Genomic DNA, 57,671 nt, shown 5'->3' on the forward strand with positions numbered 1-57,671 from the left:
CCGGTACAATACCGAGGCCATCTCTTAGCTGCCTAAGGCTCTTTTTATAAACTGTCCATATTATGGGGTACAGTTCAGGCTTCGGTGCTTTTTTCGGACGCTTTTTTAATGATGTTCCCTGATGAGTCGACGGTTTTGCCAATCAATCCGCCTTCACCGGTAATCGATTTGATGACCTTCCCGGACGAATCGACCGTCTGATGGACGATGTTGTTGGCCTCTTTGGCCACCTGCTTGAAGAAGCCGTCTTTTTCCTTAGAGCTTCGCTTTTCACTCATGTGAACATCTCCTCCTTGGAATCAATGGCTTACCCTTTATACATATGTATCCGTGGCGCTCCTATGACAGAAGAAAAGAAATCTGATTCGGACGTCATGCGCCGGAGGTCCTCATTATGAAGCGCATGTTAACGCTCTGTGAGAATCGTGCTAACTTCACAGTTTCAGGCAGGAAATCAGAGGTGGGTATGGAAAGAAGCGGTGTAAGGCCATATGACAAACAAGGGAGTGTACATGATGAAGAAATTATTTTTGATCGTCTTTAGTCTTGTCTTTTTCACCGGGGGACCAGCTGTAAGCGCTGCTGGAAACCTGTCTGTCCAGGAAGCGATGCAGACGTCCAACGGGACCGATGTGATTGTTGAGGGGTACATCGTGGGCGTACCGGTATCCCAGTCGACCGTGGAGCAGAGCAATTTTTCCTCGAATTATGCTCTCGCGCTTGCGGATGATGCCGGCGAAACGGATATGAACAACATGATCCTGGTCAAATTGGATTCTGAATACCGCTATGAGTGGGGTCTCCAGAACAACCCCGGATTGATGGGGGAAAAAATCGTCGTGGACGGCACCCGTGATGCCTACTTCGGCCATGAAGGCGTCGAATACGTAAGCTCGATCACCAAAACATCCGGTGACTGCGGCGGTGCCGACACCGGAAGCGGGGATGGAGACGGCTCGACGTCCGGTGACTACTACAGCAGTGCGGATGGATTGATGGGAGATGCGTTGAAGCAGGAGCTTCACAACGTCATCGACGATCATACGGAGCTTACATATTCGGACGTATGGGATGCGCTTCGTCATACCGATGAAGATCCGAACAACACAGGCAATGTCCTGCTACTGTATACAGGGAACTCGATTTCCAAGTATGAGAACGGTGGGTATGTCGATGAGTGGAACCGCGAGCACGTCTGGGCGAAGTCCCACGGCGATTTCGGCACGAGAATGGGAGCCGGCACCGACATTCATCACCTGCGTCCGACCGATGTATCGGTGAACTCTGCCCGCAGCAACCTTGATTTTGATAATGGCGGCTCCGCTTATGCCGACGCCCCGGATACGTATTCGGACAGTGACTCCTGGGAACCCCGTGATGAGGTCAAAGGGGATGTGGCCCGGATGATTTTCTATATGGCCGTCCGCTACGAAGGCGATCAGGGCGAACTGGACCTTGAAATTGCGGATTACACCGGTACGAGCGGTCCATACTTAGGGAAGCTTTCCACATTGAAACAGTGGCACGAGAGTGATCCGGTCGACAGCTTTGAGCGTAACCGTAACGAGATCATTTTCAGTGACTATCAAGGCAACCGCAACCCGTTCATCGACCACCCGGAATATGTGGAACAGATCTGGTAAAGAGAAGATCCCCGGAAGCGGCCTGCTTCCGGGGATTTTATCTTCCCTTTTTATGAAAAGCTTCCTGAAAAGCCGCCGCATCATCCAATTTGAGATAAATGGAGGTCACATTTTTTTTCAATCCGAAAGGCCGGCGGATGGTAACTGGATCTTTCAGCCGGATCACATACGGTGGTGTTTCTTTTTCCAAGCCGTAAAAAGCGAGTTCAATGCTGTCCGCTTTTACCGGCTGATCATTGTTGTATAATCCTTCGACCTTCTCCCATGGAACAGATCCATAGGCCCGGATCCCTTTTTGAAAATGAATCCCGTGACGATCGAGAACGATTGGCGACAGACGTATGGCCTGGTAATCAGCAATGATAAACAAAAGGGCATACACATCCAAAGCTGTGACAATCCAGGCGGCTGTATGACTGAACTGAGCGACCATCAGATGGACAGCGATGATTTCAATGAGCATCGCATGGACAAGCATAAAAAACACGCCGGTATACGCCCCGTCCTGATGGAACGTATACCCATCCGGACGCTGCTTCCGCCAGCTGAACAAGCTGTAGTAAAAAGCGGAAAGGTCCACAGCCAGCACGTGGAAAATCTTCTGCACATGAATAACTCTTTTGAAAGAAAAGGAGTGGTCGACAACTGCAGAAAAGCTCGCCAGAAAATGATACCGTTCCTTTTTTTGAGCTTTGTAGTTTCTTATAAAAAGAGGAACTTTCCTGACGGCTATAAGGAGAACCAGCAATTCAAAGCTGATGACGGCTGCTTCCAGGACGATGACAGAATGGTTGAAATAAGAGAGGTATCCGTCGGCGTGACTCGGGATGATCAGGTTGGCAAGCAGGACACCGATAAAAAGAAGAACAGGCAGAACGATCCACGAGGCGCGCGTTTTGAATCCGAAGAAATAAAGCAGGAGCGGGAGAATGATACCGAGATCAATCGCTGTCGCTGTGCCAATCCGGTCATCAATCGGTCCGGCCAGCTCCAGACGCATCAGAAGCAGGTTGGGGATAAGAATAAGCATCATGAAAAAGAAGATTCGTTTCAGATGAATGTTGGAGAGAGAAAGAGAAGTTGTCACAGCAGATCCCTGCTTTCTGTCTTTTCTATCAGTATACGGGAAGAAAGTGGGTCGTTGTCCGTTTGTATAGGATTGTCATCATTTTTCCATAAAACACATCCCCCCCATAAAAAATAAAGGACTCCCGACCCCGTCCGGCGTATGTAATAGGAATGGGATTTGTTAACGTAAAAGGGGGCAGACGGATGGATGTACGATTCCGCAGCGACGGCCGGTTTTTCAATCACCGCGCCGCCGGCATACTAATCCAGCAGGGGCATGTGCTGTTACATAAACAAAAGAAAGATGCCCACTGGTCCCTGCCGGGTGGTGGCATTGAGCTCGGCGAGGATTCGATGAATACGATCATCCGCGAGATGAGGGAGGAACTCGGCTGGGAGGTCGAGGTCGAGCGTACGGTCTGGATTGCCGAAAGCTTTTTCCCTCACCGCGGAGAAGCGCTTCATGAAGTGGCTTTTTACTATGCGCTGGAAACGAAGGAGCCCAAGTTCAGAGCCGGACCTTTTTCTGGAAAAGAAGGCGATCACCTGATCTATCAGTGGATTGCTCTCGATGATCTGTCCCTGCATGAGGTGAAGCCGGCGTTTCTTAAAAAGTCGCTGCTGGAAATTCCGGATCATCTGATGCATCTGATCCTGAAGGAAACGTTCTAAGCGGACGGGCGGGCTCGTACACTATGACGAATGCGTATGTCAGGGAGGGCAGGCAGTGAAGAAAAAATTTATCACATGGACGTTCATTCTCTACGGCCTCTATAGTCTGGTGCTGGGCCTGTATTTTTTCCAGTGGTCAAACCACGGCGTGCCCCCGGAATACGAAGGGACCGCCGCCGACCCTGCGACATTTATGACCGCGAGGGAGCTTGAACTCAGTCAGGAATACTCGACCTATCAGAACTTCCTCTCCTTTCTCGGCGAGCCGTTGGAGTGGATCGTCTACCTCGGTGTGATGATTTTCGGCGCGTCGATCGTCTTCAAGCAGTTCGGGGAAAAGGTGTCACGCTTCCGCATCATCCAGATTCCGTTGTTTGTGCTGCTGTTATCGACGCTGACATCGATCCTGCTATTCCCGATCGATTACGTCAAGCGGCGCTTGTCGGTGGAGTACGGCATTTCCACCCAGAGCTTTTCAAGCTGGATGCGCGATGAGCTGCTCAGCTTCTGGATTGGCTGGCTCATCATGGCCGTTCTCATTACTGTGTTATATTTCTTAATGAAAAAATTCGAAAAGCGCTGGTGGCTGATCGCCTGGCTGCTCATGATTCCGTTTCTCATTTTCATGATGTACCTGCAGCCGGTCGTCATCGACCCGCTTTATAATGATTTCGGAGAACTGCAGGACAAACAGCTCGAGGAAAAAATTCTCACGCTCGCCGATGAAGCGGATATTCCCGCTGACCGTGTTTATGAAGTGAATATGTCGGAGAAAACGAACAGCATGAACGCCTACGTGAACGGCATCGGCTCCAATCTCCGCATCGTTTTATGGGATACGACGCTCAACCGGCTTCAGGAAAACGAAGTGCTTTTCATCATGGCGCATGAAATCGGCCACTACGTTATGAACCACCTGTATTGGAATCTTGCCGGTGCCATTTTCGCCACCTTCCTTGGACTGCTGGCGACCTATCATCTGCTGCGGTGGAGCGTCCGGCGCTACGGAGAAAAACTCGGGTTCACGAAGGTGTCCGACATTGCCAGTCTTCCGATGTTTTATTTGATCCTGACGCTGCTTTCCTTTATCGCAAGTCCTGTTGAGCTTGCGGTATCACGCGATGCAGAAGCGGATGCCGACCGTTATGCGATCGAGATGACACAGGATACGGAAGCGGCTGTCGGGTCCTTCCAGGAGCTCACCGTCAACGGCTTGAGTGACGTCGATCCGCCGGCGCTCGTGAAGTACCTGCGCTACGGGCATCCGACGATGATGGAGCGGATCTATATGCTGGAAAACTATGAGCTGAGCGAAGAGGAGTAGGTACGAGCCTCCGGGTATCCGGGGGCTTGTTCTGTTCAGAGCGCCTTATTATTTGTCACGATCTGCAGCTGGTAAAGGACGCGCGCCAGGCGCTCCCGGTTCTTTTCGCTGACCTCGATGAACTCCACCCCGTAGACGACGGCGGAGCTTGATAATTCTTCATGCTTCCGGGCCATCCGGGCCTGCAGGTCAAAATCTTCGTCATTCAAGGAAAACTGCAGCGCGATAGTAATGTTCTCCTGGATAGGGATGTTGTACTCCGATGAAAATTTCAATCCGGTAAGGCTGATGTTTTCAATGTAGCCGATAAAGTATTTCTGGTTCAAGGCCTTGAACCGTTTGGTGTCGATATCAACGATGATGATTTTACTTTCGACACGGGGGACATTGACCCGCAGGCTTCTTTGGACGTAAGGATGATTCGATGGGGGACCGATTCTTTTCGGGGCGTCGTCTGCTGATGGAGTGGCCGCGGGTTTTCTTTTGAACAAATCTTTCATTATCATCACGGCGAATACGACAATGATCAGGGCTTCTGCCCATACGATATAAACCAAGACAACCACCTCGTAACCCTTCTAGTTTATCCCGGTTCTCTCTCTGACTGGCCCGGGCTGAAATGTTGGATGCACGCAGTCTCCTGGTTTTCCTTCTTTTTAGAGGGCCTCACACTCCTTTTTGGGTATTTTTATCTATGTTATTGCATGATAAAGGTGTTTGCTTTTACATATCCCATGTTTGTTTTAGGAAAAGCTGTGATTTTTACAAAACGTGAGTGGAAAGGAGGCTGCTTAGAACACTTCCTTTATTTATGGATCTCCTGCATGGTAATGTTTAGGTGATACTTCAAAGGGGAGCGTGATCGTTTGTTAACAAAGTGGAAGGCTGTGCTGGTTCTTTTTACTATTTTGTTCATTTCAGCGTGCAGTTCAGAAGGTACAACAGAGAAGGCTGATGAGCCCGAAGAAAAAGTGGAGGAAGAATCTTCTTCTAATGATGAAAAGGAACCTGAAATCGTGGAAACCGACCGGGGGAATTTTGAAATGGTCTCCACCGCCGAAGATATAGGTACATATGAAACAGGACCTGTTACCTTGGATTTCGCAGCGGCAAGCCTTGTTACAGGCACCTATACCGATGACTTGTTCATCGACTTGATTGGCAGAGAAGACGTAGAGTACTTGAATCTGGGAATGGACCTTGCCGTGTCCAATAAGGATATTATTTTTACATGGGATCATTTCCGTGTGGAGACAGGTACGGGTGAAATGGTTGATCCGGATGAGAAGATGAGTGATGGCCTCGTGGAACGTATTTTCCGTGAAGAAGGTATTTCAAGGTTGTTCACGTTCTTCTTTGATGAAACGAACGTGAAAGATATTGAGGAACTGACCCTCTATGTCAAAGCTCCGACTGATCAAACAGGAAACCCTTTAGGCGATGATCTGGAGATTGATCTTCCTTTGCATCCATAATGCAGGAACCTCCCTCGTTCATGAGGGAGGTTTTTCGTCGCTTTTCCGCTCCAGACGGTCCAACCGCTCTTTCAACCTCTTATTCTCTTTTTTCGCCTGTTCCGCTGTATAAAAAGCCCCGACAGCCAAAGATAAGGCCATCCAGCTCCACAACCAATCCATATCGAACACCTCCTTTTCTCATCCTATCATGGTAAAAAAAGGAGGAGGGGTATCTAGCAACTCCACCTCTCTTTTGATAGACTCAAAGTAGCGACTATTGAAAACGTTATCATATCAAAGGAGTGACCCAGGATGCCATCGATGCTTGAGGAGCGCAATCATGTGCTGGAGACACTGTTTGGCAATGTGAAGCACTGTATCGTCGTCGTCGACCGGGACGGCCGGATTTCCTATATGAACGAGAGCTACGGCCGTTTCTTAGAAGTCGACCAAAAAGAAATCACCGGCCGCCATGTCACTGAAGTGATTGAGAATACGCGGATGCACATCGTCGTGGACACCGGCGAGGAGGAGATGGCCGATCTCCAGAAGATCCGCGGCGACTATATGATCGCCCACCGTATTCCGCTCCAGGAGGATGGGGAAGTGATTGGGGCCCTCGGCATGGTGCTGTTCCGTGATACCGATGAATGGAAAATCATGAACACCCACATCAAGGATCTCCTGCTTGAGCTCGAGACATACCGCAGCCAGATGCAGCACGTGAACGGCGCCAAGTATTCGCTGCATGACATCATCACCACCTCACCGGAAGTACTGCAGGTCAAGGAAAAGATCCGCAAAACCGCCTACAGCGACGTGTCGGTGCTCGTCCGCGGCGAAAGCGGGACAGGAAAGGAATTGTTCGCCCACAGCATCCATCACTTGAGTGAGCGGAGCCAGCAGCCGTTCATCAAGGTGAACTGCGCGGCTATCCCGGAGCACTTGATCGAAGCGGAGCTGTTCGGCTATCAGGAAGGAGCGTTTACCGGGGCGAAAAAAGGCGGCAAGCCGGGAAAATTCCAGCTCGCCCACGGCGGCACGCTGTTTCTTGATGAAATCGGCGACATGCCGCTCCACGCCCAGGTGAAAATCCTCCGCGCCCTGCAGGAAGGCGAAATCGAAGCGGTCGGGGCCGAGAAGCCGCAGGCCATCGACGTCCGCATCATCGCTGCCACCAACCGGCCGCTCGAAGCGCTCATCAAGGAGGACAAATTCCGGGAGGATCTCTTCTACCGCATCAATGTCGTCCAGATCGATATTCCGCCGCTCCGCAGACGCCGGGGCGACATTAAGGTGCTCACGAAGTTTCTGTTGAAAAAGCTCAGTGACCGGACCGGCAAACGGGTCGAGACGCTCGCCCCGGACGTGGAGGCTCTCTTTAACAAACACGACTGGCCGGGGAACGTCCGTGAACTGGAAAACGTCATCGAATCCGCCATTCATATGACCGACGACGGGGAAATCCGTTACAGGAACCTGCCGGATTATCTGTCATCATCCGGAAACGGCCAGCGCGCCGGGCAGACGCTCAAGGATGTCGTTGAGGAAGCGGAAAAAGCGGCGATCCTCCGGGCAATCGAAGAAGCGGACGGTGACAAATGTGCAGCCGCCGACCGCCTCGGCATCGGCAAATCAAGCCTGTATGACAAAGTGAAAAAGTACGACTTGTAAGCCATTCCAGATTTCAGGAATCCGTTCCGGAAATCCGGAATGGGTTTTTTATGCCTTTTTGTAAGGGTTTTCATGAATGTTGAATCAGTTTTTCCATAAATCCGGAAAGCAAAAAAACAGATGCCTTTAGTACCGCGGTTGAAAAGTTGGCATGAAACTTGCATGTAGAAGGGTGGAAGGGGTGGAAACCAATATGAAACACATTCACACATCATTTCAGGAAGCTGTTAAGGACATAAACGATCACTCAACGATTATGGTCGGAGGATTCGGACTCGTCGGAATCCCGGAAAATCTCATTTTGGCACTCGTCGAATCGAACGTGAAGCATCTCACCGTCATCAGCAACAACTGTGGCGTTGACGACTGGGGTCTCGGCCTGCTTTTGGAAAACAAACAGATTGATAAGATGATCGGCTCCTACGTCGGCGAAAACAAGGAATTCGAACGTCAGGTGCTCGCAGGCGAACTGGAAGTCGAGCTCACGCCGCAGGGAACGCTCGCAGAACGCATCCGCGCCGGCGGCGCCGGCATCCCGGCCTTCTATACACCGGCAGGCGTCGGAACCCCGATTGCGGAAGGAAAAGAAGTGCGCACCTTCGACGGCAGGGATTATCTGCTGCAGACCGGACTCACCGCTGATGTCAGCCTTGTCCGTGCCCTGAAGGGAGACAAGCACGGCAACCTCATTTATAACAAAACGGCGCGCAACTTCAACCCGATGATGGCCGCTGCTGGTGCTGTCACGATCGCCGAAGTCGAAGAGCTGGTCGAGCCGGGCGACCTCGATGCCGATCAGATCCACACACCAGGCATCTACGTACAGGGACTCATTGAAGGACAGCAGGAAAAACGCATCGAACGCCGGACCGTACGCACTCACGCATAACAAAAGGAGGGGCTATTATGGCCGTAGAAATGGATAAAGCGGCAGTCAGGGAACTGATTGCCCGACGTGCTGAAAAGGAAATTGAAAGCGGTTACTACGTGAACCTTGGAATTGGAATGCCGACGATGGTCGCCAACTACATCGATAATGATAAGGAAGTGGTCCTGCAGTCGGAAAACGGACTGCTCGGCATCGGACGCTCTCCGTATGAAGAGGAAGTCGATCCGGATTTGATCAACGCCGGAAAGGAAACCGTCACCGCCTCCATCGGCGCCGCTTACTGTGACAGTGCTGAATCGTTCGCGATGATCCGCGGCGAGCACCTCGACCTTGCGATTTTAGGCGGGATGGAAGTCGCAGAAAACGGCGATCTCGCCAACTGGATGATTCCTGGAAAAATGATCAAAGGCATGGGCGGGGCGATGGATATCGTCCACGGCTCCAAAAAAGTCGTCATCATCATGGACCACGTGAACAAGCACGGAGATCCGAAGATCCTGAAGGCATGCCGTCTGCCGCTTACAGGAAAAGGCGTCGTCGACCGCATCATCACCGAGCGTGCCGTCATGGACGTAACAGAGGAAGGCCTGAAGCTGATCGAAATCGCCGAAGGCTGGACGGTAGACGAAATCAAGGCATCGACAGAAGCGGATCTGATCGTCAGCGACGAGCTGATGACAATCCAGTCCAACACGTGAGGAGGAACACCGGATGGTAGAAAATAAAGTCGTCTTCATTACAGGCGCGGCCAGCGGCATCGGCTATGAAATCGGCACCGAATTCGCCAAGAACGGCGCCAAGGTCGTCTTGAGCGATATAAACGAGGAAAAAGTGAAGGAAGCCGAAAAGCAGCTATCTTCAGAAGGGTATGACGTCACTGGTCTCGTCTGTGACGTGACGAAGGAAAAGGATATCCAGGACGCCATTGATGCAACCGTGGACAAGTACGGCCGTCTCGACGTGCTCGTCAACAACGCCGGCCTCCAGCACGTTTCGTCCATCGAGGAGTTTCCGACAGAGAAGTTCGAGCTGATTACGAAGATCATGCTCGTGGCCCCGTTCATGGCGACAAAGCACGTATTCCCGATTATGAAAAAGCAGGGCTTCGGCCGCATCCTCAACATGGCCTCCATCAACGGCCTGATCGGATTCGCCGGCAAGTCCGCCTACAACAGCGCCAAGCACGGCGTCATCGGTCTCACAAAAGTGACCGCTCTGGAAGGCGCGGAGGACGGCATTACCGTCAACGCTATCTGCCCGGGCTATGTCGATACACCGCTCGTCCGCAACCAGCTTGAGGATCTCGCCAACAACCGCGGCGTCTCGCTCGATAAGGCACTTGAGGAAGTCATCTATCCGCTCGTGCCGCAGAAGCGTCTCCTGGAAGTCCAGGAAATCGCCGACTACGCGCTGTTTTTAGCCAGTGACAAAGCGAAAGGCATTACCGGTCAGGCGGCTGTCATCGACGGCGGCTATACGACCCAGTAACCGAAAGGGGTATTTCAATGAAATCCGTATATATCGTAGAAGGAGCGCGCACGCCGTTCGGTACGTTCGGCGGCGCCCTCAAAGACGTGGAGCCGACAGACCTCGGCATCACCGCAGGAAAAGAAGCGCTGAAGCGGAGCGGCATCGACGCCGGCAGCATCGACTTTTCCGTCATCGGCAACGTCATTCATTCATCTCAAAACGCACCATACATGGCGCGCCACATCGCGCTGAAAACAGGCATCCCGATGGATAGCCCGGCACTTGCCGTCAACCGCCTCTGCGGCTCGGGCATGCAGTCCGTTGTTTCCGCAGCCCAGTCGATTCTCCTTGGGGAAGGGAACACCGCGCTTGCCGGCGGTGTCGACAGCATGAGTCTCGCCCCGTACGCCCTGCGCGGCAGCCGTTTTGGTACGAAGCTCGGCACACCGAAGGTCGATGATATGCTCTGGTCTGCGCTTACCGATGAGTACATCGGTGCCGGCATGGGCATGACAGGGGAAAATCTGGCCGAACGTTATGAAATCTCACGCGAAGCCCAGGATGAATATGCGACCCGCAGTCACCAGCGTGCCGCCGAAGCCCGGCGCTCCGGCCGTTTTGCTGAGGAAATCGCTCCGGTGGAAGTGAAGGGACGCAAAGGCACGACCGTCGTCGATCAGGACGAGCACATCCGGGAGGACACGAATTCAGAAAAGCTGGCCAAGCTGAAGCCCGCCTTCAAAAAAGACGGCAGTGTCACAGGCGGAAACGCGAGCGGCATCAATGACGGCGCTGGAGCCGTCGTTCTGGCCAGTGAAAATCACGTCCAGGACCACAGCTTAAGCCCTGTGGCAAGAATCGTTTCCTGGTCCGTGGCCGGTGTGGATCCGCACTACATGGGCATCGGTCCTGCGCCGGCGATCCGTCAGGCGCTTGAAAAAGCGGAGCTCTCCCTTGAGGATATGGATCTTATCGAAGTGAATGAAGCCTTTGCCGCGCAGTATCTGGCGGTGGAAAAAGAGCTCGGGCTCGACCGTGAAAAAGTGAACGTCAACGGCGGCGCCATCGCGCTCGGTCACCCGGTCGGCGCCAGCGGGACCCGCGTGTTGTATACGATGATCAAGGAATTGAAGCGCCGCGGCGGACGCTATGGAGTCGCTTCACTCTGCATCGGAGGCGGACAGGGGATTGCCATGGTCGTCGAATCCGTCTAAAATCTTAATGTAAAAATCATTTAGGGGGAAACACCAATGTTCGGGATATTACTCGGCCTCATCGTCCTGATGGCGCTCGCCTACCTCGGCTGGTCGATCATCTGGGTCGCACCGATCGCTGCCGGCGTCGTCGCCGTCACCGGCGGCCTCGACCTGCTCGATGCTTATAAAGATACGTACATGGGCGGCTTTGTCGCCTTTGCGAAATCATGGTTCCCGGTCTTCATGCTCGGGGCGATCTTCGGAAAACTGATGGAGGACACCGGCATGGCCCGCTCGGTCGCCGTCGCATTCACAAAAGTGATCGGCACCAAGCGCGCCATCCTCGGCGTACTCGTCTCCGCCGCCGTCTTAACGTACGGCGGGGTGAGCTTGTTCGTCGTCGTCTTCGCGGTCTATCCGCTCGCCTTATCGCTGTTCCGGGAAGCCAACATCAGCCGGAAGCTCATACCAGCGACCGTCGGGCTCGGCGCCTTCACCTTCACGATGACGGCCCTGCCTGGTACACCGCAGATCCAAAACCTCATTCCAATGGAATACTTCGGTACAACCGCATCCGCGGCCCCGGTCATGGGGATCGTCGCCGCCATCATCATGGCGGTCGGAGGTTATTTGTACCTGCGCTTTAGAGAGAAACAGCTGCGTGACAGAGGCGACATCTTCTTCGAACCGGAGGATAAAAGTTCACTCGGTGACGTGGAGCGCGAGCCGAACTTCATCTTGTCGATTCTGCCGCTGCTGACCGTGTTACTGACACTAAACTTGCTGCAATGGGACGTTGTCACCGCATTAATCGCAGGAATTCTTTTAATTATGCTGCTGAACATCACCTTGTTCAAAAAGTTCGTCACATCCATCAACAAAGGAGCAAGCGGCTCGGTTATCGCCATCATCAATACCAGTGCCGCCGTCGGCTTCGGGACCGTCGTCCGCGAAGTGCCCGGCTTTGAGAAGCTCACGCAGATCCTCGTCGGCATCAAAGGCAACCCGCTCATCTCAGAAGCGGTCGCCGTCAACGTCCTCGCCGGCGCCACAGGATCCGCCTCCGGCGGCCTCGGCATCGCCCTGGAAGCCCTCGGCTCCAAGTATTATCAGATCGCCCAGGACACCGGCATCAGCGCCGAAGCGTTCCACCGCGTCGCTTCCCTGTCCTCCGGCGGCCTCGACGTGCTGCCGCACAACGGAGCGGTGCTCACGCTGTTTGCGATTACCGGCATGACCCACAAGGACAGCTACCGTGACATCTTCGTTGTCGCGCTGTTGATCCCGGTCATTTCCGTTGCGGTCGTCATTCTGTTGAATACGATTGGCATTCTATAAAGAGAGATAAACATGTCATGATGATGGTCACGTTCCGCGTATCGGTGGCTGCTTGCCGCGGGCACGACCTCAGCTAACTTGGGCAGAAAAACCATATGCCCAAGTGGATCTTCGGTTCGTGCTGTTCCCGCAGGCGTCACCACCGAACGCTGCTCATGACCTCAACTTAAAAGAGAGTAAACACCCTCTCAAGCTTGAATGAACACCACAGGATGCCTGTGGTGTTTTTCTATTCCTGGAATCGTCATGGTAAACTAAAGGAAACAGAACGTAGGGGAGGAACCACCATGAAATTAACCATTGTCACGGTAGGAAAACTGAAAGAAAAGTATTTGAAGCAGGGAATCGCCGAATACGTAAAGCGTCTCGGCCCCTACGCCAAAGTCGAGGTCGTCGAAGTGCCCGACGAAAAAGCACCGGAAAATCTGAGTGAAGCGCAGATGCTTGAAGTGAAGCAGAAGGAAGGCGAGCGCATCCTGAGCAAGATCTCCCAGGACACCTATGTCATTACGCTTGAAATTGAAGGGAAGCAGCTGACGTCTGAGAAGCTGGCGAAAAAGATGGACGAGCTTGCGACGTACGGAAAGAGCAAAGTCGCATTCGTGATCGGAGGATCACTTGGCTTGAGTGATGAAGTGCTGGAGAGAAGCGATTTCGGATTGTCGTTTTCGAATATGACGTTCCCGCACCAGTTGATGCGGTTGATGCTGGTGGAGCAGGTGTATCGGGCGTTTAAGATTAATCGGAATGAACCGTATCATAAGTAAGGTTATCAGTTCCCTAAAACGTAAGAGAAGGTTATTCCAAATGGAATAACCTTCTCTTTTGTTATTTAGAAATCAATAATCGCAGCAGGTCTCTTGTCACCGGTTCCTGGATATATGTAGGAAGAAGTCCAGATCTGCCTGTAAATGATCCTTCATCAGTGCCTCTGCTCGATCAGGCTCACGGTTAAGGATGGCCTGATATATGTCCTCATGCTCTTCAATTAATCCAGGTCGGTTATGATACACAACCGTTTTACGGAATAGATAGATGATGGATTGCATCCGGTTAATGGTTTCGATCATAAATGTATTGTTACTTGCTTCCACAATGACATCATGGAATTGTTTGTTTGACGTCATGGTTTCTTCGTAGTTTCCGTTCTTACTCGAATCAATACAGTCTTTCAAAATGGTTAAGGTCGATGGATCCATATAATTTGCTGCTAGACGAGTGGCATCTCCTTCGAGGAGCATCCGGACCCGGAACATATCACGAAGGTCGGATTCTGTTGGCTGGGCGACCCGCTTATCCCTTACAAGGCCTTCTTCTTCCAACTTTCGTAAGGCTTCACGAACCGGCGTGCGGCTCACCCCAAGGGCTTTTGCAAAGCGATCCTCGACTAATTTGGTTTTTCCTTTGATTTCGCCGTTTAAAATTTGCTCCCGAATATATTCATAGGCCTGAGTATAAGCGGAAGCGCGTTTAGATGTACTCATAATCGGTTGGCTTCTTCAATCAGAATTCATAATTTTTACAGCGCGGATTGAATCAGCACTCACGCCCCCTTTTGCTGGTTATAGTATAACATTTCTCTCCTGTCATAAAATGTATGATCACAAAATGATTGTTTTTGTATACAATTTTAAAAATAATGTATACAAAAAAGATTTCGTGTAATACAATGGCTTTAACGAATTATGAAAGCGCTACTACAGGAGGTCTTCAATATGAGAATTGGATTTATTGGATTAGGTATTATGGGAAAGCCGATGGCAGCCAATTTATTGAATGAAGGTTATGACTTAATCGTCTTTGACGTAAATGAGCGTGCGACTGAGGAAGTGAAGGACCTTGGAGCTTCTGCAGGGGTGCATGCCGCTCACGTAGCAAAAGAAAGTGATGTTATTTTCACAATGCTTCCAAAGGGGGAGCATGTAAAAAGTGTCCTGTTTGGTGAAAGCGGTATCATAGAAGGGGCAGATGCCGGTACAACGGTTGTGGATATGAGCTCCATTTCGCCGGTCGATACAAGAGCCTTTGCAGATCAATTGGAAGATAAAGGGCTATCCCTCATTGATGCCCCTGTCAGTGGTGGGGAACCAAGAGCGATTGATGGAACACTCTCCTTTATGGTTGGTGGAAGGAAGGAAAAATTCGAAGAAGTTAAACCATTGCTTGAGGTAATGGGAGAGAACATCGTATTAGTTGGTGAGGTTGGAAGTGGAACCACAGCAAAGCTTGCCAACCAAGTGATGGTCAATGTAAATATCGCTGCTATGTCCGAAGCCTTTACTCTTGCTGCGAAATCCGGTATTGATTTAGAGAAAATGTATGAAGCCGTACGTGGAGGACTTGCTGGAAGTGCTGTACTCGATGCGAAGACGCCTCTGGTCCTGGAGCGCAACTTTAAAGCCGGCGGCCGCATAGATATTAACGCTAAGGATCTTACCAATGTGATAGGAACGGCGGAGGAGCTGGAGTTAGACCTGCCTCTTTCCCAGCAGGTGCTTCATATGTTTGAACGTTTAATAGAAGAAGGGAAAGCAGGCGACGATCATGCCGGCTTGATCCAATATTATGAAAAGCAATTTCAAACGAATGGGACTCTTTAGAAGCGAAGCAGAAAGGGTGAAAACATGAATCAAACGATAAATTTGAAAGAGTATATAAACAGCTTGAATAACCATGAAGACAGCAGCTTGAAGCAGCAGTGGGAGGAGGCATATGCTTCTTTTCAACATAAGATCGTTGTGTTGGATGATGATCCTACAGGTGTTCAAACCGTCCATGACGTAGCTGTCTACACAGATTGGGAGAAAGATACGATTCACAAAGCTTTTCAAGAGGACAATCAAATGTTTTTTATCCTGACGAATTCGAGGTCCTTCAGTGAACAACAAACGGCTGATGTTCACCAGACTATAGCTGAGCGTGTGGAGTCCATCTCTAACCAGACGAATATTCCATACATTTTGATTAGTCGAGGGGACTCTACTTTACGAGGGCATTATCCTTTGGAGACGGATACGTTAAGAAACGCAATAGAAGACCGTTCACATTCTTCGGTGGACGGAGAAATCCTTATTCCCTTTTTCAAAGAAGGGGGCCGCTTTACGATTGAAGGGGTTCACTATGTAAAAAGCGGGAGTGATTATATTCCAGCTGGTGAGACAGAATTCGCCAAAGACCGTACGTTTGGTTTTCAATCGAGCGATTTACGATCCTACGTGGAAGAAAAAACAAAAGGGGCATACGCTGGCGAAGATGTAACAACGATAACCTTAGAATCCTTAAGAGCGATGGATATAGATGCGATCCACTCCCAGTTACAGAAGGTGTCCGGCTTTGGGAAAGTGGTTGTCGACGCTTTAACTGAAGAGGATCTTCAAGTATTCTCTATTGCCTTAATCCGCTCCATCCAAGCAGGGAAACAATTCTTGTTCCGAACAGCTGCCTCCTTTACAAAAGTCATTGGAAATATTTCTTCCAAGCCTCTGCTTACGAAAGAACAGCTCGTTCATAAGCACTCCAATCATGGCGGGCTTATCATCGTAGGGTCACACGTGAATAAGACAACCGAGCAATTGAATGAATTGAAAAAGCTTGAAGATCTTCACGTCATCGAATTTGACAGCCACCTCGTGTTAGATAAGAAAGCATTGGAAAAAGAAGTGGAACGTGTGATTAATGAAGTGGATGAGACTATTCAAAGCGGTCTTTCTACGGTGGTTTATACAAGAAGGGAACGTCTCGACCTTGGAGAAGGCAAGGAAGAGGAGGAACTTAAACTTTCCGTGGATATTTCAAAAGCAGTCACGAATATCGTACGTTCCCTTACCAGTCAACCAAAGTATATGATTGCAAAAGGCGGCATTACTTCAAGCGACATCGGTACTCATGGGTTAGGCGTTATTCGAGCGAATGTCATGGGCCAGGTCGCTCCGGGGATACCCGTTTGGCAGACGGATGAAGAAAGCAAGTTTCCCAACCTTCCATATATTATTTTTCCAGGAAACGTTGGGGACCGAAGTACATTAAAGAATATCGTACAGTCAATTTCTTAACGAGGCGCCAACCCGTTTTTGTAGAGAGGGAAGAACGGGTTGGCTTCTCCACTAAAAAAGGAGTGAGTCCATGTTGTCTGGTAACCTGTTGATTTTGATCTTTTTCCTATCCTTAGCGTTCCTGTTTTTCCTTATTTTAAAAGTAAAGCTGGAGCCATTCTTATCCTTGATCGCTGTCGCTCTGCTTACCGGCCTGATCATAGGAATGCCCGCATCTGAAGTTCCGGGCATCATTGTAAGCGGTTTCGGTAATACGTTGGCTGGTGTAGGGATTCTCATTGGTTTAGGTGTCATCTTTGGACAGTTCCTTGCTGCATCTGGAGCAATCGAAAAGATTGCGCAGTCCATCTTAAAGGTGTTTGGTAAAGAAAAATCCCCTGCGGGACTATCTTTAACAGGTGCAACGGTTGGGATTCCTGTCTATTTTGATGCTGCCTTCGTTATTTTAACTGGACTTATAAAAAGCTTATCTAGAAAAACAGGAATCTCCATCGTATCCTTTGTGACGGCGCTTGGGGTAGGATTAATTGTCTCCCACAGTATGATTGCTCCAACGCCGGGGCCGTTAGTCGTCGCTGAAAATACAAGCGCAGATCTAGGATTGTTTATTGTTTACGGCCTTATATGTGCTATACCAGCAACACTGGTAGGCGGCTATTTTTATGGGATGTTTATTGGAAGAAGAGTAAAACAACAACAGGACCCTGAGCAGGGCATAGCAGAAACCGCTGCTGCTGTAGAAGAAGTGGAAGGGCCGACGATCAGCACAGGTTTGTCCTATGCCATCCTTACCCTTCCTATCGTATTGATTCTGTTGAATACCATTACGGATCTTGTAGCCGGCGGTACAGGATTAGCGACTGTTTTCGGCTTTATTGGCGACAAAAACGTTGCGCTCTTTATCTCCGTCATCGTTGCTGTCATCGTTCTCCCTAAATACATGAAAGAATCGAACCAAACGTTATACAGCCAGGCTATTAATACAGCAGGAAGTATTCTGCTTATCACGGGTGCCGGTGGTGGATTCGGAGCGGTGATTAATGAAAGTGGTATCGGTGACCACTTAATCCAGACGATGCAGAACTGGAGCATTCCAGTTATCCTGCTCGCCTTTATCTTCTCGCAAATTCTGCGTGCTTCCTTAGGATCTACAACGGTTGCCCTGGTTACAACATCCAGTATCATCGGTCCAATGGTTGCAGAACTAGGTGTCTCTCCTGTTCTCGTCGGCCTCGCGATCTGTGCGGGTGGTGTAGGGTTGTCCCTGCCGAATGATTCTGGATTCTGGGTGGTCAGTCGTTTCAGTAAACTGTCCGTTCCGGATACCCTGCGTGCTTGGACATTAGGCGGGTTTGTAGCAGGGATCAGTGCACTTGTTATGGTGTTTGTATTAAGCTTGTTCAGCGGTATACTGCCTGGGATCTAACGTATATGAATATAGGAATTGATTTCAGCGTAGGGTTACCCTTTATCATGTAAAAGACCCTCGATAGTATTTATACTATCGAGGGTCTTTTGTATAGAAATAATATGTCTTTTATCGCGAAATACAAAGGTACAGACCAATTACTAACAGATGATACATCCAATGTATAGATTAAAAAATGATGGGAAGTAAAAAATGTTAGCTGGATATATCTAATATTTTCTTGAGAATGACCAATGATCCTTTGTTAGTGTAAAAATATAATTAAAATGACCTATTTCAGCTGCAAGAATCAGAAAAAATATGTAAAATAAGAAATAGGTATGCTAGAACGTACATTTGGAGATATGAGAGGAAGTAATATAGATGAAATTTTATAAAGGAGAACTTTTCAGCGGACCTGGAGGAATGGCCATGGGTGCTGGGGAAGCATCTGTTGTTCACCCTGAAACCGGCGAGAGATTTCATATAGAACACCGGTGGTCCAATGATTTTGATAGAGATACATGCAGGACCTTTGGGAAAAATATCTGCGGAAATGAGGAAGATCCTTCTGTACATTTTGGGCCTGTGGAAATGCTCCCAATCGGTGACAGGGAAGTCCTCCCTGATATTGACTGTCTCGCTTTTGGTTTTCCCTGTAATGATTACAGTCAGGTTGGAAAAAAGAAAGGTATGGAAGGAAAATTCGGTCCTTTATATTCCTACGGGGTGAAAGCCGTACAGTCCTATCAGCCGAAATTTTTTATTGCCGAGAATGTCGGTGGGCTGAAAAGTGCCAATGAAGGGAAAGCGTTTCTCCAGATTCTTAACGAGTTGGAGGAGTGCGGGTATGTTTTAACTCCTCATTTATATAAGTTTGAGCAGTATGGTGTTCCCCAGGCACGTCACCGTATTCTTATAGTCGGGATCAGGAATGATCTTCACGAAAAAGGTATCCATTTTAAAGTCCCTGCACCTACTACCCCTGAGAATTATGCAACTTCAAGGGATGCAATTATAGATCCCCCTATTTTGCATTTTTCCTTAAACCATGAGTTTCCCAAACACTCTCAGAAAGTAATGGATATGCTCTCGCATATTCCACCTGGTGGAAATGCATGGCACCCGGATATTCCGGAAGAGCTGCAGCTGAAAGTAAAAGGAGCACGCTTAAGCTCCATATATAAGAGGCTTGATCCAGAACGCCCTGCTTATACGGTAACAGGAAGCGGTGGAGGTGGTACGCACATGTATCACTGGAAGGAAAATAGAGCATTGACCAACAGGGAACGTGCGCGCCTGCAGACATTTGGTGACGGGTTTGAATTTGTCGGAAGTAAGGAGTCAATCAGAAAGCAGATAGGAATGGCAGTACCCGTAAAGGGTGCTAAAATGCTTTTTGAAGCTGTGCTTAAAACATTTGCAGGGATTGAGTATGATCATGTTGAACCTGATCCAGCTGTCCAATTGGAGAACCTGAGGAATAAACAGTCTAATAAGGAAATCGCAGAAGAACTCGCAGGATTAGTCTGAAGAAGCGCTACATTTAACAGAATAAATTTAAATGATGGTGATATTCTACGAATCTATTAGAATATCACCATTTTGTATTGTTATTTCCTAACGTAAATCTAATGAAAATTATTTAACAATTAATATATAGTAAGTGAAGGTAGAAAAATGCACTGAGTGCGCTTTAATAGAAGAAGGTGTATAGATGGAAAATAATAAAATGAATGTTTTGGACATATTCAGTGGATGTGGAGGATTTTCAAAGGGCTTTATATAATACCTGAATGCGGATGTCTTTGTTGCTGATTTATTAGGTGAAAGTAATATGAAGTGGATTGAAACGTGAATTTTGCATGAAATTCCGCAATTTACAATTATAAATGGTTGGAGATTAGACATTGCTCAAAAATAAAATGAAGTGAAACCATTCTGGATTAAAAGAAGGGGTGGTTTATCAGCTTATGAAAAACACCACACTTAATCTGTGGTGTTTTTTAGCACATTCCTCATTCATATACTAATTTAGAGTCATCCAGGAAATGCTAGGTCATTAATTTTAGAAAGGAGTAAGGCTTCATTGTTTTAGAGGTGGTTACATAATATAAAACAATAATGATAAGCTGTTTCAATAAAGTAGGAAATACAGTTCCTGCTTTATTAGTATAAGCTATTATAGATAAAAGTTTTCTTCGTTCAATTAAAATAAGAGTGTAGAAAAATAATCAACTAATCAGTCTTTTAGTGTTTACTCTCTTTACTTTGAGTGGAGATATATAAGTATCATAGTAATTAATATTTTTGTTATAATTTAGTAAAGTTGTTACATGAATGGGGAGATAGTTTGAATACTATAGTTGCACAACCATCAGCGGTTCCTGTAATACAAGCTTTAAGGTCTTTGGGATATAATTCTAAGACTGCTATAGCAGATATTATAGATAATAGTTTTGATGCAAAAGCTACAGAAATTAATATTCAATTTAAATATAATGAGAATGACGGAACTATCAAAATCTCAGATAATGGAGTAGGTATGACCGGAGAAGAGCTGCATTGTGCTATGCAAATCGGTTCTCAAGATCCTAGGGCTATAAGAAAGCCAAAAGAGCTAGGACGTTTTGGGATGGGCTTGAAAACTGCTTCCTTTTCGATGGGGAAGAGAGTATGTGTATTAACGAAAAAAAATGGAATTTATTCAGAACGGTGCTGGGATTTGGATCACGTACTTGACTCTAATGAATGGGAGATGTTCACTTATATTCCTGAAGAGGTAAAAAGGTCTATAGGAGAGATTGATGGGGAGAGCGGAACAATTGTACATATTGATAAATTGGACAAATTTATGGGTTTTGGTGGCAAAAAACCAATAAAGCAATCAAGTTTTTATTCTAAAGTCAATCGAATTCAACAACACTTAGAATTTATTTTTCATTCGTTTATTGAAGAAAATCCTGGGATTTTAACTATTAATGAAACCCCCCTTCAACCATGGGACCCATTCTTTAGTGAACATATGGCTACATTAGAAGGAGAAGAGCAAGAAATTAAATTTGATAATTATAGAATGAAAGTAAAATATTTCATTCTTCCACATGCTTCAAAACTAAATAAACAGGAGTACAAAACAGCTGGTGGGAATAAAGGGTGGTATGACCAGCAAGGTATCTATATTTATAGAGAAAATAGACTTCTGTATTATGGGGACTGGTTGGGGATGTTTAATAAAGACTCCTCATCTCAACTTGCAAGAATAAGAGTAGATATACCAAATACTGCTGATCTCGATTGGCAAGTAGACATAAAAAAATCTGCAATTTCTCCTCCTGATCATGCAAGAAAAAGATTAGAATCTATATCCAAATTAACTAGAAGAATTTCAAGAGATGTTTTCTATTTCAGAGCACAAAATTTGGGCGGGAAAAGTTCAGTTAAAGGCAGTTTAAATACATGGGAACAATCCAATTTAGATAAAGGTCCTCAATTCATTCTTAATCGCAATCACCCTATGTTATTGAAATTATTTGAAGGATTGGACCAGGAAGCAGTAAAACTCTTGAATATTTACTTAAAGTTTGTTCAATTAGGGTCGCCGAGTAATATGATGCAGACACCAAAAATAGAGGAAGAAAAGATACAAGAAATATCTGACTCCGATCGTAACCTTATATATCAGTTTACAAAAACACTTATAAATATAGGGGTAGTAGAAGATAAAGAAAGTATTGTAAATGCGTTAATAACCCAACCGGCTTTCGATGGCATTAATCGTGTTACTTTGGAGAGAATTATAGAGGAGATGGATTTGTAAATGGATATAAAATCATTATTTGAAAGAACTTTTTCTAATAATTATTATAATTTCAGAGATTTTCTTAATTCAGATAATTTAGCTGCTGAAAAAGCTTTAGAGATAGCTAATATAGCAATTAAAGACCATAATTTGTCAGATGACGTAATTAATGAGTGGACTACGAAAATGTATATTGACTATAACATTGGGGTTGAGGTTCCTAGAGCAACTATATTAAAAGGGGAAAATGATAAAAATTGGTTTTCGGCATCCAAGTTGAAAGATGCTTTTTACTGGTCTAGGTATAGAGAGTATCTTTCAAGAGAAAAACAATGGGATACTACGGCTATAGACTCCATTCACACATCTACAAACGACATATTATCAGCTCTAGGGAACCCTAAGAGCCCTGAGCCCTTCGATAAAAGAGGGTTGGTTTTAGGGTATGTACAATCAGGAAAAACAGCTAACTTCACAGGGTTAATTAATAAGGCTTATGACGTAGGTTATAAACTGATAATTGTCTTGTCAGGTATTCACAACGATTTAAGGTCTCAAACACAACTTAGACTTAATAAAGAGGTTGTTGGATATAAGGACGATGAAGAATATAAGAAAGTTGGAGTTTCTAAAATAGCAGAGAATGGGCCAAAGCACATCATTTCTACTTGGACTACAACAGAAAAAGATATAAGTACTGCAACTAGTGGTTTAAACAATTTAGACCGCCCTACACTAATTGTAACTAAAAAAAATGGAACAGTTCTAGAGTCATTAAGGGACATACTTATAAACCATAAAAATCTGTTTAATTTAGAAGTCCCTTTGCTTGTAATAGATGATGAAGCTGATCAAGCATCTGTAGATACATCAAACCCCAAAAAAGATGAGGATCCTAAAAAAATTAATAAGCTAGTTAGACAAATTTTAGAGGTTTTTAAACAGAAAAGTTATGTTGGCTATACTGCCACGCCTTTCGCCAACCTTCTAATAAATACTAGTGCAGAAACTAGCGCAGAAGGAAAGGATTTATATCCTAAAGATTTTTTAATAGGACTACCAAAGCCAAAAGGGTATTGTGGTCCAGAAGAGTATTTTAATGTTTATGAGGATGCTGACTATAAAAAGCCAAGTTTGATAAGAATATTAGAATCGCTTGATGTTGATGTTATAAAAGGTATAAAAAGTAAAAATGATGCTAACAAGTTTGAAGAAGTACCACCTCAAATGGAAGAAGCGATGCTGGCATTTCTTTTGAATATAGCAGTTAGAAAGCTGCGCGGGCAGAAGAATGAGCACAATTCAATGCTTATACATACATCCAGGTTTAAAGATGTGCAGTCTAATATTAAAGATGAAGTGAGCCGAGCGTATGAAGCTATTACAAATCAAATACTATATAATCCTACAAGTAAACTAATACAACGGTTAGAGCATTTGTATAATGCAGATTTGTTAAAGACCAGCTTAAGATGGTCTGAAAATTCAACTCAATTCAGCTGGCAATTAGTCTTTTCAGAAGTGAAACAAATTTTGACTACTATTCAGATTGTTGAGATAAACGGGAATAGCAAAGATGCGCTAGATTATGACGAGTATAAAGAAAATGGTTTAAATGTTATCGCAATTGGCGGAGATAAACTCTCTAGAGGACTTACTTTAGAAGGGTTAAGTATAACCTATTATGCCAGGAATACTTTAATGTATGATACTTTAATGCAAATGGGTCGGTGGTTTGGATTTAGGGAAGGGTATATAGATTTATGTAGAATATACACTACAGAGGAAATTGCATTTAACTTCGAACATTTAGCTTACGCAATGGTTGAATTAAGAAAAGAGTTTGACAAGATGGATCCAAACCACAATACACCAATGGATTATGCAGTCAAGATGCTAGCCCATCCTACTATGACACTAACAAATCCATTGAAGATGAGAAATGCTATTGTCACTAACATATTGTACGGTGGGACATTGCAACAAACACGGATTTTTGAAGATAGAATGTCTTTTTTTGAAGGTAATATGAAAGCAACTACTAACTTAATTAATAATATTCATGGTTCAATAAAGAAGCAAAGCCATGGTACGGGTAAAGTGAAATACTATATAGCTGAAGATATTGATGTGAAAGAGATAAAAGAATTTTTAAATGACTATAAAACGGATAAAAATGCTAACAAAGTAAATTCAGATAAAATTTTAAATTATATTAACTTAGCTAATAAATATGATGAACTAGTTAATTGGACTGTGGCAATTGTTGAAGGTTTACCTCAAAGCACAGGTGATTTAAAAACATTTCCAGTTAAGCTAGGAAGTATAAATCTGGATTCGGCAGTTCGACGTGGAACGAGTGATAAAGGAGTAGAGAAGCTTGATGTGGGAGCTATAGTAGCATCAAAACAAGAATTTGTAGATATAGATTATCTTAAGCAGAAAGGTATTAGTAGTAAGGGGGAATTGAGAAAACTGCGGCCTAAAGAATACGGTATGTTACTAATTTACCCTCTTCATCCAGGAGCTGCTACCTTCTCTAAGAGCAAATGTACATTTAGTGAGGACTTAGTTCCTATAGGTGTTGCTGTATCATTCCCGAATTCTGACATTGAAGTATCTGAGGTCTACCAAACTAATAAAACTGTAAGGTGATATAAATGAAAAGTAGAGTGAATATAAAAGAAGAATATGAAAAAATTATTAATGAAGATGAAAATGACAATTCACATTATAAACTCAAGTTTATAAGCTCTACACCTCCAATTATGCTAGCGGGAATTGATCCTGTAAATGATTATAGACAATTATATATAGATATTGGACCAGAACCCTGGGATGAGAGTCAATTGGGCCTATTACCTAAATGGAGGGGTATGACCATTGGGATGGAGTACTTTGAAAAAATAGGCTTTTTAAAAGAAAGAAACTTAATTATTATTAGGCAAGAGGAAGTTGAGAGCACTGAAATATTTGAAGTAGTACTACAGAATATTATCGACCATATCAGAAGTAAAGATGGAGAGGAATCGCTATTTTTGATTTTATACAAAGTATTGGACAGGTGGAAACATTTCTTTCAAAAAGGTGGTTATAAGAAGTTAAATGATGATCAGCAAAAAGGACTTTTCGGGGAGTTATCCTACATTGAGAATTGGATAGAAAGAAACCCTAATCTTCCACCGCTTGTGATAAATGACTGGGATGGCCCTACAAGCGGAAGAGTGGACTTTAAAAATTCAAAAAGTGGGATTGAGATTAAAACTACACAAGATAAATTGACAAAATCAGTGAAAATTTCAAACGAATTACAGCTGAAAAAAACTAATGATATTGAGAATTTATACTTAAATGTGTTTTTTGTAGAAAAGAGTAAGACTCACGGCACTTCCCTTAAGGACTTAGTAAACAGAATTAGACTAAAAATTGAAAGAAAGTCTCAAAGGATTGCATTGATATTTAATGATCGTTTGACGGATATTGGATTTAATGAAGATGACTATACAGAACCTTATTTTTATTTAGATAAAGAAGAAGTTTATAAAGTCAATGAAGATTTCCCCAAACTCTCTCAAGAAATGTTACCTAAAGGGATATCCCATGTGAAATATAATATCGATTTAACACATTGTGAGAGTTTTCAATCTGACAAAGAAGAAGTTTATAAACTATATTAATTTAGTTAGGGGGACAGACATGATAAAAAGTAAACTTCAAAACAGCTTCATACAAGAATTATTAGAAAATGTTGAAAGTAATGCCGAAAAATCTGGTAGTTATCAAAGTTCATTCTTAGAAATGATGCTTGAATACATTGACCCTGAAGATGAACCAGAGGTGTTAATACCTCCATACACCAATTCTAATAAGAATATCTTGTTAAATGCATACTCCTACGATGAAGAGCAGCAAAATTTAACACTTTATGTAGTAGATTATGATTTCGATCAAGGAGAGCAATCTAATTGGCAACAAAGTGCATCAATGACATATTTTAAGGAAGTTGCAAATAAAGCTAAAAGGTTTGTCACTAACTCCAAGAATTTATTGGATATAATTGATAAATCATTAGAGGCTTACGATCTTGCAAAATTGATAGTAAATGAACATATTGAAGAAGTTAATATTATAGTGGTTACTAACCTGATATATGAATCTAATAAACTAATAGACTTGTCTACTCCTTACATTGACACTACTAATGTTAATGTTTGGGATGTCGAAAGGGTACAACAAATTGTAGATGCTGAACAGGGAGGACAGTCCTTTTACATTGATTTTGCAAAGGATTTTGGTATGAGTATAGAAATGATGTATGTACCTCAATCTAGCAAAGAAAATTTTAAAGGAGAGTTTAGCTGCTATATTGGTTTCATGTCCGCAGAAATGTTAGCAAAAGCCTATGAAGTATGGGGGCCAAAGCTAGTAGAAAGAAATGTCAGGTCTTTTCTCCAAGCGAGAGGAGGAACAAACAAAGGGATTAGAGACACCCTGAAAGACCCTGAACAAAAACAAATATTTGTTGCATATAATAATGGGATATCGTGTATTGCACATTCGGGTGATATTCAACATGTTGGAGATGGTATTAATTTATATTATATAAATGGTCTTGAGGGGTGGCAAATTGTTAATGGAGGTCAGACAACCGCTTCAATATATCAAGCATATAAAAGTGGTGTTGATTTAAGTGATGTATATATACAAACCAAGTTAACAGTTATTCATGTGGAGTCTACTGAAGAAAAAGATCAACATTTATTAGCAGACCAAATGATCTCCAATATCTCGCAATATTCTAATACGCAAAATAAAATTAATAAGTCAGATTTAATGGCAAATACAAGATTTTTATCTGATATTGAGAAATACTCTAGAGATGTATGGATCCCGACAAGAGACTTACGAAAGTCAGAGAATAAATGGTATTTTGAAAGAGCTAGAGGGCAATATATGGTGGATGTGAACAGAAGGAATAAGGGTAAAGAGCAAAAAGATTTTAAAAAAACATATCCTAAAGAAAAGGTTCTAACGAAAGTAGAATTGGCAAAGTATTATATATCTTGGGAAGGGTATCCTCATATTTCTAGTAAGGGAGGAGAAATGGCTTTCAAAAAATTCATGGATGAAAATAAGATGTACTGGAAACATCAAAAAGATGAAAAGAACCAAATAATCCCCCTTCAGGAACTGGATTTAATTGTTTATAAAAAATTAATATCTAGAAGTATTATCAACATTTATGTTAAAGAAAAAGTAAACGAGATGAAATTAAAAGGTTATAAGGCTAATGTAATATACTATACTGTAGCTTTGTTAAAATATCTATATAGTCATAAAATTGACTTGTTGAAAGTCTGGGAAGAGCAAGGCATTTCAGAAGCTTGGGATGAATTGATATATACTATAGCTAATAAAGTATTAAATTTTCTTAAGGAATCAGCTGGGGAGCAGAACATAACTCAGTGGGCTAAAAAAGAAGAGTGCTGGGAGCAGCTGAAAAGAAGTAATTTAAATGATATAAAAAATCTGGTCTAATAACTGAACTAGAATATTTCTTCACAAAGCAAATTGAGACTTGTTGGACTCTCTGCCATGATTTATAGTTCTACAGAAAGGTGAATATAGACAAGAATAAAAGCTCTCAACTAGTAATTCTTAAAAATATTCTTAAGGTGTAAAAAAACAGTTTCTCTCTAAAATTGGCATCTCACCCCTGTAAGTAGAGATTTAGTGTTCATTAAATCAGCTTGGAGATGATCTTGAATACGTAAAATTGTTTCTGATCATACAGGAAAGCCTTTCAAGAAAATATACGGTGTAAGTATCAGGATTATCTTTATCCCGCTAATATCATAGTAGGATATCTCAAAGGCATTTTAAAATAGACATCAAATCAAGAATCGACAAGGATTTACTCGTGAAGATCCGCTTGACTCTTAGAGGGCAGTTATATACTGCCCTCTTTACTTTTACTTTTTTCTATAAACTTTTGAACGTGATCAATAGTAGGAATAAACACTTTTTTCTTTAAGTCGTGTTCCCATATCCTCAAGATATTCCACCCTTTATCCATATAGTGTTCATTTACTTCTTTATCACGTTCGATATTCCTTTTTAATTTCTTTTCCCAAAAGTCTGGGTTTGTAGCTGGTATATTACTGTGCTCCGGACATACATGCCAAAAACACGAATCAATAAATATGACAACTTTGTATTTTTTTATAGAGATATCAGGCTTACCAAATAGTTTCCTGTTGTTCTTCCTAAACCGGTATCCTCGCCTCCATAATTCTTGAGATACTCTATCTTCGACTTTAGATCTGCTTGTGATATTTTTCATGTTTTTCCGGCGCTGTTCTTTAGTAAGGTTATCCATCTTGATCCCCTTTTCGCTATTAAAGTGTTTATTCTGTTTATATCCGTGCACCTGTAAGATTTAAACAGGAGACCTGTGAGTCAGATACCTATTTTAAAATTAATCGAAAGAACCCGGTCAGGAACAGGGCGGTGTTTGCGAAGTATAAGGACAACCTCGGTTTTCACCGCTACCAGTTCGTGGGAGTCTATGGATTGGCCGGGGTTTCTCCGGATGACAGCCGGTTTATGGGTTATGAACGGGTAAGCGATAGAGTTGAAATTGGACGTAGATGATGGACTTTATTTTTGGAAGGGGGAAGCAGGGGATGCTTTTCCTTTTTATCTTAATACCCTCTTTTTTCCATATATCCTAAATTAAAGTCGTTCATACTGTGTTTTTATCCACTATTTGTAAGGTGACAACTCTAATTTTCTATAAATTTAGATAAATATTCACAAACCCCTTGTAAAACGCTTACACAAAATCTATAATACAACTAAATCGATTTACTAAACCGATTTAGTAATAAAGAAATGTGGAGATTCCAATGAAAAAGATAACCATCGCAGACGTTGCGAAACAAGCAGAAGTATCTAAAAGCACCGTTTCGCAGTACTTGAATAAACGCTATGACTATATGGGAGAAAAAACGAAGAAACGCATCCAGGAGGCCATTGAGGAGCTTGGCTATCAGCCGAACTTCGTCGCACGGAGTTTGAAGCAGAAGTCGACGAAGACGATCGGCGTCATTGTGGCGAACATCCTGCACAACTTCACGACAGAAGTGACGAGGGCGATTGAAGACGCCTGCCACGGCGCAGATTTTCACACGATCATCTGTAATGCGGATGATGATCCGGTGAAGGAGAAGCACTACATCGAAATGCTCCGGGCCAAGCAGGTGGACGGGCTCATCATTTTCCCTACCGGAGATAACCGCGACTTGTACCAGCAGATGTTGGACGCGTCCTATCCGGTCGTCTTTTTGGACAGGAAGGTGGAGGAGATGCCGGTGACCGCCGTTATGCTGGATAACGAAAGAGCGGCAGAGCTTGCGGTCGACCACTTCGCTGAGAAGGGGTACGAGCGGATCAGCCTGATGACGACATCGATTTTCAATCATGTCACGCCGAGGATGGAGCGGATTGAAGGATATAGAAGCGCCCTCCGCAAAAACGGTCTGGCCGTTGAGGATGAATACATCGTCAGCGCCGATCAGGATGAGATGCAGGAGGCGCTGGAGAAGCTCCTTCAGGTAGAACAGCCGCCGGAAGCGATTCTTGCCGGAAACGATCTCGTGCTGATCGAAGTATTGAAATATGTGAAGCACAAAGGTCTACGCGTGCCGGAGGATCTCGCCATCATTGGCATTGATGACGTATCGTTCGCAAGCTTCTATACGCCGTCGATTACAACGGTCGCCCAGCCAACGTTCAAAATGGGACGCATGGGCGCAGAGCTTCTGCTGGATAAGATCGATAAGAAGGATAAACAGATGAGTCCGTTCTACCGCTTCGAGCCGAAGCTGATGGTTCGGGATTCCGTCTAATGAGTCTACAGGGAGGAGGAATGGACATGAACGACGTGATGACGATCGGGGATGCGATGATCACCTTCGATCCATCGAAGAACGGCCCGCTGCGGCATGTGCATACATTCGAACGAAAAGCAGGAGGGGCGGAATTCAATGTCGCCATCGGCTGTGCCCGCCTTGGTTTGAAAACGGGGTGGATCAGCCGCCTGGGAAATGACGAGTTCGGCCGGTACATCCGCAATACGGCCCGTGGGGAAGGTATTGATATCTCAGCGGTCAAGCTGATGGACGGCTATCCAACGTCCTTGAACTTTAAGGAAATCAAGGAGGATGGCAGTGGGAGCACGTTTTATTACAGGCAGAACTCCCCGACGAAGACACTGACTGAGCAGACGCTCGACATTGAAGCCCTCCGCAGGACAAAGGTGTTACATATTACCGGCGTGTTTGCGGCCATTGAGCCGGAGAAAAACATTCCGCTGTTGAAACGGGCGGTGACCGTCGCCAAAGATCACGGCGCTCTCATTTCCTTCGATCCGAATATCCGTTTCAAACTGTGGAGCCGTGAGGAAGCGAGAGAAGCGCTGACACAGCTGCTGCCTTACGTCGATATTATGCTGACGGGCGTAGAGGAAGCGGAACTGCTGCTTGGTGTGGAGCGTGAGGAAGAGATCGTTGCCGCGTGCCAGCGTTACGGCATTTCAACGGTTGCGATCAAGCAGGGGAGTGAAGGGGCTTTCGCTTCGATAGACGGGAAGTCACTGCGGCTGGCTGCGGTCCCTCCGAAAAAGGTTATCGATACGGTTGGTGCGGGCGACGGGTTTGATGCCGGCTTCATCTACGGCGTCCTGCACGGCTGGTCGTTGAAGCGGACGCTGCAGTTCGCCAACACGATTGGATCGATGGTCGTCAGTGTGTACGGAGATAATGAAGGACTACCGGAACTGGAAGATGTCCTTGTTCAATTAGGTGAACGGGAATTAGTCGAAAGATGAGGTGAGAAGATGAACCTGCAGCTGGCCCTCGACCGCCTGACAAGGGAAGAATGCTTTCACATTCTTGGTGAAACCGCTTCAACTATCGACTGGATCGAAGTTGGAACAGGGGTCATCAAGGAATACGGGATGGCGGTCGTTCGTGAGATCAAAGACAGATACCCGGATAAAACGCTCGTCGCAGATATGAAGACGTGTGACGCAGGAAAGCATGAAGCTGCCCAGGCGTTCCGCGCCGGTGCTGACATGACGACAGTCATGGCGTTTTCCGCCGATCAGACGATCGTCGATACGCTGAAGGTGGCGGAAGAAACAGGAGGCAGAATCATGATTGATCTGCTTGGCGTCACCGACCCGGGACGGATCGAGGAGCTGACCGGACTAGGTGTCGATTTAGTCAGCCTCCACTTCGGTAAAGACATGCAGCAGACTGGTGATATGAAAAAAGAGGATCTGTTTTCGCTCGTAAAGGAACACCCCGATTTGGAAGTCGCGGTCGCCGGTGGGATTAACGCCGATTCTCTTCCCGGAATTTTGAAGGAGGGGCCGGATACGATCATTGTCGGAAGTGCGATTACGAAACAGTCCAACACGAAAAAAGCGGCGGAGTCCCTGAAAGGAGCCATGAATGACTATGAAAACCACCATCAGTACAGTCAGCGGTGAAATCCAGGAAGTGCTGGCCAATGTAGATGAATCCCAGGCCGGAAACCTGGCGGATCAGCTGAAGAAAGCGAAGCGGATTTTCGTTTCCGGCGAAGGGCGGTCCGGGTTGATGGGCAAAGCCTTCGCGATGCGTCTCATGCACGCCAGCTATAACGTCTACGTTACCGGAGAAACGATTACACCGAACATCGAAGCAGATGACCTGCTTGTCGTCATTTCCGGATCTGGAACGACCGGATCCTTGAAATCCTTCGCCGAAAAAGCGAAGGAAGCAGGAGCAGCCATTGCCGCCGTGACAACCAATCCAACGTCCCCCATCGCTGAGCTCAGTGACTCAATGCTCGTCATCCCGGCAGCTACGAAAAAACGGCTTCCGGATGAACCGGCAACCATTCAGCCGCTCGGCAACCAGTTCGATCAATCGGTGCACCTGTTGCTGGATGCCGTGATCATTCAGGCGGTATCGGATCAGGAAGATTCCAACGAACAAATGACGGCACGCCATGCGAATTTGGAATAGGAGGGAAAGCCAATGAATACAGCAGAACGTTTGAAGCAGGCCCGTGTCATCCCGGTCATCCGCCAGGCAGATGAAACGAATATCCTGAAGATTGCTGAAGCTCTCGTCAACGGCGGTATCCAGGCGATTGAAATCACCGCAGAAACGAAGGATGCGGCGAAACTCATCCGTAAAACCGCCGAGGCTTTTGAAGGGAAGCTGCTCGTTGGGGCAGGCACGGTGCTTGATCCGGAGACAGCGAGAGAAATGATTGCAGCCGGTGCGGCCTTTGTCGTTGCTCCAACACTGAATGTGAAAACCATCGAGCTCGTCCACCGCTACGGGCTGCCGTGCATCCCGGGCGTTTTGACACCGACGGAAATTCAGACCGCACTGGAAGCAGGAGCGGGAACGGTAAAAATTTTCCCCGCCGGTACAGTCGGTCCTTCCTATATCAAAAATGTGCTCGGACCGCTCCCGCAAGTGTCCATCATGGCGACCGGCGGCATCCATCTTGATAATATGGAAGAGTATTTCGTCAATGGAGCCGAAATCGTCGGCATCGGAAGCCAGCTTGTGAAAGCTTCTGCACTGAAGACCGACAGCGATTATCAGGCACTTCAGGAAAAAGCGGAAATGTATGTGGATCGTGCCCAGCAGTTTCACGAGCAATTGCCGCTTCATGTGTAAGCGGATTCAACTAATAAGGAGGACGTAAAAAGTGAAAAAAACCTTATCTCTATTGTTGTTCATGTTGTTCGCCGGGGTATTCGTTTTAGCGGGATGCAGTGGTGGCGAGGAGGAAGCGAGCGGAGAGACGGGTGACGGGGACAAGCTGAAAATCGTCGCCGCCCACAACCAGACGTCTCCGGAGAACCCGTATCAAGTAGGAATGGAAGCCTTTAAGGAAACGGCTGAAAGCGCGGACGCCAACATCGAAGTGGAAGTTCACGCCGGAACCCTCGGAACGAGTGAATCGGAACTCGTGGAAAAATTGAAGCTCGGTGCAGCTGATGTCGTGCTCGTATCTCCAGGCTTCATGTCCAAGACGGGCATTGAGGAAATCGATCTTTTCGCCATTCCATATGTTTTCGAAAACTATGATCACTGGGAAAGTGTCGTGGACGGGGAAGTCGGTGAAACGATGGCCGAGACGATCAATGAGAAATCCAACAACGACTTCAAACTGCTCGGTTACTGGTCCGCAGGTGTCCGTCACTACTACGGCAAAAAACCGCTAGAATCCATGGCTGATCTGGAAGGAATGAAATACCGCACACAGACGTCCGGGGCTGTTGCGAACTACTGGGAAGAAACCGGTGCTGTTCCGACATCTGTCGCCTGGGGTGAATTGTATCAAGGTCTCCAGCAGGGGGTTGTCGATGCAGCGGAAAACTCCTATCCATACTTCGTTCAGCAGAACCATCACAAAACAGATAACGGCAAATACATCACAGAAACCGGCCACGACTATACGACACGTTTTCTTTTGATCAACGGCAAGAAGTTCGAGAACTATAGTGACGAGCAGAAGCAGGCGATCATGGATGCCGCCGAGGCGTCTGTAGAAAAAGAACGTGCCGAGGTGAATGAGCAGGAAGAAGCATACAAACAGCAGGCGATTGATGACGGAGCAGAAGTGAACGAAATCGACCGCGAGCCGTTCATGGAGCTTGCTGAACCGATCCAGGATACACGTGCAGAGGAAATCGGCGTGACCGATCTTTTAAAGAAAATCAGAGAAATGAAGTAAAGAAGGAAAGCCCGGGCACGGTCGCTGTGCCCTTTCCTTTTATCTTCTTTGAACCAAGGAGGTTTTGATATTGATTAAATGGTTAGAAAGAATTCAGCTGACCGTCGGCGTTCTGTTTCTGATCACCTTTTTCGTCACCATCATCATCCAGGTAGCCACCCGGTTCATGGGAGTTTCCGCTGTCTGGACAGAAGAAGTCGCCACGTATTCATTCATTTGGTCCGTCTTTATGGGAGCAGCTGTCATGTTGAACAGAAGAGAGCATTTCCAATTCGACTTCCTGTTGAAGAAGCTGAAAGGAAAGGGGAAAAACAGCCTTTATCTGCTTAATGATCTCATTCTTCTCGTATTCAGTATTGCGATTTTCTATTACGGCATCGAAGCGTGCCAGAACTTCTGGAACTACAACTGGGTCTCCCTTCCACAGGTGAAAATGGGCTACGTCTGGATTTCTGTTCCGATCATGGGTGGTACGATGGCCATCTACACCCTCGCCCATATCATCCGTAACGTGAAAAACTTCAGCACCGAGGAGGTGGTAGAATGATCGGTCCTATCTTAGTCTTATTGTTCGTCCTGTTGATGATCATCGGCATTCCGATCGCCTTTGTTATCGGAATCGTTGCCATGACCGGGATCATCAACGTGCCTTACATTCCTGAAGTCACCGTCCCTGTCAAAATGCTGAACGGACTCGATTCCTTCGTGCTGTTGGCGGTACCATTGTTCATTCTCGCCGCCAACTTGATGAACAGCGGCCAGATCTCGCAGAAGCTCATCGACTTTTCGCTGTCGATGGTCGGTCACATCCGCGGAGGGCTTGCCCACGCCAATATTCTAGTATCGATGCTGTTCGCCGGTGTATCCGGAGCGTCCCAGGCGGATACCGCGGGTGTCGGAAAAATTTTGATTCCGAATATGAAAAAGCAGGGGTATGACACAGGCACCGCAGTCGGTGTGACCGCTGCCTCCTCAACAATCGGAGTCATCATCCCGCCAAGTATTCCGATGATCATTTATGCAGGGCTGACGAACGTGTCGGTCGGAGCTTTGTTCCTTGTCGGGATCATTCCAGGCGTGCTCATCGGAATCAGCATGATGGTCATCGTCTACATACTGGCGCTGAAACGCGGGTATCCGACGTATCAGAAAGCATCGATGTCCAACTTCATGAAACAGTTTCTCGACGCTATTCCTGCACTGATGACGCCGGTTATCCTGATTGGCGGAATCATCACTGGGATTTTCACAGCGACCGAAGCGGCTGCGTTCGCATCTATCTATACGGTCATCGTCGGGATGTTCTATTATAAGACGTTGAAGCTGAAGGACTTCCCGAAAATCTTAGTCGATACGCTCACATTGAGTTCCTTGTCCCTGTTCGCTCTGGCGGCTGCCAACGCCCTCGGAGAATTGATGAGCTACTACCAGTTGTCCATGTGGGCCGAGCAGTTCTTTGCCAATAACATCGACAGCAAGTGGGTCTTCCTGCTGATCATCATCGCTTTCTTCCTGTTCGTCGGTACGTTCATGGATGCGATACCAGCGATGATCCTGTTCATCCCTGTTGTGCTTCCAGTGGCGCTGACGTTTGATATCAGCCCTGTTCTGCTAGGAATCATAACGATTATGACGCTCGCCGTCGGCCTGGTGACACCACCGTATGGGCTGTGTCTGCTGTTGGCAGCGAAAATCGGAAAACTGCCGATTGAACGGTCGTTTAAGGCTGTCGTACCGTATATTACGGTCGTCGTCATTGTCCTGCTCGTCGTCGCATTTATTCCGAGTGTCGCGTTCTATATTCCGGAAATGATTAACCCGGGGATGTTTTGAATGAAGAGGTGGAGAATATTCTCCACCTCTTTTTTATGGACAAATGTCTATCTTTGATGGGATATCACGTTTTGTTTATCATTGGATGCCGGCCCTGAAGGCGTCACACATCGGCCGGTCTTCTGGCGGAAAATTAAGCACTTTGTTTATTTTCACCTGTGCTTAAGAATATTTCTTCCAATGTAGGTTCATTAACTTGTATTCTGAATATATCAATATCCTTTTTTAAGTAAAGCCTGTTGATAGCAGCAATGGTCTGCTCACTTGATACAACAAGGTCCGTATGTTTACTGGATACTTCAACATCTGAACCATAGGTTTTAAGCTCTTGGATGAGAGATGTTTCCACATCAGCCTGTATTTCACTATGTTTGATATGGACCGTGATGTTACTTTGATAATCGTGCCTTAACTGTGCCATAGTTCCCTGAGTTTTTATCGTTCCTTGATCCATAATCGCGATTTCATCACATAACTTTTCTACCTCATCGAGATTATGGGAGGTTAGAAAGATGGTGGTTCCCTGGGCCGCAATATCTTGAATGATTTCGTGGATATTCAGAATGGCGTTCGCATCGACACCTGAAGTCGGCTCATCTAAAAAAAGCAGGTCGGGTTCATTGATTAAAGCCTGCGCAAGACCGAGCTTCTTTTTCATACCGAATGAGAATTTTTTCGCTTTTTGGTTGATTGCATCCTCCAGTCCCACTTTTTTTAATAAGTCTTCCATGTGGCTTTTGCTTACCTTCAGTCCTAATATTCTGCTGAAGTATTTCAAGTGTCCCAGGGCTGTTAAATCATCGTAAAACGTAGAGTAGTCAGGTAATACCCCGATCCTGCTGCGTAATTTATCTGCACTGGACCCTTGGTCTGGCAGGAGAGTATAAGAACCTGAAGTAGGGTTGGTTAATCCGGTTATCATATTAATAAAAGTAGATTTACCGGCTCCGTTTTTACCTAAAAAACCGAAGATACTTCCCTTTTTCACCTGTAAGTTGATTTCATTTACGACTTTTTTATCTCCATAGACTTTCGACAACTGGTAGGTTTCAACCGCGTACATTACAAATCTCTCCTCTTAAAAACAAATAGGCTGATAGCTAGAAATATAATCGGGAACAAAAGGACAGGAAACGCCATATACGCCTCTGCATGACTATAGTAGAAATAAGGAGTAATAAAGCTGAATATTTTTAGAAAAATGTTATCGGATGCCATGCTCCAGAACCCCAGCACAGTAAAAGCGACAGCACTGCTAACCCCTATAAACATGGTTAAGGACGGTTTAGGAATCAGCGTCGATAACAGAATCGACAGACCGACGTAATATAAGATGAAAATAAAGGTTTGAGCGAATTCCAGGAAAAAGAATGCTTTGGAAAACGGAATGATAAGAAGGAAAGCAATGAGTAAGCAGGTGATCCAAAAAAGGGTAACGCCCAGCATTTTACCTGTTACAAAGTTAAACCTCGTCGTTTTGGTAGCTATAAATCTTATTGTTCTGGAACTGAGCTCTTGATTGATTACATTATGCGATAAGCTTAAAACGAAAAGCGGTCCGGCAAGGAGCACAATGATAGTCGCTCCAGTGGCATAAGCATTGTTTCCAAAACCTAGTTGATCAAGCTGGCCTTGAAAATTACTGACTAGTTTGGCGGCTCCTAAGGTGACTCCAAAGAGGATGCAGATGATTATGATGGAACGTATGCTTTGAAATAGGTTTTTAAATTCTTTCAGACTAATGGTCAGCATAAGGGCAAATCTCCTTCGTTAACTACAATGGGTAGAATTTCTTTTCAATACTCTTCTTATGTAAAAATGACCGCCTGCTTTTTCTTTTGATTACGCAGGAACAGCGGACTTTTTCCTACGTAAAATGCTTGCTCCAACGACGATGAACGTCAGCATGATCAACACCCACATCGTGTCGCGGTATGTAGACAGGGTGAGGCTCTGGATGATGGAGTGATAACTCTCGAGCAGCAGCCAGCCGATCGGCAGAATAGGAGCGGCGGTGGCCATCGACTTGTTGAGGACTTTCTTTCCCTGTTCGGTTCTTCCTGCTTTTCCCCACGCAAACGTAAACAAAATGACGAGAAAATAGATGAAAATCGGAATCAAAACTACACCTGTAATGAACATCCTTCAGCCTCCTTACTACGTATACGGACGACCATCTTTTTCGTTTCAATAAATTCCCAATATAAAACAATGCTTTACAATGTTCCGAACCCAGTCTTCTTTGTTACCCCTTCACGCCTATAAATCTTGATGATACGGTTTGGAGAGTTTCATACATAAGATTCAGGGAGGCATCAACGTTTGAAATCCAACGTCCTATGATCAACCTTTATATTTATTCTGCTCACGGGTTGTCAGCATCAATCTGTGGAAGAAGTGATTGAAGCTGGACACAGCTCGTCTAGGGAAGTCGCGGATGTGCCAGACTTTGGGAACGCGAAAATGGTTTTGTATTTTACCGATCAGGAAGATGACCATGCCATCAGTGAGGGCACTTGATCAAGAGGGAAATGTTCTTTACGAGGAAGACTTATCCGTGTGACCCCATTTGTATGGAGGTTGGGGCTTAGAGTCCCGATTTTTTACGAAGACTCTGTTAGTGGCCTGGATTATACAATCCTCTTCTCTAACACCTAAGAATTTTAGTTCATGATTCTATACAAAAGATAAAGAGGTTCTGCAACTTGAGAATCGAATCATAACAACCAATATTCATTTACAGTGATAGCAATGGAGGTACAGACCTTGAAAAAAATAATATTATATTTGTTTATAGTTACGTTAGTCTTAGCTGGGTGTGCAAATGAAAGTATTATGTTGTCAGGTGAATCCAGCAACTGGGAGGGAGAATACTCGGCAGATAACGGACCTGATACAGAATATGGAGAATTTACGTTCCATTACAAGAAAGATGAAGAATTGAAAAACTTAAAAATTACGATCAGCGAAGAAGAAACCATTCAAACATGGGAAAAATTAGATAAAAGAACAGTGACGATATCTTCTCAATGTTCAGGCTGCACGCCTGAAACAGGTGAACCTATACAAGTAGAAATTCAATGGGGCCGTCCACAGCAAACAGAAAAACTAACACTGGAGTAGATTTTAGCGAGCGCAATTTCATAATTATGGATATTAGAATCATATGTTAATTGTTTTGCATCTTTAACTAATGAAATTGACCTTTGAACCCCCCTCAGCATCGACTGCTTATAAGCAGTCGATGCTGAGGGGAGTTCTACACTGGTAAGAATCTAATGTTCTAGCATCATCGTTTTTTTGGCTTATCTTGAAGACTTGAATTCGAGATATTAGGCAATTTGAAACTCAATTAGGATGATATCGTATATGTAGTAAGAGTTTTTATAACAGGAGGGGTGGGGATTATGAAAGGCAAGAGGAATACTATCTTAAATATTTTAGGGATCATCTTTTGTTTTGCTATATTTGCTGTAAGCATTTTGTATGTTGAGCAGTACGTCTTGCTTACTTTATCAGGAATATTAGGATGTATTGGAGTAAGTTTCTTTGTATATCTTATCGTAGCAAGTAACTTAAAAAGTGATGTGTAGTAATATTTCTTTTTTATACAACGATTGTAATTTAAAGTCTTATACTAAAGTGTCTTGAAAACAAGTCTTTCTATATCGGGGGCAATAGCTTAAGGACGTATTTATGATCTTTAGCTACATAACTAAATTTAAATAAATATTGAAAATGAATAATTGTAACAGCTTATGAAAGGAGGAGCTATTATGGAGGCTTTTGCTTTTTTTGGTACTCTTATAGCTCTACCAGTTATTCTTATGTTGATTGGTGCTGCTTGTTGGACATATGCTATAAAAAAATACAAAAAAACAAAGGTTTAATGGACTTTGTCTTTTTTAAAGTATTCATCATACAAGAATTATTAATAATGTAAGATGCTTGTTCAAGGGACACATTCCTATTATTCAATATCTCGACATCGAGTTTTAAGCAATAGGGGACGATTATTCAATAGAGCATTAGCCCTTCATTACATATGCACATGTAATATCAGTGGTTTAACCTATTAACTGACGGATCACAGTATACTTCAAAAAGGTATAATGCTCATTTGTGTGGAAGTTATAAAATAATGAAATCCATTTAACTCTAAGTAAGGTAGGGAGATATGAGATGCAAAAATGCAAGAGGTGTGGTGGGAATTCATTTGTAAAAGTACCAGAGTTTGAAAAAGAACTAACTGTCTGTATAAATTGCGGGGAGGTAATTTCAATACGGTTTGTAAACCCAAGTATATTAAAGAAATATAGCCATCCAGATAATCAAAAATAAACCTATATTAAAGTAGCGAAATTTTATGATCTTACCTAAATAGAATTAGGTTATAACCATAGATTGTTCAACTAACGGGTGCTAAAGTAAAAGAACAGTAAGAGATATCTCGAATCCGAGTCTTACATAAACGGGGGCGAATCTGTCACAAGCGAATTGCTCCCTTATTAACGTTTTGGGCAGGTTAGTTGAAGACTTAGTTTCGAGATAATCATCATTTAATCGGTTGTTTAAAGAAACACGCTCTATCTATTTTCTGGATAAGCGTGTTTTTATATCTTATAATTATATTCAATTTTTTGCTTGGAGCGTTTCTTTCATCTTTAACCATGCTATGATTCCGGAAATTAAGGGGAGGGCGGCGACAAGGCCAATGGCCCAATTAACATTAATAAAGTCTGCAATGATTCCTGCAAATAATGCTCCAAAGGCGTATCCACTGTCTCTCCAGAACCGGTAAACTCCCATGGATGTTGCACGCCATTCCGGATGAGCCACATCGCTTATGGAAGCAAGGATCGTCGGATAAACCATGGCTGTTCCTATTCCTAGTAGTGCCGCACCTATGACCCATAAAGAATAGGTATTTACAATTAAGATGAACCACAATGATAATGCCTGGACAAACATTCCAGGCACGATCAGTTTTTTTCGTCCTATTTTATCGCTCCACACACCGGTGAATAGTTGAAATAACCCCCAAGATGCTGGATAAATCGCGACCACCGTACCAATCTGTCCAACACTTAACCCGCCGGCCGTAAGAAAAATCGGGAAAAGCCCCCAGGCCATTCCGTCTTTTAAATTCGTTGTCAGTCCAGCCAAGCTGTTGCTAGCTAAATTAGGGTTTTTCCATGATGTTCGCTTGAAAACTTCCCATGTAGAAACAGTATCTGACTCTACTTTGTCTTGTTCCACCTGCGTTTTCACATGTTGGTCTGTATTTTGGACGATAAGAGATAAAATAAATCCAAAGAGGACGAGTACGACTCCAATATAGAAGGGTTCCGGACTTAAAGAATAAGTAGAAGCAACATAACCTGATATAGCTGCCATAATCGCAACACCGATATAGCCAGCAAATTCGTTAAAACCGACGGCTAATCCTCGTTGAGTTGATTTAGCAAGATCGACTTTCATGTTAACCGTCATCGACCAAGTGAGTGCTTGGTTAATCCCTAAAAAGATGTTCGCGACAATAACGACCCACCAAGCATGAGCGAAAATCACCATGATCGGAACGAATAATCCAACTCCCCAACCTAAGAGAAGCACTTGTTTCCTTCCCATCCGATCGGCTAGATTACCTGCTAGGAAGTTCACAATCGCTTTTGAAAAACCAAAGCTGATAATAAAGGATAGGGCTGCGCTCATGGATGATAATCCGAACCGTTCTTCTCCTAGAATCGGAAGAATAGTTCTTTCTAAACCGACCATCGAGCCGACAAAAAGGTTAATGACCACTAATAACACAAATTGAACAATATTTTCTCGAACACCTACTTGAACTTTTTTCATATTAAATCCCTCTTTAAAAAGACCCTGATTGATCATCAGGTTCTTTTTTTAGTTATTTTTTTCCATCGTGAAGGTGAGTGTCAATGACAACACAATATTCATTCCTAACCGTTTGGCTTCATCCATATAGAAATCAACTTCTTCATTGCAACGGGGCTACTACAACTCCTGAAGCTTTGTTACCGCAGCCAAACAAATAGGAAGATGCGATAGGATTTGTGTGCATATATTGACGAACTAGCATTTTTATTCCTCTATGGATTAGTGGGTCAAATTTTCTTTGTACAGGTTCCATTCATGAATCCCCGCTTCCAAGCGAGCTGCTTCAAAGCCTTCTACTTTCAAATACTCAACGGCTTCTGTTGCATAAACACAGTATGGTCCTCGGCAATAAGCAATCACTTTTTTGTCCTTTGGAAGGTCACTTATATGTGTATTTAATTCTTCCATAGGGATGGAAATCGCTCCATCAAGATGTCCATTTAAATATTCTATTTTCGGTCGAACATCAATCAATATGTGATTTTCCTCTTCCTTACGTTCTGCCCAATCTTCCAGCTCTAACGTTTCCAACTCATCCCCTCTCATAATAAAGTCTTTGCGTAGAAGATTGACATCAGCAATTTGATCTTCAGCAATGGATTTAATAGAGAAAAGCAGGTCCGTTACCTTAGGGTTTGCTATGTGATAAATGACATAATTTTTTTCCTTTTCATAAATCACTAAACGGGCTTCTAGTAATGCCTGTAAATGTTTAGATGTATTGGCCATAGACATTTTTGTTTCTTTCGATAAAACTTCGACGGATTTCGGTGATTGAGATAGTAAATCCAGCAATTCTAATCGTTTGGGACTGGATAACACCTTGCCAATCCGAGAGAATTCGTTATAAATGGTATCTTTGAAGGACCTTGCATCCATGTTTAAATCCACACCTCGCATTAAACTATTCAACTTAATAGTTTAATGGTATCGTTTTGGAATAGGCTTGTAAAGAATAACGAATGAAAGGAGATAATGCTGAGGTTAATCGGTGAAATTATCAATTGTTTTATTTCACTCTGATATACAAGTATTCAGTTGATCGAATTAAAAAGTGTGAAGTTATCCTTTTTTTACTAATTATAGGGGCAGGGTTGTGAAAGACTCGGTGGCGGGGGGAACATATGATAAATATGGTTATTTTTTCCATAAAACTGCAGATTTGATATGATATATTTATATCTTATTGATTCATTCGTCAAATCACTTAAAGAAAAATGAAGTGAAACCACAATAGCTGAGAGAGGGGATTGCAGATGTTTTCAAATAGGCAAACCACAACGGGAAAATGGCTGGCTTATTTAGGGTTATGGATGTTTGCTGCGGGATTTGCATTTAGTGAAATTATAGGAATTGAAGGTACTCCAAGTTTGTTAAGGTCTGCATCCATCCCAATGATTGTAATAGGATTATTGATGTTAATCATATCAAACTTCTTCAATGAGGAACGTTATAAAAACGAAGGATAGCAAAAGGTGGGAGATCTCACGACTAAGTCTTCAAGGATTGGAGGCATTAGTTGAATAAGCCAAATAATAAAAGAGGAGAACCTGTAAGGCTCTCCTCTTTCGTCTGATTAAGAAATCGTGAATCCTTCTTCTTCCTTTATGCCGCCTTTTTCCTCGAACTCATCAAGCAGCGCACGCACTTCATCCGTAGAATGGGTGCCCATCAGCTGATTTCTCAGCTCACCGGCTCCACGGAAGCCGCGGACATAAATTTTGAAGAAGCGGCGGAGCGGTTTGAATAGACGCGGCTCCAGCTCTTCAGAGTACTTGTCGTGAAGATCCAGCTGCAGACGTAGAAGATCAAGCAGTTCATCACTTGTGTGTTCCTTCTTCTCCACTTCGAAGCAGAACGGATTGTGGAACACACCGCGTCCGATCATGATGCCGTCGACGCCGTATTTTTCAACGAGCTCCAGTCCCTTTTGACGGTCAGGGATGTCTCCGTTGATCGTGATCAGCGTGTTCGGGGCCACTTCATCGCGAAGCGCCATAATATCAGGGATCAGCTCCCAGTGGGCATCGTAGTTACTCATTTCCTTCTTCGTCCGAAGGTGGATGGACAGGTTGACGATGTCCTGTTCCAGCAGGTGCTTCAGCCATGGACGCCATTCGTCGAGGTTTGTGTAACCAAGACGGGTCTTTACGCTGACAGGCAGTCCGCCGGCTTTCGCTGCATCAATGATTTCAGCAGCCACTTCCGGACGGCGGATCAGGCCGGAGCCTTTTCCATTTCCGGCTACGTTCTGAACCGGGCAGCCCATGTTGATATCAATCCCACGGTAGCCCATCTCCGCCATGCCGATACTCATCTCGCGGAAGTATTCGGGTTTATCTCCCCAAATGTGGGCGACGATCGGCTGTTCATCCTCTGTGAACGTCAGGCGGCCGCGCACGCTGTCCTTCCCTTTCGGATGGCAGTAGCTTTCTGTATTTGTAAACTCAGTGAAAAACACATCAGGTCGTGCCGCTTCCGTCACCACATGACGGAACACAACATCTGTCACGGCTTCCATCGGCGCTAGAATGAAAAACGGCCGGGGCAGCTCATGCCAAAAATTATCTTTCATAATATATCTGAACCCTTTCTTTATGAGAAGTTTGATTCCCAAAGCTAAAAAGCGACGCTATCTATATCCATTACCATATTGAATGGATTTCAACCAGTATATACTTTAATAGTATCTTACGAAAAGTGCAAGGGAACGAGATGGTTGGAGTGGGTATAAATACATAAGCAGGAATACGCTGTAAATAGTCTGATTATTGAGTTAATTTATGGTAAAATATAGGGGGGCGGTGCATTAAAAAGAAAGGGAGTGGAGGGTTATCACCCGTTACTTTAAATTTGTCGCGACGTTTTCCGGGCAGGAAGATTGGATGATTCAGGAACTGAAGAATGGCAGAGCAAGATTTGGTTGGAGCGGACCTGGGTCTGATTTGAGAAAAATTAAGGAGAAATCTCCATCGCAGCGGACATCAAACGAAAAAGTGACGTGGAGATACACCCAGTTTTTGATGAAGCGTTTAACTGTTGGAGACCGGTTGGTCATTCAGCTGAAGAGGCCATTGAGGAATTTTCTTATCGCAGAAGTGACAGGGGAATACGGTTCTACGGACCCGGAGATGGATGATTTCAACCATTATGTTGAGTGCCGCCTGTTAACCAATGAGTTTATTCGAGTGGATTCCAAAATGGTGTCCCAGCAGCTGCGTCATCACCTCAGCAAGCGTGGTCAGTATTATGAGATCTACAACTCTGATGCTCTCGATAATCTTGAACGCATTGAAAAAATTTCAAGGGAGGGCGGGGAGGATTTTGAGAAGTTAAATCAAGAAGGAGATGCCGCCCTTTTTGCATCACAGGCGTTGGAAGAGGAGTTAATCAAGAAGACGTATGAAAGAATTTCACAAAAATGGCCGAGCGCGCACTTTGAAGGCTTCGTGAAAGAACTGATTGAATCGATGGCTGGAGTTGAGGTGAAAAAAGCAGGGGATTCCGGACAGGGATGGGATCTGACCATTAAAATTCTCGATCCTTTTAGTAACTCAGACATCCTTGATAATATTCCGGTTCAATGTAAGAACTATCAGGGAAACGTGAAAACGGAAAAGCCGATTGAAGATCTTATCCGCTGCAGTCAGAATTCCGAATCTAATTATGCTTACCTTTTCATCATGGGAGATATATCAAAGAGTTTTGAAGATAGTTTTAGAATGAGAATGGAAGAAACGAAACAGGAACTGGGCCGGGACATCGAGTGGCGGATGATCGGTCAGGAAGAGATAGCGAAATTATATTTGAAGAAACTGAATGCACTCACATAAATGAATAAGCACCTGGCTTGTATAACAATAGCTGCAGGTGCTTTTATTTGTGCCTTTGATTCCGAATATACTTGGTTTGTAGAACCTTACTCCCCATTAAACTGTGAGTTCATATGCCCCTTTTCTTCATCGTTAAAAATGTAGAAATTTTCAAGTCCATTTTCTTCTCCAAACTCTCTCATCAGGTTATCGGCTTCATTGTAGTTGAACATCACATCATTAAGTGCATCTTTGGCTTTGATGTAAGACAGGGACTCATTGATGGATTCTCTTGACTGTCTATACTCTTCTGTTTTGGCCTTATCCATTACCCTGGGGTATAAATCGATGTAAATTTCCAGGCTTTCAGCCATGCTCAGGAAGTGGGCGTGAATATCTTCTACCTCGACAGGCACAGTCTTTATGGAATAAAGAAGATCGTTTCCCTTCCGAAAGTTTTCTAAGGACTTGTCCATCATATCCATCCATTCTTTGTTATCTACAGGACTATCGCCGTAATCAGCATCCAGGATAAAGAAGTCTTCCATAGGTCTTAAAGCGTAAAGATAAGCCCCATGAACGGCCGCAATGGCGTCTTGGTATTCTTGATACTTCAGGAGGTTTGAGGCTTCAGGTGAGGAAGAGGTGTCACTATTCTCCTGTTCCTTGTTAGAAGGGACTGCATCTGGGTGAACGGTTTCGTTTTCCGTTTCACTGGATGCTGAAAGACACCCTGAAATCAACAGCATGAAAATGAGCAGGAGCGGTAAGAAAGAGAATCTGAACATTAACCTCCACCTTTCCTATGGCACTTTATTTGAGAATACAAATCTAATATATTAACGAATTACAAATTTTAACACTTATTCAGGTGAGATTATTTGGAAAATAACTTGAAGTTAATGGTGATTAGAGTTAAGCTTAAACTAACTTGCATAACAATATAGAACGTTTTTATTTTTTGCCTAACTACCTTGCAATGCAAGAATGATGGAGAGGGGAACGTCTGGATGTCGTCGAGCCAAATGTTGAAAGGAATTCTTGAAGGCTGTCTGCTCGCCATTATCGGAAAAGGGGAGACCTACGGCTATGAAATGATCGAAAAACTGAACGGCTATGGCTTTTCCATGGTTAAGGAGGGGAGCATTTACCCGCTGCTTCTGCGAATGAAAAAAGAAGGGTTGGTCACCACGACGAAGAAAAAGCATCCGTCCGGCGGCCCGCAGCGGAAATACTACGCCATTACTGAAGAAGGCCGACACGAACTGGAAGCCTTCAAAGTCCGGTGGAAAAGCATTTCCGGTGGCGTTGAGAATTTACTGGAAGGGGAAGAGCGTATATGACTTTATCAGAGGAAAGCCGGGAATTCGTCGATCATCTAAGGCTGTATCTGCTTACGAGTGGCAGGAATGAAGCCGAGGTGGAGGAGATTACAGAAGAACTTGAGGATCATCTCCTTGAAGCTGAACAAGAAGGAAAAAGCACGGAGCATATCACAGGAAAGTCTCCGGAAAAGTATATGAAGGAACTGGCGGGGGAGATGCCTTTGGATAAGAAACAGATCGCCGGGTGGATCCAGGGGTTTATCCTCGGTATCGTCGCCTTCCTGCTGCTTGGAGATGCTTTGGAAGGGGAGCTGTCGTATTCGCTTCTCGAACTGCTCGGCTATCCTGTCATCGCCCTGCTTTATTTAGGAGCCATAATTTTGGCCTTCCGCTACGTATCCTCTAAGCGTCCGACGAAGAAAAAGGAATTCACCTTCTATGCGGTTATCAGTGGCGGGTTCCTGCTGTTGTTCATGGGATTGATTTTCATGGATCAAATGCTTTCGATACCGGCTGTATGGACGGCTGGACCGACAGCGGAAGGGGCCATCCTCGTTTTATCCGCTCTGACCCTTGTGGCGCTCGCTTGGAAGTGGAAAAGCTTCTTCTTGGTTTTCGTAGCGCTGGTCTACTATGTGCCGCCTTTGCTCCTGGAAGCAGCAGGCGTCCAGGCCGATACGAGTCTGATGGTTGAGGCGTTCCTTCCTTTAGGGCTGATCTTTTTGTATATCGTGATTCATACCTTTATGGAAAAAAGAAAGTAGACGACATAAAGAAACCGCCCGTGCCGGAGCAGGCACGGGCGGTTTTTATCATTCGTGCTGATGGAAATCGATCACCATTCGGCCTTGGATTTTACCTTGTTCCATTTCCTCAAAGACGTCCTGAACTTCGTGAAGGTGGCGTGTCTGCACGACAGGAACGACTTTTCCTTCGGCTCCGAATTGGAAGGCCTCCTCTAAATCCTTACGCGTACCGACGAGAGAGCCGATCACTTCAATGCCATCAAGGACGAGTCTTGGAATGTTCAAATCCATCGTTTCAGACGGCAGTCCGACCGCTACGACTTTACCACAGGCGCGGACGGCATCGACAGCAGAGTTGAAGGCTTTTTTAGAAACCGCCGTAACGACAGAGGCGTGCGCACCGCCGAGCTGTTCCTGGATGACTTTCTCTGCATCTCCGTCCGTTGTTGGATTGATTGTCATGTCGGCGCCGATCTCTTTGGCGAGGGCGAGCTTATCGTCATTGATATCGACCGCAATCACTTTGGCGTTGAAGACGTGCTTGGCATACTGGATAGCAAGGTTGCCCAAGCCGCCGCAGCCGTAGATGGCGATCCACTGACCGGCTTTCACATCAGATACTTTGATCGCTTTATACGTCGTCACGCCGGCGCAGGTGATGCTGCTCGCCTGAGCCGGATCGAGTCCGTCGGGTACTTTTACCGCATAATCAGCTGTCACGATGCACTGCTCGGCCATACCGCCGTCGACGCTGTAACCGGCGTTCTGGACATTCCGGCAGAACGTTTCCCGTCCGGTCGTGCAGTATTCGCAGCGCCCGCAGGCATGGAACATCCAAGCGATGCTCACCCGGTCGCCGACCTTCAAGCTTGTGACATCATCAGCGATTTGTGAAACAACGCCGATGCCTTCATGCCCAAGAACACGACCTTCGACATCACCGAAATCACCAGCAGCGACGTGCAGGTCCGTATGGCAGACCCCGCAGTATTCCACATCGACGAGGGCTTCCCCGGATTGCAGTGGACGGACATCCTTTTCAATAACTTCAACATTTGCTTTTGCATGTGGATTGACTACAACAGCTTTCATATGCGTTTCCCCCTTATATTCAATGAATAATGAAATGGTATGTGGAGAAGATCTTCCTTACATATTCATCATAGCACTAGTAACGAAGGAAACTTTGTGAAATATTGAACAAAGTATGAACGTTGAGGAGAACCAATCAGAAACGCCCTGCTTCCGTGTAAAAGCAGGGCGTTTCTTTTCTTCAGTTATGATCGGACAAAAGTATCCGCATAGTTTTCGAGCTTGGCGTTGATTTCCGCAATGATGTCGGAAACCGCGTGTTTTTGACTGAGGGAACGCTGCAGGGACGTCCCGATAATTTCTTCGACCGCTTTCGTATTGAAATAGGAGCCGTCTTTGAACTGCTTCTCCCGGATCCCTTTGAATTTCGTATCATACGAATTGGACAGCCACGGGTACAGCGAGTGAATGGTCTGGTTGTCGCACACCTCAAGCTTTGCTGTCGTACCTCCGAGCATCGTGATCTGCTCAGCGACGGCATCTTCATGGATCCATTTCAAAAAGGTGAGAGCCGCGTCGGTTTTTCTACTCTGCTTGGAAAGACCGATAACACCGCCGCCTAAAATCGGAGAGCCTCCTGGCGGGAGGGCGGAACCGACCAGCGGACCGACTTCACTCAGTGAAATTTTCGAAGCATGGTTGATAAATCCGATGATCATCGCCATCTCGCCTCGGGCGAAGCTGCTTACCTCTTCGGTCCACCACTGGTTCAGAAACGGCTTAGCCATTTTCACCGTTTCCAAGTAGTTCTCCAGCGCCGCTTCTGCTTTAGCTGGATCGAGCATCAAATGATTCTCCTGGACGAGGCGTCCGCCTCGCTCGTAGTAGCGGGCGAGGAAATCGAGGGCCATGATCGAAGGCTTGCCTAAGATCATCCCTGTCCCGTATTCGATCGGCGAATCGCTGTAAGCTGCGCGAGAGAAGAAATGGACGATCTCATTCATCGACTCGAAGTCTTCCGGAATCGTCAGTTGTTTTTTATACGTTTCATAAAACATCCGCTTGATTTTCGGGTCCTCAAATAAATCCTTCCGGTAAAAGAGCATCTGCAGACTTGGATCAAAAGGAAGGACGAGCGCCTGGCCGTTCACTTCTGAATAGTTGCGCTTCAAATACTTGGGCAGTGACGCGAGTCTGTCGTCGATTTCTCCATCCAGCCCTTGAAGGGGGGTGAACAGTTCCTCCCCGAGCCAAGGAAGCCAAGCCATATCGAGACGGATCAAGTCATGATCCCTCTCCTGCGATTTGGACATTAACTCCTCGTACATCTGGTCGAACGACTGGACATCCACCTCGACACGGATCCCGGTCTGCTTCTGGAAATGGGGCAGGATCTTCTGCAGAGCATCTGTAGTCGGACTGGGCAGAGTCAGCAGCTTGATCGTATCGGAACCGTTTGTAGATGCGGTAACCTCCGTATCTACAAACCCTTTATTTGAAAGAATCACGTGAGGCTCCATCGTCTTCACATCATGGACATGATCCAGCAGCCAGCCGGCCGTCTTTTTTCCGAGAAGCTGATAGTTTTGGAGATAAGAAACTGTATCCGCCCCCGCTCCACGTGTGGACGGGTCCAGGGTAATCAGTGCGGGCATAGGATGTAGTGACCCGAACGTGTGCGCCTTCCGTAAGTGATCGGCAAAGTTCGGGCTGCTTGTTACGAGAACATCGAAGGACTGGTCCTTGAAAAAGGAAAACGCCGCGCTGTGCGCCTGCTGCAACGTTGTCCGTTCAATACGGGTCGGAAGAAAACTGAGGTCTCTCGCCAGCACGTCTGTAAAGCTGCGCTCATTGGAGTGTTTTTCCTCCCCTGTAAATAGACCGACGGACTCAAAGCCCTGATCTAAAATGTAGGCGGCGATATCTCTGCCCGCCTCGGTGAAGTCGAACGATACAGACGCCCGGCTGTTCCGGACCTGGCGGTTGATGAACACGACGTGATCTTCCGGAATGTGCAGTTTTTCATAATAGGTACGGGCATCATCAAGGCAGGAAACGGCCAGAACCCCTGTCACCCGTTCGGCGGCGATTTCCTCAAGAATCTTTTCCTCATAGTGGGGGAGGTCATAGGTGATATACAGGTGGACGGAGTATCCCTGTTCACGTAAGGATTTTTTTACGCCTTCATAAAATTGGACATACTCCGTCTGCTCGAGGCTCGGCAGGATAAGGGAAACGGCATGGTTCGTCCCTGAGCGCAGCGTATGGGCTTTTCGGTTCAGGTTATAACCGAGGGCGTGGGCCGCCTCTTCCACCATCTTGATTTTTTTTACACTCACATTGCCTCTTTTGTTCAATACATTTGAAACCGTCCCGTGTGAAACGCCGGCTTTTTTAGCGATATCTTTAATTGTTGTCACTCTTACAAACCTCCATTACTGCGGTGTATCCGTATGTATCTTTTTCTAATATAACATGGGATTCCAGTATTGACACGTTCCAATATCATGTATATATTTATCCGTGAAAATAGTAAGACGATGGGGGAGGGGTTTTGTGGCAGGAAAAAAGGAGTATCAGCACATCAACGGGCTGCTGAGCCGGAAGCTTGAGGAAAAGCAGGTGCTTACAGCGGTACATAGAGGGCTGCCTGGAGGAAACATCATTGAGAATACGATTCCGGCCTTTCAGGCTGCGCTCCGTCTGCGGAGTGACGCGTTGGAAATCGACGTCTCCAGGACAGCTGATGGGAATTTTTATCTTTTCCATGATGGTGAGGAAAAGCGTCTTTTCGGCGTGGATCAGAATATAAGAGAGATGACGACGGAGGCGGTGGCCGCCATGACGTATTACAACAGCCTTTCGCTGCCTGTGAGTTATCGGGTCGAGAGTCTGGATGACGGCCTGCGCTTTCTGAAAGGGGATACGCTCCTGAACATCGACCGCTCCTGGCAGGACTGGGCAGAGCTTCTGCCGCTGCTGGATGGCTATGACATGATGGATCAGCTCATTTTGAAGAGTCCTGTCCACCGCGATTATCTCGGGCAGCTGCAGAACCATGAGCGGAAATACATGTACATGCCGATTGTTCAGACGGTGGAAGAGCTGGAGGTGGTCATGAGCAGTCCCGGCATCAATCTTGTCGGCATCGAGCTGATTGCAGATTCCGAGGACCACCCGCTGTTTGACGATGCTGTCATCCGCCGGGTGCATGACGCCGGCTTGTTCGTCTGGGCGAATGCCATTACCCTCGATGATGAAAAAATATTGTATGCTGGTCTGGATGACAACACGTCATTGATCCACGGCCCTGAGTACGGCTGGGGCAGACTGATCGATAAGGGTGTCGACATGATTCAAACCGACTGGCCGTCTCTTCTCGTTCCGTACATCGATGGAAAATTGAATCGATAAACCATACCAGGCACCCGCTGCATTTTTTGCAGCGGGTGTTTTTTTTGTTTGTAAATGGATTGCTAAGAGTATGTAAAGAAGTTGTTTTTAGTATTTACCGCAGCGGTTTTTGGTTCTAGAATCAAAATTGACACGTTCCAAAAATGAGGGGAAGGACGAAAACAAGGAAGGACCGCTTTTATTTCATATGGATACTTAAGGAGATGGATGAGATGAAATTAAAGAACATGATGTTGACGACAGGCTTGGCTTTGACGACGCTTCTTGCGGCATGTGGAGGAACAGAGGAATCGGCAGCGGAAGGGGAGTCGGCGAAGGAGCCGCTGGTGGTCTATACGAACTCCGCTTCTGACGGGCGTGGCGACTGGCTGAAGGAACAGGCGTCTGAAAAGGGCTTTGATATTGAAATCGTTGAGGGTGGCGGCGGAGATATCGCCAACCGTCTTGTCGCAGAAAAGAACAACCCGGTCGCCGACGTCGTTTACGGGTTGTCCACGATGGACTATGAAAATTTCAAAAAGCAGGACATGCTTGCTGAGTACGTTCCATCTTGGGCAGGAGAGATCCAGGGTGACATCAATGACCCGGAAGGCTACTATCATTCCATCGTCAAACAGGCGATTCTTATGATTTACAATACGGAGAACTATGACGCGTCCTCTGCCCCGGCAGACTGGCCGGAGCTTTGGAACAACGAGGAGTACCACGGACAGTATGCCATCCTGGGTCATGAAGGTGGAACCGGCCGGGCGATCATCGCTGGCATCTTGAACCGCTATAAGGATGAGAACGGCGAGTACGGGATTTCCCAGGAAGGCTGGGACGAGCTTGAAAAATACTTAACGAACGGCTATCACCCGGCAGAAGGGGAAGACTTTTTCGCGAAGGTCGCTGATGGAAGTGTACCGATTTCAGGCATCTGGTCGAGCGGCATCGTGCCGAAAGAGGAAGAGTTCGGTGTGGATGTAGCGTATGCCACGCCGGAAGTGGGCGTTCCACACGTCGTTGAGCAGGTGGCCATTGTAGAAGGTACAGAACAGCAGGACACGGCGGAAGCGTTCGTCGATTGGTTCGGCAGCAGTGAAGTCCAAGGAAAGTGGACGGAGGAATTCTCCACCCTGCCGGCGAATGAAGGAGCCTTGGAATATGCAGATGAAGCGACGAAGGAGCTTGCTGAGTCCGTGACTGTTCAGGATATTGACTGGGGATTCGTTTCAGAAAACATAGATCAATGGGTCGAAAAGGTTGAACTGCAGCTGCTTCCTTAAGAAGGAATAGCATGGGGGACAGTCCAATACTTGGGCTGTTCCTCTTTCCATGAGTGAGGGAATTTTATAGAGAGAGGATAAGCGATTGTGATTGAATTCAAAAATGTGCAGATCAACTATGGAGATTTCGTAGCAGTAAAGAATTTGAACCTGAACGTGCGCGAAGGGGAATTTTTCACCCTTCTCGGTCCGTCCGGGTGCGGGAAAACGACGACGCTGCGCAGTCTCGTCGGCTTTGTCCATCCGTCACAAGGCGAGATTTTCCTGAACGGCGAGAACATTACATCGCTGCCTGTAGAAAAACGGGAAGTCAGCATGGTCTTCCAAAGCTATGCCTTGTTTCCGACGCTTGATGTCTATGAAAATATCGCCTTTGGCTTGAAGGTGAAGAAAGTGCCGAAGCAGGAGATCGATCGGGAGGTCCGCGATATGGCGGCCAAGGTCGACCTCAGTGAAGAACAGCTGAAAAAGAAGGTGTCCGAGCTATCCGGTGGGCAGCAGCAGCGGGTGGCGATTGCGAGAGCGCTCGTCCTTAAGCCCCGTATCCTCGTGCTGGATGAACCCTTGTCCAACCTCGACGCCCGCCTGCGTGTCCAGTTGAGGAGAGAGTTGAAAAATCTGCAGAAACAGTTCGGGATCACCGCCATTTATGTGACGCATGATCAGGAGGAGGCGCTCACGCTTTCGGACCGGATTGCCGTTTTCAATAAGGGTGTCGTAGAGCAGGTCGGAACACCCAAGGAAATTTACAGCCACTCCGAAACCGAGTTCGTCTGCAATTTCATCGGCGACATCAACCATCTGGAGACTCCTGTCGTCAAAGAGCTGAATGAGCAGATGGGCGGCGGTTATCTGGAACATGAGCGTCACTATGTCCGGATGGAACGGGTTCATACCCGTCAGTGGCGGGGCGGAAAGGAAGCGTCTGTCCTCAAACTGACAGGCCGGGTGGAGGATGCGGAATTCTACGGCGTGTATACGAAATACTCGTTTCTCGTCAACGGCACCGTTATAAAGAGTATTGAGAGGGAAGATGGAAGAGCCCCTCACAACATTGGGGACGAAGTGGATATTTATATCGATATCCATGATGTGATGACTTATCGGGAGAGACACAGCTATGCAGTGGATCAATAAATGGAGGGGGACGGCTTCAACCAAACTCGCCGTCCTGCTCATCGCTTTGTTCTTTGCGTGGTTCATCGTCGCTTTTCTGATCTATCCGAATGTGAACCTGTTGAAAACGACCTTCATCATTGACGGATCGCTGTCCCTGGAGGCGGTCAATAAGCTGGTGAGCTCCAGCCGGGCCGTGCAGAGTCTGATCAACAGCTTCCTGCTGGCGGTTTCGCTTGTCATGACGGTGAACATCGTCGGGATTTTCCTCGTCCTTGTGATGAATTACTTTGATATCAAAGGCATCCGGGTGCTTTCGCTCGGATACTACACGACGCTCATCTACAGTGGTGTGGTGCTTGTGGCCGGCTATAAATTCCTTTACGGGGAGCAGGGATTTTTGACCAATCTGCTTGCGGGGATCTTCCCGGGCTTTGATACAGGGTGGTTTACGGGGTATGGGGCGGTTCTTTTCGTCATGACGTTTGCGATTACTTCCAACCACGTCATTTTCCTGTCGAACGCGATCAAGAAGGTGGATTATCAGACGATTGAAGCGGCCAAAAGCATGGGAGCCTCCGATTTTTATATTATCCGGAGAGTGGTGCTTCCTGTCTTGAAGCCGACAATATTTGCCGTGACCATCCTCATCTTTCTGATTGGATTGAGTGCGACGTCCGCTCCATTGATTGTCGGCGGACAGGATTTCCAGACGATCAACCCGATGATCCTGACCTTTGCCAAAAGCGTCACCTCCCGGGATATCGCGGCCATCCTCTCGATTGTTCTTGGTATTGCTACGATGGTGCTGCTTATGTTCATGCAGCGGATGGAGAACAACGGCAATTTCATTTCCGTATCGAAGGTGAAGTCGACGATCAAAAAGCAGAAGATCGAAAACAAATGGGCCAATGCGCTTGTTCATATCGCCGCCTATCTGTTATTCGTCATTTATGCGCTGCCTGTTGTGCTGATCATCATTTTTTCCTTTACCGATACGTTCAGCATCGAAAATGCGACACTGGCTCTCGACCATTTCACCTTGGACAATTATCTGCTGCTGTTTACGGACTTTTCCGCTTTCCGCCCGTACTTCATCAGTATCGCGTATTCGGCGGCGTCCGCTTTCATCGTGGTGATGATCACGCTGCTCGTTTCCCGGATTCTGCAGCGGCATAAAAACATCTACACCCAGCTGTTGGAATATTCAATGATGATTCCCTGGCTGCTGCCATCAACATTGATTGCGCTCGGTCTGATTCTTACGTATGATAAACCGAACAGCCTGCTCGGAAACCAGGTGCTGACCGGATCGGTATGGATGCTGCTGGTCGCTTATATCATCGTCCAGCTTCCGTTCACCCTGCGCATGCTGAAAGCGGCGTTCTTCACCATCGATCATTCCCTTGAAGAAGCAGCAAAAAATTTAGGAGCTTCTTCTATGTATACGTTCCGTAGAATCCTGCTTCCCGTCATCCTTCCGTCCACGCTTGCGGTTATGGTGTTGAACTTCAACAACATGCTGGCAGATTATGATTTGACGGTATTCCTGTTCCAGCCGCTGCTTGAACCTTTAGGCATCGTCATCAAAAGTAGTACCGATCCGCAGGCGTCCACGGATGCAAAGGCGCTTATGCTCGTCTATTCGGTCGTATTGATGGTGATTTCATCCGTGGCGCTGTACTTTGTGTACGGCAGGAAATCCAAGTAGTAGAAGGAGAGTGGCCACATGGAGATGGTAGAAGCACTGACCCTGTCCAAAACAGGGAGGGAAGAAAACAATGAAGACGCTTATATGGTGACGGATGACTTTGCCGCCGTCATAGATGGGATGACGCCAAAAGAAAAGGATTTATACGGGGGCGTCTCTCCGGCAAGAATCGCTGTGAAGCGGATCGTGGAGACCATCCGGCATTTTCAGGCGGACGTTTCCATGGAAGAAGCGGCAGAGCAATTAGAAGCTGCTTTGAACGCCTATTACGTTGAGCACCAGCTTGTTGAAGAAGTCACAGTCCATCCTCACAAACGGATGGGAGCGAACCTGATTCTTTATTCAAAGCATCACATGGAAGTATGGATGATCGGTGACTGTCAGTGTATGCTGGACGGCCGGGTGGAGACGAATGAAAAACTGGTGGACCAGCTCCTTGCTGACATGCGCGTCCAGCTTCTGGACCGCTATCTCCAATCTTATTCAGTCGAGGACCTTGTGGAGCGCGACCTCAGCGCCCGTGATCTTGCACCGTTTCAAAAACAGCAGTACCTCTATCAAAACCTGCCGTCGGAATCACCGCTCGCTTACACGGTTGCCGACGGCTTTCCGATGAACAAAAGCGACATCAAAATTGTTCCGGCGGAGGGGGTGGAGGAGTTGGTTCTGGCCAGTGACGGATATCCTTCATTACTTCCAACCCTTGAAAAAACAGAACAACGACTGGCGGAGACTCTTGAGGAAGATCCGTTGTGCCATCGGGTTTTCCAATCCACCAAAGGGGTGCAGTCCCCACATATCTCCTACGATGACCGGACGTACGTAAGGATGAAGCTGTCATGACAAGAGCACCTGTGTCGATCGACACAGGTGCTCTTCTTTTTTTATGAAGGAATGACGTTCCGCTTCTTTTTTCTAAAGGAAAAGAAAAAGTGAAGCAGGATATACAAAACAACTCCAAGAAGAAAGGAAAGGCTGATTCCCGTCGCTGTTGCTGTTGCATACATTTCATGTTCATTTACTTCAATGAACCAAAGATTTCCGCCCATCCATTCAGGCTCGGACAGGACATTTCGCCTCCCGGTCAGATGGAGGATGAAAGGAGACAGGAGGGTAAGAACGATATAAAGGATGGCCATTTTGAGCCCACCTCCACCGATCTTAAGCAGCTTCATTTACGATCAACTCCTTACCATCAGGATTTGAAATAGTGATAGGTGCGTATCATCCCTATCACAAGGAGAACGACTAAAGCGGTACCGTAAAAGAACGATTTAAACGTTTGGCTGAGCGAATGGATACGACTAATTGCAGCGGATCCTAAGACGAAAAAGATCAGGATGGGTATCAAGTATTTTTCTTTCATAAGCGGGCCTCCAGTGGCTGGGTTCCATCATCGTTTTGGATAATCTTAGTGTATCATAGGCTGCTTATAATGGAATTAAATCCCATTAAAGTTCTTTGGATGAGATAAAAAGTATCCCCCGCTCCTTATTAAAAAAGGAAGCGGGGGGATACTTTTATAGATGGGGGAGATACGAGGGTTTCACCTGTTTCTGTTTCCAAAAGCGTCCTGTGGAAGAAGTTCGTCAAATAGACGAGATATCCCACGGGGACACCAGTCTTTTATGGCGGCTGTACCGAGGTTATCAGCAGGCGGGGAAGAGCGGCCGACCTTGGCGTTTCGGTCACCTATATCGATGCGGAGCTCT

Annotated in this window: 55 protein-coding genes; 38 read left to right on the plus strand and 17 right to left on the minus strand. The window is 45.8% G+C overall.

Annotated features, from left to right (window positions below; genetic code table 11):
* Positions 1-74 precede the first annotated feature (74 nt).
* Entirely contained in the window at positions 75-278 is a 204-nt protein-coding gene (locus QMA39_RS10785) for a hypothetical protein (protein ID WP_281658723.1), read from the minus strand.
* 237 nt (positions 279-515) lie between these two features.
* Here QMA39_RS10785 and QMA39_RS10790 point away from each other — a divergent pair, with 237 nt between their 5' ends.
* Complete coding sequence (locus QMA39_RS10790) at positions 516-1,643, plus strand: endonuclease (protein ID WP_281658724.1); 1,128 nt, start codon at positions 516-518, stop codon at positions 1,641-1,643.
* 37 nt (positions 1,644-1,680) lie between these two features.
* Here the strand turns inward: QMA39_RS10790 and QMA39_RS10795 are convergent, their stop codons facing one another.
* The gene (locus tag QMA39_RS10795; RefSeq protein ID WP_281658725.1) at positions 1,681-2,730 is read right to left on the minus strand and encodes a hypothetical protein; all 1,050 of its coding nucleotides are present in this window, start codon (positions 2,728-2,730) and stop codon (positions 1,681-1,683) included.
* Between the two features lie 185 nt (positions 2,731-2,915).
* Between QMA39_RS10795 and QMA39_RS10800 the strand changes: the two genes are divergently transcribed.
* Positions 2,916-3,383 carry an NUDIX domain-containing protein gene (locus QMA39_RS10800; protein WP_281658726.1) on the plus strand — a complete coding sequence of 156 codons (468 nt, stop codon included), beginning with the start codon at positions 2,916-2,918 and terminating at the stop codon, positions 3,381-3,383.
* Between the two features lie 55 nt (positions 3,384-3,438).
* Positions 3,439-4,707 (plus strand): M48 family metallopeptidase, encoded by a 1,269-nt coding sequence (locus tag QMA39_RS10805; protein ID WP_281658727.1) that lies wholly within the window; start codon positions 3,439-3,441, stop codon positions 4,705-4,707.
* Between the two features lie 35 nt (positions 4,708-4,742).
* Here the strand turns inward: QMA39_RS10805 and QMA39_RS10810 are convergent, their stop codons facing one another.
* Positions 4,743-5,264 carry a PilZ domain-containing protein gene (locus QMA39_RS10810; protein WP_281658728.1) on the minus strand — a complete coding sequence of 174 codons (522 nt, stop codon included), beginning with the start codon at positions 5,262-5,264 and terminating at the stop codon, positions 4,743-4,745.
* Between the two features lie 309 nt (positions 5,265-5,573).
* Between QMA39_RS10810 and QMA39_RS10815 the strand changes: the two genes are divergently transcribed.
* Complete coding sequence (locus QMA39_RS10815) at positions 5,574-6,182, plus strand: hypothetical protein (protein WP_281658729.1); 609 nt, start codon at positions 5,574-5,576, stop codon at positions 6,180-6,182.
* 18 nt (positions 6,183-6,200) lie between these two features.
* Here QMA39_RS10815 and QMA39_RS10820 read toward each other — a convergent pair whose 3' ends face one another.
* Complete coding sequence (locus QMA39_RS10820; protein ID WP_281658730.1) at positions 6,201-6,344, minus strand: LapA family protein; 144 nt, start codon at positions 6,342-6,344, stop codon at positions 6,201-6,203.
* Positions 6,345-6,485: 141 nt separating this feature from the next.
* On the opposite strand from QMA39_RS10820, the gene QMA39_RS10825 reads away from it, so the two are divergent.
* From QMA39_RS10825 to rlmH, 7 genes are all read left to right on the plus strand, one after another.
* On the plus strand, positions 6,486-7,838 hold the full coding sequence (locus tag QMA39_RS10825; protein ID WP_281658979.1) for a sigma 54-interacting transcriptional regulator: 1,353 nt from the start codon (positions 6,486-6,488) through the stop codon (positions 7,836-7,838).
* Positions 7,839-8,031: 193 nt separating this feature from the next.
* On the plus strand, positions 8,032-8,727 hold the full coding sequence (locus QMA39_RS10830) for a CoA transferase subunit A (RefSeq protein ID WP_281658731.1): 696 nt from the start codon (positions 8,032-8,034) through the stop codon (positions 8,725-8,727).
* A gap of 17 nt (positions 8,728-8,744) precedes the next feature.
* The gene (locus tag QMA39_RS10835) at positions 8,745-9,425 is read left to right on the plus strand and encodes a 3-oxoacid CoA-transferase subunit B (protein WP_281658732.1); all 681 of its coding nucleotides are present in this window, start codon (positions 8,745-8,747) and stop codon (positions 9,423-9,425) included.
* 13 nt (positions 9,426-9,438) lie between these two features.
* Positions 9,439-10,215: a 3-hydroxybutyrate dehydrogenase gene (locus QMA39_RS10840; RefSeq protein ID WP_281658733.1), complete on the plus strand. Its 777-nt coding sequence runs from the start codon at positions 9,439-9,441 to the stop codon at positions 10,213-10,215.
* 17 nt (positions 10,216-10,232) lie between these two features.
* Positions 10,233-11,411 (plus strand): acetyl-CoA C-acetyltransferase, encoded by a 1,179-nt coding sequence (locus QMA39_RS10845; RefSeq protein WP_281658734.1) that lies wholly within the window; start codon positions 10,233-10,235, stop codon positions 11,409-11,411.
* Between the two features lie 36 nt (positions 11,412-11,447).
* A complete protein-coding gene (locus QMA39_RS10850; protein WP_281658735.1) occupies positions 11,448-12,731 on the plus strand; it encodes a GntP family permease in 1,284 nt (427 codons plus the stop codon).
* A 287-nt stretch (positions 12,732-13,018) separates the two neighbouring features.
* A complete protein-coding gene (gene rlmH / locus QMA39_RS10855; RefSeq protein ID WP_206934881.1) occupies positions 13,019-13,498 on the plus strand; it encodes a 23S rRNA (pseudouridine(1915)-N(3))-methyltransferase RlmH in 480 nt (159 codons plus the stop codon).
* Between the two features lie 96 nt (positions 13,499-13,594).
* Here the strand turns inward: rlmH and QMA39_RS10860 are convergent, their stop codons facing one another.
* Entirely contained in the window at positions 13,595-14,215 is a 621-nt protein-coding gene (locus QMA39_RS10860) for a GntR family transcriptional regulator (protein ID WP_281658736.1), read from the minus strand.
* 201 nt (positions 14,216-14,416) lie between these two features.
* Between QMA39_RS10860 and garR the strand changes: the two genes are divergently transcribed.
* The 8 genes from garR to QMA39_RS10900 all read left to right on the plus strand — a co-directional run bounded on the left by garR (position 14,417) and on the right by QMA39_RS10900 (position 27,531).
* The gene (garR, locus tag QMA39_RS10865; protein WP_281658737.1) at positions 14,417-15,331 is read left to right on the plus strand and encodes a 2-hydroxy-3-oxopropionate reductase; all 915 of its coding nucleotides are present in this window, start codon (positions 14,417-14,419) and stop codon (positions 15,329-15,331) included.
* Positions 15,332-15,355: 24 nt separating this feature from the next.
* Positions 15,356-16,783: a four-carbon acid sugar kinase family protein gene (locus QMA39_RS10870; RefSeq protein WP_281658738.1), complete on the plus strand. Its 1,428-nt coding sequence runs from the start codon at positions 15,356-15,358 to the stop codon at positions 16,781-16,783.
* A 70-nt stretch (positions 16,784-16,853) separates the two neighbouring features.
* Entirely contained in the window at positions 16,854-18,209 is a 1,356-nt protein-coding gene (locus QMA39_RS10875) for a GntP family permease (protein ID WP_281658739.1), read from the plus strand.
* Between the two features lie 366 nt (positions 18,210-18,575).
* Positions 18,576-19,724 (plus strand): DNA (cytosine-5-)-methyltransferase, encoded by a 1,149-nt coding sequence (gene dcm, locus QMA39_RS10880; protein WP_281658740.1) that lies wholly within the window; start codon positions 18,576-18,578, stop codon positions 19,722-19,724.
* Positions 19,725-20,544: 820 nt separating this feature from the next.
* Entirely contained in the window at positions 20,545-22,011 is a 1,467-nt protein-coding gene (locus QMA39_RS10885) for an ATP-binding protein (protein WP_281658741.1), read from the plus strand.
* The gene (locus tag QMA39_RS10890) at positions 22,012-24,648 is read left to right on the plus strand and encodes a Z1 domain-containing protein (RefSeq protein ID WP_281658742.1); all 2,637 of its coding nucleotides are present in this window, start codon (positions 22,012-22,014) and stop codon (positions 24,646-24,648) included.
* Between the two features lie 5 nt (positions 24,649-24,653).
* A complete protein-coding gene (locus QMA39_RS10895; RefSeq protein ID WP_281658743.1) occupies positions 24,654-25,670 on the plus strand; it encodes a PD-(D/E)XK motif protein in 1,017 nt (338 codons plus the stop codon).
* Positions 25,671-25,689: 19 nt separating this feature from the next.
* On the plus strand, positions 25,690-27,531 hold the full coding sequence (locus QMA39_RS10900; RefSeq protein WP_281658744.1) for an AIPR family protein: 1,842 nt from the start codon (positions 25,690-25,692) through the stop codon (positions 27,529-27,531).
* A 412-nt stretch (positions 27,532-27,943) separates the two neighbouring features.
* On the opposite strand, the gene QMA39_RS10905 is transcribed toward QMA39_RS10900, so the two are convergent.
* Positions 27,944-28,372 (minus strand): very short patch repair endonuclease, encoded by a 429-nt coding sequence (locus tag QMA39_RS10905; protein ID WP_281658745.1) that lies wholly within the window; start codon positions 28,370-28,372, stop codon positions 27,944-27,946.
* A gap of 41 nt (positions 28,373-28,413) precedes the next feature.
* On the opposite strand from QMA39_RS10905, the gene QMA39_RS10910 reads away from it, so the two are divergent.
* The 9 genes from QMA39_RS10910 to QMA39_RS10950 all read left to right on the plus strand — a co-directional run bounded on the left by QMA39_RS10910 (position 28,414) and on the right by QMA39_RS10950 (position 35,634).
* The gene (locus QMA39_RS10910; RefSeq protein ID WP_281658980.1) at positions 28,414-28,647 is read left to right on the plus strand and encodes a hypothetical protein; all 234 of its coding nucleotides are present in this window, start codon (positions 28,414-28,416) and stop codon (positions 28,645-28,647) included.
* 254 nt (positions 28,648-28,901) lie between these two features.
* Positions 28,902-29,903, plus strand: a complete 1,002-nt coding sequence (locus QMA39_RS10915; RefSeq protein WP_281658746.1) for a substrate-binding domain-containing protein — start codon at positions 28,902-28,904, stop codon at positions 29,901-29,903.
* 26 nt (positions 29,904-29,929) lie between these two features.
* Positions 29,930-30,883 carry a sugar kinase gene (locus tag QMA39_RS10920; protein WP_281658747.1) on the plus strand — a complete coding sequence of 318 codons (954 nt, stop codon included), beginning with the start codon at positions 29,930-29,932 and terminating at the stop codon, positions 30,881-30,883.
* Positions 30,884-30,892: 9 nt separating this feature from the next.
* On the plus strand, positions 30,893-31,549 hold the full coding sequence (gene hxlA / locus QMA39_RS10925; protein WP_281658748.1) for a 3-hexulose-6-phosphate synthase: 657 nt from the start codon (positions 30,893-30,895) through the stop codon (positions 31,547-31,549).
* Positions 31,512-32,069 carry a 6-phospho-3-hexuloisomerase gene (gene hxlB / locus QMA39_RS10930; RefSeq protein WP_281658749.1) on the plus strand — a complete coding sequence of 186 codons (558 nt, stop codon included), beginning with the start codon at positions 31,512-31,514 and terminating at the stop codon, positions 32,067-32,069. The genes hxlA and hxlB overlap by 38 nt, the downstream gene beginning before the upstream one ends.
* 12 nt (positions 32,070-32,081) lie before the next feature.
* Positions 32,082-32,738 (plus strand): bifunctional 4-hydroxy-2-oxoglutarate aldolase/2-dehydro-3-deoxy-phosphogluconate aldolase, encoded by a 657-nt coding sequence (locus QMA39_RS10935; RefSeq protein ID WP_281658750.1) that lies wholly within the window; start codon positions 32,082-32,084, stop codon positions 32,736-32,738.
* A gap of 31 nt (positions 32,739-32,769) precedes the next feature.
* Positions 32,770-33,801, plus strand: a complete 1,032-nt coding sequence (locus tag QMA39_RS10940) for a TRAP transporter substrate-binding protein (RefSeq protein WP_281658751.1) — start codon at positions 32,770-32,772, stop codon at positions 33,799-33,801.
* A 70-nt stretch (positions 33,802-33,871) separates the two neighbouring features.
* A complete protein-coding gene (locus tag QMA39_RS10945) occupies positions 33,872-34,348 on the plus strand; it encodes a TRAP transporter small permease subunit (protein ID WP_281658752.1) in 477 nt (158 codons plus the stop codon).
* Positions 34,345-35,634 (plus strand): TRAP transporter large permease, encoded by a 1,290-nt coding sequence (locus tag QMA39_RS10950; protein WP_206934818.1) that lies wholly within the window; start codon positions 34,345-34,347, stop codon positions 35,632-35,634. The genes QMA39_RS10945 and QMA39_RS10950 overlap by 4 nt, the downstream gene beginning before the upstream one ends.
* 133 nt (positions 35,635-35,767) lie before the next feature.
* Here the strand turns inward: QMA39_RS10950 and QMA39_RS10955 are convergent, their stop codons facing one another.
* The 3 genes from QMA39_RS10955 to QMA39_RS10965 form a co-directional block, all read right to left on the minus strand.
* A complete protein-coding gene (locus QMA39_RS10955) occupies positions 35,768-36,697 on the minus strand; it encodes an ABC transporter ATP-binding protein (RefSeq protein ID WP_281658753.1) in 930 nt (309 codons plus the stop codon).
* Positions 36,697-37,386 (minus strand): ABC transporter permease subunit, encoded by a 690-nt coding sequence (locus QMA39_RS10960; protein WP_281658754.1) that lies wholly within the window; start codon positions 37,384-37,386, stop codon positions 36,697-36,699. Before QMA39_RS10960 ends, QMA39_RS10955 begins: the two co-directional genes overlap by 1 nt.
* Before the next feature lie 90 nt (positions 37,387-37,476).
* The gene (locus tag QMA39_RS10965; RefSeq protein ID WP_281658755.1) at positions 37,477-37,776 is read right to left on the minus strand and encodes a hypothetical protein; all 300 of its coding nucleotides are present in this window, start codon (positions 37,774-37,776) and stop codon (positions 37,477-37,479) included.
* A 624-nt stretch (positions 37,777-38,400) separates the two neighbouring features.
* On the opposite strand from QMA39_RS10965, the gene QMA39_RS10970 reads away from it, so the two are divergent.
* On the plus strand, positions 38,401-38,757 hold the full coding sequence (locus QMA39_RS10970) for a membrane lipoprotein lipid attachment site-containing protein (protein WP_281658756.1): 357 nt from the start codon (positions 38,401-38,403) through the stop codon (positions 38,755-38,757).
* A 1,509-nt stretch (positions 38,758-40,266) separates the two neighbouring features.
* Here QMA39_RS10970 and QMA39_RS10975 read toward each other — a convergent pair.
* Both QMA39_RS10975 and QMA39_RS10980 read right to left on the minus strand, forming a co-directional pair.
* Positions 40,267-41,493: an MFS transporter gene (locus tag QMA39_RS10975; RefSeq protein ID WP_281658757.1), complete on the minus strand. Its 1,227-nt coding sequence runs from the start codon at positions 41,491-41,493 to the stop codon at positions 40,267-40,269.
* Between the two features lie 261 nt (positions 41,494-41,754).
* Positions 41,755-42,414 (minus strand): metalloregulator ArsR/SmtB family transcription factor, encoded by a 660-nt coding sequence (locus tag QMA39_RS10980; RefSeq protein WP_281658758.1) that lies wholly within the window; start codon positions 42,412-42,414, stop codon positions 41,755-41,757.
* 377 nt (positions 42,415-42,791) lie between these two features.
* Between QMA39_RS10980 and QMA39_RS10985 the strand changes: the two genes are divergently transcribed.
* Positions 42,792-43,004 carry a hypothetical protein gene (locus QMA39_RS10985; protein WP_281658759.1) on the plus strand — a complete coding sequence of 71 codons (213 nt, stop codon included), beginning with the start codon at positions 42,792-42,794 and terminating at the stop codon, positions 43,002-43,004.
* A gap of 107 nt (positions 43,005-43,111) precedes the next feature.
* On the opposite strand, the gene QMA39_RS10990 is transcribed toward QMA39_RS10985, so the two are convergent.
* A complete protein-coding gene (locus tag QMA39_RS10990) occupies positions 43,112-44,110 on the minus strand; it encodes a tRNA-dihydrouridine synthase (protein ID WP_281658760.1) in 999 nt (332 codons plus the stop codon).
* Positions 44,111-44,420: 310 nt separating this feature from the next.
* On the opposite strand from QMA39_RS10990, the gene QMA39_RS10995 reads away from it, so the two are divergent.
* Positions 44,421-45,368: a restriction endonuclease gene (locus QMA39_RS10995; RefSeq protein ID WP_281658761.1), complete on the plus strand. Its 948-nt coding sequence runs from the start codon at positions 44,421-44,423 to the stop codon at positions 45,366-45,368.
* Positions 45,369-45,454: 86 nt separating this feature from the next.
* Here QMA39_RS10995 and QMA39_RS11000 read toward each other — a convergent pair whose 3' ends face one another.
* Positions 45,455-46,096: a hypothetical protein gene (locus QMA39_RS11000; RefSeq protein ID WP_281658762.1), complete on the minus strand. Its 642-nt coding sequence runs from the start codon at positions 46,094-46,096 to the stop codon at positions 45,455-45,457.
* Positions 46,097-46,357: 261 nt separating this feature from the next.
* Between QMA39_RS11000 and QMA39_RS11005 the strand changes: the two genes are divergently transcribed.
* Together QMA39_RS11005 and QMA39_RS11010 are read left to right on the plus strand one after the other, a co-directional pair.
* Positions 46,358-46,690 (plus strand): PadR family transcriptional regulator, encoded by a 333-nt coding sequence (locus QMA39_RS11005; RefSeq protein ID WP_206934796.1) that lies wholly within the window; start codon positions 46,358-46,360, stop codon positions 46,688-46,690.
* A complete protein-coding gene (locus QMA39_RS11010; protein WP_281658763.1) occupies positions 46,687-47,436 on the plus strand; it encodes a hypothetical protein in 750 nt (249 codons plus the stop codon). Before QMA39_RS11005 ends, QMA39_RS11010 begins: the two co-directional genes overlap by 4 nt.
* A 48-nt stretch (positions 47,437-47,484) precedes the next feature.
* On the opposite strand, the gene adhP is transcribed toward QMA39_RS11010, so the two are convergent.
* The gene (gene adhP / locus QMA39_RS11015; RefSeq protein ID WP_281658764.1) at positions 47,485-48,510 is read right to left on the minus strand and encodes an alcohol dehydrogenase AdhP; all 1,026 of its coding nucleotides are present in this window, start codon (positions 48,508-48,510) and stop codon (positions 47,485-47,487) included.
* 185 nt (positions 48,511-48,695) lie between these two features.
* Positions 48,696-50,870 (minus strand): extracellular solute-binding protein, encoded by a 2,175-nt coding sequence (locus QMA39_RS11020; RefSeq protein ID WP_281658765.1) that lies wholly within the window; start codon positions 50,868-50,870, stop codon positions 48,696-48,698.
* A 136-nt stretch (positions 50,871-51,006) separates the two neighbouring features.
* Between QMA39_RS11020 and QMA39_RS11025 the strand changes: the two genes are divergently transcribed.
* From QMA39_RS11025 to QMA39_RS11045, 5 genes are all read left to right on the plus strand, one after another.
* The gene (locus QMA39_RS11025) at positions 51,007-51,864 is read left to right on the plus strand and encodes a glycerophosphodiester phosphodiesterase family protein (RefSeq protein WP_281658766.1); all 858 of its coding nucleotides are present in this window, start codon (positions 51,007-51,009) and stop codon (positions 51,862-51,864) included.
* Between the two features lie 212 nt (positions 51,865-52,076).
* A complete protein-coding gene (locus QMA39_RS11030; protein ID WP_206934783.1) occupies positions 52,077-53,132 on the plus strand; it encodes an extracellular solute-binding protein in 1,056 nt (351 codons plus the stop codon).
* 87 nt (positions 53,133-53,219) lie between these two features.
* The gene (locus QMA39_RS11035) at positions 53,220-54,269 is read left to right on the plus strand and encodes an ABC transporter ATP-binding protein (protein ID WP_206934780.1); all 1,050 of its coding nucleotides are present in this window, start codon (positions 53,220-53,222) and stop codon (positions 54,267-54,269) included.
* Complete coding sequence (locus QMA39_RS11040) at positions 54,253-55,959, plus strand: iron ABC transporter permease (RefSeq protein ID WP_281658767.1); 1,707 nt, start codon at positions 54,253-54,255, stop codon at positions 55,957-55,959. The genes QMA39_RS11035 and QMA39_RS11040 overlap by 17 nt, the downstream gene beginning before the upstream one ends.
* An 18-nt stretch (positions 55,960-55,977) precedes the next feature.
* A complete protein-coding gene (locus QMA39_RS11045; RefSeq protein WP_206934777.1) occupies positions 55,978-56,802 on the plus strand; it encodes a protein phosphatase 2C domain-containing protein in 825 nt (274 codons plus the stop codon).
* A 41-nt stretch (positions 56,803-56,843) separates the two neighbouring features.
* On the opposite strand, the gene QMA39_RS11050 is transcribed toward QMA39_RS11045, so the two are convergent.
* Both QMA39_RS11050 and QMA39_RS11055 read right to left on the minus strand, forming a co-directional pair.
* The gene (locus QMA39_RS11050) at positions 56,844-57,134 is read right to left on the minus strand and encodes a hypothetical protein (RefSeq protein ID WP_206934775.1); all 291 of its coding nucleotides are present in this window, start codon (positions 57,132-57,134) and stop codon (positions 56,844-56,846) included.
* A gap of 20 nt (positions 57,135-57,154) precedes the next feature.
* On the minus strand, positions 57,155-57,325 hold the full coding sequence (locus tag QMA39_RS11055; protein WP_156896506.1) for a hypothetical protein: 171 nt from the start codon (positions 57,323-57,325) through the stop codon (positions 57,155-57,157).
* Positions 57,326-57,671 lie beyond the last annotated feature (346 nt).

This window comes from Halobacillus sp. Cin3 (assembly GCF_947311855.1).
Lineage (GTDB): Bacteria > Bacillota > Bacilli > Bacillales > Halobacillaceae > Halobacillus > Halobacillus kuroshimensis.

Bases quoted from the DNA above. Each gene is read 5' to 3' on its own strand.
- QMA39_RS10785 (WP_281658723.1), bottom strand. From the start codon at position 278: ATGAGTGAAAAGCGAAGCTCTAAGGAAAAAGACGGCTTCTTCAAGCAG.
- QMA39_RS10790 (WP_281658724.1), top strand. From the start codon at position 516: ATGAAGAAATTATTTTTGATCGTCTTTAGTCTTGTCTTTTTCACCGGG.
- QMA39_RS10800 (WP_281658726.1), top strand. From the start codon at position 2,916: ATGGATGTACGATTCCGCAGCGACGGCCGGTTTTTCAATCACCGCGCC.
- QMA39_RS10820 (WP_281658730.1), bottom strand. From the start codon at position 6,344: ATGGATTGGTTGTGGAGCTGGATGGCCTTATCTTTGGCTGTCGGGGCT.
- QMA39_RS10825 (WP_281658979.1), top strand. From the start codon at position 6,486: ATGCTTGAGGAGCGCAATCATGTGCTGGAGACACTGTTTGGCAATGTG.
- QMA39_RS10830 (WP_281658731.1), top strand. From the start codon at position 8,032: ATGAAACACATTCACACATCATTTCAGGAAGCTGTTAAGGACATAAAC.
- QMA39_RS10835 (WP_281658732.1), top strand. From the start codon at position 8,745: ATGGCCGTAGAAATGGATAAAGCGGCAGTCAGGGAACTGATTGCCCGA.
- QMA39_RS10840 (WP_281658733.1), top strand. From the start codon at position 9,439: ATGGTAGAAAATAAAGTCGTCTTCATTACAGGCGCGGCCAGCGGCATC.
- QMA39_RS10845 (WP_281658734.1), top strand. From the start codon at position 10,233: ATGAAATCCGTATATATCGTAGAAGGAGCGCGCACGCCGTTCGGTACG.
- QMA39_RS10850 (WP_281658735.1), top strand. From the start codon at position 11,448: ATGTTCGGGATATTACTCGGCCTCATCGTCCTGATGGCGCTCGCCTAC.
- rlmH (WP_206934881.1), top strand. From the start codon at position 13,019: ATGAAATTAACCATTGTCACGGTAGGAAAACTGAAAGAAAAGTATTTG.
- QMA39_RS10860 (WP_281658736.1), bottom strand. From the start codon at position 14,215: ATGAGTACATCTAAACGCGCTTCCGCTTATACTCAGGCCTATGAATAT.
- garR (WP_281658737.1), top strand. From the start codon at position 14,417: ATGAAAGCGCTACTACAGGAGGTCTTCAATATGAGAATTGGATTTATT.
- QMA39_RS10870 (WP_281658738.1), top strand. From the start codon at position 15,356: ATGAATCAAACGATAAATTTGAAAGAGTATATAAACAGCTTGAATAAC.
- QMA39_RS10875 (WP_281658739.1), top strand. From the start codon at position 16,854: ATGTTGTCTGGTAACCTGTTGATTTTGATCTTTTTCCTATCCTTAGCG.
- dcm (WP_281658740.1), top strand. From the start codon at position 18,576: ATGAAATTTTATAAAGGAGAACTTTTCAGCGGACCTGGAGGAATGGCC.
- QMA39_RS10890 (WP_281658742.1), top strand. From the start codon at position 22,012: ATGGATATAAAATCATTATTTGAAAGAACTTTTTCTAATAATTATTAT.
- QMA39_RS10895 (WP_281658743.1), top strand. From the start codon at position 24,654: ATGAAAAGTAGAGTGAATATAAAAGAAGAATATGAAAAAATTATTAAT.
- QMA39_RS10900 (WP_281658744.1), top strand. From the start codon at position 25,690: ATGATAAAAAGTAAACTTCAAAACAGCTTCATACAAGAATTATTAGAA.
- QMA39_RS10905 (WP_281658745.1), bottom strand. From the start codon at position 28,372: ATGGATAACCTTACTAAAGAACAGCGCCGGAAAAACATGAAAAATATC.
- QMA39_RS10915 (WP_281658746.1), top strand. From the start codon at position 28,902: ATGAAAAAGATAACCATCGCAGACGTTGCGAAACAAGCAGAAGTATCT.
- QMA39_RS10920 (WP_281658747.1), top strand. From the start codon at position 29,930: ATGAACGACGTGATGACGATCGGGGATGCGATGATCACCTTCGATCCA.
- hxlA (WP_281658748.1), top strand. From the start codon at position 30,893: ATGAACCTGCAGCTGGCCCTCGACCGCCTGACAAGGGAAGAATGCTTT.
- hxlB (WP_281658749.1), top strand. From the start codon at position 31,512: ATGACTATGAAAACCACCATCAGTACAGTCAGCGGTGAAATCCAGGAA.
- QMA39_RS10935 (WP_281658750.1), top strand. From the start codon at position 32,082: ATGAATACAGCAGAACGTTTGAAGCAGGCCCGTGTCATCCCGGTCATC.
- QMA39_RS10950 (WP_206934818.1), top strand. From the start codon at position 34,345: ATGATCGGTCCTATCTTAGTCTTATTGTTCGTCCTGTTGATGATCATC.
- QMA39_RS10955 (WP_281658753.1), bottom strand. From the start codon at position 36,697: ATGTACGCGGTTGAAACCTACCAGTTGTCGAAAGTCTATGGAGATAAA.
- QMA39_RS10960 (WP_281658754.1), bottom strand. From the start codon at position 37,386: ATGCTGACCATTAGTCTGAAAGAATTTAAAAACCTATTTCAAAGCATA.
- QMA39_RS10965 (WP_281658755.1), bottom strand. From the start codon at position 37,776: ATGTTCATTACAGGTGTAGTTTTGATTCCGATTTTCATCTATTTTCTC.
- QMA39_RS10975 (WP_281658757.1), bottom strand. From the start codon at position 41,493: ATGAAAAAAGTTCAAGTAGGTGTTCGAGAAAATATTGTTCAATTTGTG.
- QMA39_RS10980 (WP_281658758.1), bottom strand. From the start codon at position 42,414: ATGGATGCAAGGTCCTTCAAAGATACCATTTATAACGAATTCTCTCGG.
- QMA39_RS10985 (WP_281658759.1), top strand. From the start codon at position 42,792: ATGTTTTCAAATAGGCAAACCACAACGGGAAAATGGCTGGCTTATTTA.
- QMA39_RS10990 (WP_281658760.1), bottom strand. From the start codon at position 44,110: ATGAAAGATAATTTTTGGCATGAGCTGCCCCGGCCGTTTTTCATTCTA.
- QMA39_RS10995 (WP_281658761.1), top strand. From the start codon at position 44,421: ATGATTCAGGAACTGAAGAATGGCAGAGCAAGATTTGGTTGGAGCGGA.
- QMA39_RS11000 (WP_281658762.1), bottom strand. From the start codon at position 46,096: ATGCTGTTGATTTCAGGGTGTCTTTCAGCATCCAGTGAAACGGAAAAC.
- QMA39_RS11005 (WP_206934796.1), top strand. From the start codon at position 46,358: ATGTCGTCGAGCCAAATGTTGAAAGGAATTCTTGAAGGCTGTCTGCTC.
- QMA39_RS11010 (WP_281658763.1), top strand. From the start codon at position 46,687: ATGACTTTATCAGAGGAAAGCCGGGAATTCGTCGATCATCTAAGGCTG.
- adhP (WP_281658764.1), bottom strand. From the start codon at position 48,510: ATGAAAGCTGTTGTAGTCAATCCACATGCAAAAGCAAATGTTGAAGTT.
- QMA39_RS11030 (WP_206934783.1), top strand. From the start codon at position 52,077: ATGAAATTAAAGAACATGATGTTGACGACAGGCTTGGCTTTGACGACG.
- QMA39_RS11040 (WP_281658767.1), top strand. From the start codon at position 54,253: ATGCAGTGGATCAATAAATGGAGGGGGACGGCTTCAACCAAACTCGCC.
- QMA39_RS11045 (WP_206934777.1), top strand. From the start codon at position 55,978: ATGGAGATGGTAGAAGCACTGACCCTGTCCAAAACAGGGAGGGAAGAA.
- QMA39_RS11050 (WP_206934775.1), bottom strand. From the start codon at position 57,134: ATGAAGCTGCTTAAGATCGGTGGAGGTGGGCTCAAAATGGCCATCCTT.
- QMA39_RS11055 (WP_156896506.1), bottom strand. From the start codon at position 57,325: ATGAAAGAAAAATACTTGATACCCATCCTGATCTTTTTCGTCTTAGGA.